Raw genomic sequence first — 57,340 nt, forward strand, 5'->3', positions numbered from 1 at the left:
CACCCCGACCGCCTGCCGCCAGTACGCCTTCCAGGCCGCCGGGTCCGGTCCGCAGCGGTGCCCGTACGTGGTGCCGTTCATCTCCCAGCCGAGCACCAGGACCGCGTCCTCCAGGCCGTGGGCCGCCAGCCCCTCGCCCAGCGCCCTGAAGTGCCGGTCGAAGGCGCCGGCCGCGCCGCTCCGCAGCCCGGCCCGGACCTCGGCGTCGGTCAGCCCGGCCTCGTTGCGGTCCATCATCGGCACGTTCAGCACGAAGAGCCGCCCCGGCCGGGCGGCCTTCCACCGCGCCCAGGGCGCGAAGAGCTCCGGGTGCCCCTCGATGTTGGACCAGCGGTCGCCCGGCAGATAGGTGTGGCCGACCGTCAGCTCCCCGCCGCCCAGCCACGCCTCCGCCCCGGAGATCCGCCGCACCCCCTCGGCGTCGGATCCGGTGAAGAAGCCCGAGGGCACGTCGGGCAGCGGCAGCGGGTCGGGCGCGGTCCGGCCGCCGGTGTGCCGCTCGCCGGGCGCGAGCCGCTCGGGCACCAGCAGGAGCGTGAGAACGGCCGCGAGCAGCACCAGGAGTGCGGCCCGCGGCCGGGTCGGGGAGCGGCGCACCTCAGCCGGTCCAGAAGTCCCACCAGCGGGTCAGGATCAGCATCCCGATGATCCCGATGTGCAGGACGGGCGGGGCGAAGGCGAAGTCGCCGAGGAAGCCGCGGACCGCCGCCGGGGCCGGCAGCACCCCGGTCCGCACGTTGTGCGCGGTGACGTACCAGAAGAGGGTGATGGTCGCCGTCCAGGCGAGGCAGCACCACAGGCAGAGCGCGTTGATCTCGTACAGCGACTGCTGCATCAGCCAGGTGCAGAAGCCGACGCCGAACAGCGCGCCGCCGTTCAGCCCGAGCCAGAACCAGCCCCGGAACCGGGCCCCCGCGAGGAGCGCGGCGCCGATCGCGACGACGACGCCGTACGTGACGAGGCCGAGCATCGGGTTGGGGAAGCCGAAGACCGCCGCCTGCTCGCTCTTCATGATGTTCCCGCAGGACACGACCGGGTTCAGGCTGCACCCCGGCTGGAAGCCCGGGTCCTCCAGGAGCTTGAACTTGTCGATCGTGATCACCCACGCGGCCAGGATCCCGGCCGCGCCGGTGACGACGAGGAGCCATCCGAGCCCCCGGCCCGCGCCGACCGCGCCGTCCTCCCGGCGCCCGGCCTCCGCCGCGCCGCCCCGCCGCTGGCCGGGCACACCGTCCCGTACCCCGAGCGTCGTCATCGCGCCGCCCCTTCCGTTCAGCCCTGGAGGCGGCGGACCGGCAGCAGGACGTGGGCGCAGTCGGCGAGCATCTCCTCGTCGGAGACGAAGGCGCGCAGCCGGTCCTCGTCCACCGGCTGCCCGGGGACGGCCTCGGCCCAGGGGCGCACCGAGCAGAGGAAGTAGACCTTGCCGCTCTCCCGGGCGGCGGCCTGCCACTCGGCGGGCACCGGGCACTGCACCTTCAGGAAGGGCAGGGTGAGTGCGGCGGAGCCGCCCTCGACGAGCAGGGTGGCGCTGATCCCGGCGTCCTTCTCCAGGTCGAAGAGGCGGTCGCCGACCGAGAGGCCCATGGATTCCAGGGCGGCCCGCATCGCCTGCTGACCGGCCTCCGGCCCGTCGCGGCCGTCGCCGAGCGAATACGCCATCAGGAAAGGCGTGCCGGCGGAATCGGCGGTGGCCTCGCTGGACCACGGAATCACCGTGAGCGTGCCCAGCGGAGAGAGGCTGCGCGCCTCGGAAAGGACGTGGGGAGTGGTCATGGAAGGGGATGCTAGTGGGCCAACCACCCTTTCCCCGTACCGAATTCACTCATCCGGCCGACATTCCTCCGCTCGGCATGTCGGCCGCAACGAACCCGGGTTTTCATCGTTGTGCCTTCAGGCCCCTTGTCGACACCAGGAGATCGCCGATGCCCTTCCCCCGCCGTGTCGCCCTCCGGTCCCTCTTCGCCCTGGCCGTCACCGCCGCCACGGGCGGCGCCCTCGGCCGGATCGCGGGCCGCGCCCCGCAGGCGGCTCCGTACGCCTCGGGCGCGTCGGATCCGTACGCCTTCGACGAGATGTACGCGGGCCGCCGCATCCGCGGCCTCACCGGGCCGGAGGGCGAGCCGGTGGCCCTGGTGGACGGCCGTCCGCTGCACCTGATGCGGTGCGCCGACGGCGGCTGGGTCAGCCCGCTCGACCACTACGAGTCCTGCCCGAGCCCGCTCGCCGCCACCCGGGCGGCCGTGGACGCCGCGGGGTCGGCCCCGCTGTCCCGGTACGCGGCGGCGCACGGCCCGCACACCGATCCGACGGGAGGGAACCCGCGTGGTGTACACGCGTAAGAACCAGCGCGACCTGACGACGACCGAGCGCCGCAGGTTCGTGGCCGCGGTGCTCGAACTGAAGCGCCGCGGCGAGTACGACGAGTTCGTCCGCATGCACATCGACTACTACACGGCCGACGGCGGCGGCCGGCTGCGGACCGCGCACATGACGCCGAGCTTCCTGCCCTGGCACCGGAAGTTCCTGCTGGAGTTCGAGCGGGCGCTGCGCCGGATCGACGCGACGGTGACGGTCCCGTACTGGGACTGGACGCGGGACAACAGCCCGGCGTCCTCGCTCTGGGCGGAGGACTTCCTGGGCGGCAACGGACGCCGCTCGGACCTCCAGGTGACCACCGGCCCCTTCGCGTACGCGCGGGGGAAGTGGACGGTGAAGCACGCGATGACCGAGATCTCGTACCTGACCAGGGACTTCGGCCGTCCGCGCGATCCGATCCCGCTGCCGACGGCGGCCCAGCTGGAGGAGGTCATGCGGGAGCGGACGTACGACACGGCCCCCTGGAACTCGACCAGTCCCTCGGGCTTCCGCAACCGGCTGGAGGGCTGGGCGCAGGGCTCGGGCAACGACCGCTTCCGGATCCACAACCGGGTGCACCGCTGGGTGGGGGGCCTGATGCTGGGCGGCGGCTCGGTGAACGATCCGGTGTTCTGGCTGCACCACTCCTTCGTGGACCTGGTGTGGTCGCGGTGGCAGCAGCGCAATCCGGGGGCGGCGTACCTGCCGGCGGAGCCGCCGCCGCTGGGCGACGCGCAGTACCGGAAGGTGCTGGGGCGGCACCAGCCGATGGCACCGTGGGGCGTGACGCCGGCGGAGATGTTCGACCACAGCCGGCTCTACCGGTACGCCTGACGGGCCGGTCCCGGACGCGGGCGTCCCCCCGGCCCTGGCAGGGTCGGGGGGACGCCCGGAAGGACGGGGTGGCTCAGCCGCCGTAGCCGGCGTCGCCGTAGCCGCCGTCGCCGTTGTCACCGCCGTGGGGGGCGTCCACGTTGGCGCAGCTGTTGCCGAAGGCCGGGTTCAGCAGGCCGATGACGTTGACGGTGTTGCCGCAGAGGTTGACCGGCACGTGGACCGGGACCTGGACGACGTTGCCGGAGGCGACGCCGGGCGAGTGGGCGGCGACGGCCTCGGCGCCCGAGTCGGCGACGGCCAGGCCGGCTCCGGTGAGGGCGACGGCACCGGTGCCGGCCAGAACGGCGGCAGCCTTCGCGAAGCGAGACATCAGAACTCCTTGGGTGGGTCGAGCGACCGCAGGGATCACGGCCGTCACTTCCGTTCAACGCCGTACCAGGGGCCTGGTCACGGCCTTTGGGCCGAACGGGAAAAGGGATGCCGGTGAGGGCGGGAATGATGGCCCGTGGACCGGTGTCGGCCCGCCGTCGGATACGACGGGAAGGGCACCGGTCCGCGGGCCGTGGCCATGCGACAAGCCTTCCGGTGCAACGACGGAAAACCCTTGCGGTAGCGGGGAAGAATCGTGTCTTCACTCGCGCGGACCGCTTTCGCACACCATTCCGATAAAGCGGGGACGGGAAGGGCGCCGGGACGGGCGCCGGACGAGCAGGGACGATTCAGCCGCGATCGGGAGCGAGACCGAGCTGGGAGTCGAGGGCGCCGCTGAGCACGGGGGCGATCACGCCGAGCCGGGGCTCGGCGAGGTCGGGCAGACCCGCGAGGCCGTCGCCGCGGGGCGCCTCGACGGGGTGGCCGAGGGTGGCGCCGGGGGTGGTGGCCTTCATCTCGGAGTGCGGGGTCGCGAAGAGCGCCCGGCCCGGCTCGCTGCCCTTCAGGAGCTCGGGGAGCGGGGCGTCCACGACGGTCTCGGGCAGGGTGCCGGTGAGCGGGACGCTCGGCAGCGTCACGTCGGGCAGCGAGCCGAGGCCCTTCTGGAAGCCGGTGGGAGCCCCGGGCACCGGCACGGGGACGCCGGTCGCGACGGTGGGCGCGTCCATCGGCAGGACCGGGTCCAGGCCCTGGAGGGGGACGACCACCGGGGCCTCGACGGCGGAGGCCGGGGCGACCATGGCGGCGGAGGCGAGCGCGGTCATGAGGAGGCCCATGCCGGCGTGAGAACGCAGAGTCATGCCGTGTGAACGACCCCCTTGGCCGAAACGTGGCGCGGGGTTCCCCCATGTGCAGCAACGCCGAGGGCCCCCACCTGTGAGGGCGGGGGCCCGGGTTGACGTGCCGTCAGCGGCCGGCGCACGTCGGCGGCTTCCGTACGTCAGGGGTTCCCGTACGTCAGGGGTTCCCGTACGTCGGCCGCTTCCGTGCGTCAGTGGCGGCGGCTGCGGACGAGGCGGCCGCCCCGGAGCTGGACGACGGTACCGCCGATGATGAGGGCGGCACTGACCGCGGCCGCTCCCCACAGGGCGGGGTCGCTGCCCGTGTCGGGGAGTTCGGGCTTGTCGGGCCCGTGCGGCGGGGTGGTGGGCGGGGTGGTGGGCTCGCAGCCCGGCTCCGGCTCCTCACCGGGGGCCGGCTCCTCGCATTCGCCCGGCGGCTCGTCCGGGTTCGTCGGCGGGGTGGCCGTGGTCGGCGGAGCGGTCGTGGGCGGGGTGGTGGGCTCGCAGCCCGGCTCCGGCTCCTCACCGGGGGCCGGCTCCTCGCACTCGCCCGGGTGCGTGGGCGGGGTGGTCGTCGGCGGGGTGGTCGTCGGAGGAGTCGTGGGCTCGCAGCCCGGCTCCGGCTCCTCGCCCGGCTCCGGCTCCTCGCACTCGCCCGGCGGCTCGTCCGGGTTCGTCGGCGGGGTGGCCGTGGTCGGCGGAGCGGTCGTGGGCGGGGTGGTCGTCGGAGGAGTCGTGGGCTCGCAGCCCGGCTCCGGCTCCTCACCGGGGGCCGGCTCCTCGCACTCGCCCGGGTGCGTGGGCGGGGTGGTCGTCGGCGGGGTGGTGGTGGGCGGGGTCGTGGGCTCGCAGCCCGGCTCCGGCTCCTCGCCGGGGGCGGGCGCCTCGCACTCGCCCGGCGGGTAGGTCGGCGGAGTGGTGGTGGGCGGAGCCGTCGTGGGAGGGGGCGTCGTGGGCGGCTCGGTCGGCGGGTGCGTCGGCGGGTGGGTCGGCGGATGCGTCGGCGGGTGCGTGGTGGGCTCCTCGCCGTAGCCGCCGTCGGGGTCCTCCCCCGCGGGGTCGCAGAGGGCCCCGACGGCCGACGCCACGTAACCGCCCGGGTCCATGCCGCCGCAGAACTCCGGCGGGAGCGGGGCGTGCGCCTGGCCGTTGCCGGGTCCCGGCGTGTCGCCCGTGCCGGGGTGGGCGCTCGCGGCCAGCGCGAGACCGCCGGTCAGCGACAACAGCCCGGTCGCCGCCGCCGCGGTGAGTACTTTCCTGCTGATGATGGACCGCATACCGCTCTTCCTCGGGAGAAAGGGAGAGACCGGCGAGGATCCCCCCTCGCTCCGACCGGCCGTGCCCCGCGCGGACGTTCGCGTGGGACGGCCCTGAGAGTAGGGAGCGGTGCACCGTGTGGAGTCGAAGCCACACGGCGACCGGTCAGAAAATCATTCGATCAGCCGCCGAGCGGGCCGGCCGGCAGGCCGCCGATCAGCGGGAGGCCCTTGCCCGTCTGGTTCAGCTGGGTGGCGGTGTCGGTGACGGTCTTGACCGGGGAGCCGTCGGTGGTGCTGCTGAGCACGTCGGACTTCAGTCCGTTGGCGGCGATCGCCTCCAGGCCACCGTTGAGGCTGGTCGGGGTCAGCGCCTGCTGCGCGGCCATGGCGGGGGCGGCGACGCCGAGGGCCATGAGCGAACCGGCGAAGACCGCGGCGACCTTGGTGGGCTTCATGGGGAGAATCCTTCCTCTGTACTTTCAACTCACGTTCCACACAGGATTCTTGGGAATTCCCGTGTGTCGTTCTGTCTTCTGTAACGAGAGGTTCGCCCGCCGGAAACTCCGGGGGGAGGGATTTCTCGACACTGCACCCGATCGAAGGGGACCGGTGTGATTTCCGGATTACCGGGCGCACGCGCGCCCGTACCGGCCCGGCGGGAGGCCGGACCGGTACGGGTCGGGAGGGGTGCGCCCGGGTCAGCGGACCGGCAGCGGCGGCTTCACCGGAGTGCCGACCGGCAGCTCGGGCGCGGCCACCGGCGGCTTCACCGGGGCGTCGACCGGCAGCTCCGGCGCCTCGACCGGCGGCTCCACGGGCAGCTCCGGCGCCTCGACCGGGAGCGAGGGCAGCGCGGGCAGGCCCGCCAGGTCCGGCGCGGGCAGACCGCTGCCGAGCACGGTGGCGACGGCGAGGTTGACCAGGGAGGTCAGCGTGGCCGTGACCTGCGGCGGAACCCCGGCGGCGTCACCCGAGGTGACGGCGGCCAGCAGTCCGGCGACGGCCTTCTCGACGGAGGCGAGGGCGTCGTCCACCACGTCCGCCGGGGCAGCCTTCGCCGCCTTCGCCCCGGCGGCGACGGGCAGGGTGACCGGCGGCTTCACGGGCAGCCCGGCCGGGGTCTCCACGGCGGGCGGGGCCACGGGCGTCTCGACGGCCGGGGGCGCGACGGGGGCGTCCACGGCGGGCGGGGTGACCGGCGATTCCGGGACGGCGGGCGGCTCCGGGACGGCCGGGGGCTCCGGCAGCGGGGCGGGGGAGGTCTCCTTCGCCCGGTCGACGGCGGCCCGGATCCGGGCCTTCAGGGCGTCGGCGTCGGCCGCGGGGACCTGGCCGCCGTCGGCCTTCAGGGCGGTCGCGACGAGCTCGGTCACGGGGGTGGTGACCCCGCCGAGGTCACCGAGGGCCTCGGTCCGGGCCAGCAGCGCGGCCGCGTCGGGGAGCGGGGCGCGGGCGGCCGGGTCGGCCGCGCGGGAGGGGGGGCGCTCGCCGGCGACGGCGGGTCCCGCCGCGCCGAGGGTGAGGGCGGCGGATATCGCCAGGGCGGTGAGACGGGGCGAAGCCAGGGGACGCATATGTGTTCCTTTTCCTTATGCGTCGGACAACTGCCCTCTCACGGTGCCTGCGGTTATAGCGCTCCGCAACCGCGTTGCTACCCAGCGCCACGCGCTCGTTCGAGTGAATCCGCCGTCCGCCCGCCCCTCGAAGGGGCGTACGCCGTTGCACCGGACGGCGCACGGGGATGCGTCCGAACGGGTACCGGCCCAGCGGCCGCAAGGGAAAAGCCGGTGCGCCCGCCGTGGGGCGGGCGCACCGGCTTCGGAAGGACCGATCCGACGTGCGAGATCAGGCGTTGACGCAGGTGTTGCCGAAGGCCGGGTTCAGCGCGCCGATGACGCTGACGGTGTTGCCGCAGAGGTTGACCGGCACGTGGACCGGGACCTGGACGACGTTGCCGGAGCCGACACCGGGGGACTTCACGGCGGCGGCCTCGGCGCCGGCGTCGGCGAAGGCGGCACCGGTGGCACCGGCGACCGCGGCGGCGGCACCCACGGTCAGGACGGCGGCCTTGGCGATACGGGACATGGAGAAGTTCTCCTCGATCGATTTCCAACTCGGACTGCCCGGACTGTTCGGCCCGGCTCCCTCAACAACGCCCCGGATTTCCATCGGTTGCTCTCCCGAACGGGTGACGTTCAACAGATCTTTGGCCCGCGGAAGGGCCATTCGAGGGACGGGCCGAGGAATGGCGCAACACGCTCAACGAGGAACCCGCAGCGCAGATACGGGAGTTAGCGTTTCCGGGCATCTAATGCTTACTATCGCCCCGCGCCGGGGTTATAACGTTCCCGAACGTTGCTTCCGGGCCCGCCGCGCGTTCACCCATTTCGTGCGGACGACACCTTCCCCTCCCCCGGTCTTCACGGGTCTTCCCTTCCTTCTCTCATCAAAGCGGAGAACCTGTATGCGGAATTCAGCGGTTCTTGCTGTGCGTCGCAGCGTGCTGTGCGCCCCGTCGTGCGCGGTGCCGTCCGCCGCTCCGCCGGTCGCCTCCGCCGCTCCGCCCACGCCCGGGGAGGCGGCCCGCGTCCCCTTCGCCGACCGCTGCCGGACCGAACCGCACGGCGGGACCGTGCGCGCCGCCGACACCTCGGCGCAGGGCACCGGGACGGTCGGCGACAAGACCGCGATCGGTGATTCCGCCAATTCCGCGAACGACGTCCCGAACTCCGGCACCACCGAATTCGGCGGGGCCCGGAGCACCCGCTCCCCCGCCGCCGGGAACACCCCGGGGTACGACTCCGACGTCTTCGATCTGCGGGGGGCGCCGCGCGACGGGGCCGACCGTGTCCGCGTCCGGCTCGGCAGCCGCGAGGACGCCGTCCGGCCCGGCGCGCCCTTCCCGCGGGCGGACGTACGGCGCTGACGTGCGGGCCCCGATCGAGGCGGACCCCGGGTCCGTCACCGTCCTGCACGCGGTCCAGCCCGGCGACGGCGGCGTCGCCCGGGTCGTCGTCGACCTGGTGCGCGCCCAGCGCGCGGACGGGCTGCGGCCCGTCGTCGCCTGCCCGCCCGGCACCGCGCTCGCCGCGGAGCTCCGCGCCCTGGGCGCCGGGGTCCACGACTGGCGGGCCGGCCGCGACCCCGGCCCGGCGCTGGTCCGGGAGACCCGCGGGCTGGCCCGGGTGGTGCGCGCCGTCCGGCCCGCGCTGGTCCACGCGCACTCGGCGAAGGCGGGCCTGTGCGCCCGGCTCGCGGTGCGGGGCCGGATCCCGACCGTCTACCAGCCGCATGCCTGGTCCTTCGAGGCCGTCACCGGCACCACCGCCGAACTGGCGCGCCGCTGGGAGCGGTTCGGCGCCCGCTGGACGCACCGGGTGCTGTGCGTGAGCGAGGCGGAGCGCCGTACCGGCGAGGAGGCCGGCGTCGAGGCGGCCTGGTCGGTCGTGCACAACGGCGTCGACACGGCCCGCTTCGCGACCGCGGGGCCCGCCGGGAACCCGGCGCCCACCGTGGTGTGCGTGGGCCGGCTGTGCCGCCAGAAGGGCCAGGACGTGCTGCTCGCCGCCTGGCCCGCGGTCCTCGCCGAGGTGCCCGACGCCCGGCTGGTGCTGGTGGGCGACGGGCCGGACGGGGAGCGGCTGCGGGCCGCCGCCGGTCCCTCGGTGCGGTTCGCCGGCGCCGTCGGCGACACCGCGCCCTGGTACCGGGCGGCGGACGTCGTCGTGCTGCCGTCCCGCTGGGAGGGCATGGCGCTCGCGCCGCTGGAGGCGATGGCGGCGGGCCGGCCGGTCGTCGTCGCCGACGTCGACGGCGCCCGCGAGAGCCTGCCGCCCGGCCACGAAGCCCCGTGCCTGGTCCCCTCCGAGGACCCGGCCGCCCTCGCCGCCGCTCTCGGCCGCCTGCTCGGCAGGCCGGAGCTGCGGCACCGCCTGGGCCGCGAGGCCCACGAGCACGTCCTCAGCAGATTCGATGTGCGGCGCACCGGCGCGGCCGTCGCGGAGATCTACCGCGAGCTGGCCGGAGTGCGGGGCACCGAGCACAGAGAGCCGATTGCGCAGTGACCACGGAAAGTACCAGCGTTCCCTCCTCACCCGGTCCGTGGCCCGTCGCGGGCCCGGCCTTCGGGGCGGCCACGTTCGCCCCCCGGCGGCGGCTGCCAGGCCGGCTCGCGCTGCCGCGCCACCGGGCGGCCGGGCGGCCGGGGCCCGGGGCGGCGGCGCTGCGGGCCGCCGACTGCCTGGCCGTGCTGGCCGGCGGCGCGCTGCTCGCCCCCGTCCACCAGGACCCGCGGCTGCTGCTGCCGGTCGCCGCGCTGCTGCTCGTCCTCGACGGGCGCGGCGGGCTGTACCGGCCGCCGATGCACGTGCGGCTGCTCGACGAGCTGCCCGCGCTGGCCTCCCGGGCCGGGGTGGTGTGGTGCGTGGCGGCGGCCGCCGCGGCGGCCTGGTCGCCGGCGCTGGCGATCGGCCCGCTGCGGCTGTGCGGGGCGTACGCGGCACACGTCGGGGTGGCGGCGGTGGTGCGGGCGGTGCTGCTCGCGCGCGGGCGGCGGATCGCCCGGGAGCGGCCGCGGTCGGCGCTCGTGGTGGGTCCGCCGGCGGCGGCCCGCCGGTTCGCCGCGGCGGCCCTCCAGCACCCCGAGTACGGGATGCGGCCGGTCGGCGTCGTGGGCCTGCCGGACGGGACGGTCGGCGAGCAGCGTCCGGTGGAGCCGGGGCTGCCGCTGCTGACGACGGCGGAGGAGATCCGCCGGGCGGTCATCCAGAACGCGGTCCGCGAGGCGGTGTTCCTCTCCGACGAGCCGGAGCTGGTGACCCTCTTCCAGCACTACGGCTGCACGACCTGGCGGGTCGGCGGGGAGCGGCACGACGGGCCGATGGGCGAGCACGTGTGGGGGTACGCCCGCCGCCGGCTGGTCCCGGCGACCGAGCGGCGCGGGGCGCGGGCCAAGCGGGCCCTCGACATCGCGCTGGCCGGTCCGGCGCTGGCGCTGGCGCTGCCGGTGCTCGCGGTGTGCGCGCTGGCGGTGCGGCTGTCGGACGGTCCGGGGGTGCTCTTCCGGCAGGAGCGGGTGGGGCAGCACGGGCGGCACTTCACGCTGCTGAAGTTCCGCACGCTGCGGCCGTCCGACGAGACGGAGTCGGCGACCCGGTGGAACGTCGCCGGGGACCGGCGGATGAGCGCGGCCGGCGGTTTCCTGCGGAAGTCCTCGCTGGACGAGCTGCCGCAGCTGTGGAACGTGCTCCGCGGTGACATGAGCCTGGTCGGTCCGCGGCCCGAACGGCCGTACTTCGTGGCGCAGTTCAGCAAGATCCACGCCGGTTACGCGGCCCGCCACCGGATGCCGGTGGGGCTCACCGGCCTGGCGCAGGTGCACGGGCTGCGCGGGGACACCTCGATCGAGGACCGCTGCCGCTTCGACAACCACTACATCGACCACTGGTCGCTCTGGCAGGACGTCTGCATCCTGGTCCGCACGGCGGCCGGTCTCGTCCGACCGACGGGGAGCTGAGGATGGCCACGGCCGTGACGACGGCGCCGGTCCTCGCGCGGGGGACGGACGTGCGGGACCGGGCCCGCCGGGCCGGGGCGCTGGCCCCGGTCCTCGCGGTGATCGCGCTGCTCCTGGTGCCGGGCGGCGGCGGGGCGCAGGGCGGGACGGGCGGCACGGGCACGGTCGCCGACGCGGCCTCCGGGCTGCTGGTCGTGGTCTGTCTGGTGCGCCTCCTGCGCGGCGGGGCCCGGCCGCTCACCGTCACGGCGGCGGTGGTGCTGGGGCTGCCGGTGGTGGGGGTGTGCCTGGCGGCGGTCACCTCGCACGACCCGGCGTCGAGCCTGCCGGGCGTCGCCCGCTACCTGCAGGTCTTCGTGCTGGTCCCGGCGGCGGTGCTGCTGACGGTCCGGGACCGGCGGGACTTCGCGGTGGTGGCGTGGGGGCTCGTGGCCTTCGCGCTGTTCCAGGGCGCGGTGGGCGTCGTGCAGTACCTGACGGGGACGGGCGCCTCGTACCAGGGCGAGGACGTCCGGGCGGTCGGCACCTTCGGCGCGACCGACGTGATGGGCATGGCGACGGTCGTGGCGTACGGCCTGGTCGTCGTCACCGGGATCGCGCTGGGCAGCGGCGCCGGGCGGGCCCGGACGGCGGCGCTGGTGTGCGCGGGCCTGCTGGTGGTGCCGCTGGTGCTGTCCTTCAGCCGGGGCGCGTGGATCGCGACCGTGCTGGCCTGCGGACTCCAGCTGCTGCTCGGCGGGGTGCGGCGGGCGGTGCGGGTGACGCTGGTGGTGGGCGCGCTCGCGGTGGTACTGGTCGGCGGGCTCGGGATCGGCTCGTCGATGGTGGAGGAGCGGGTCACGAGCATCACGCGGGTGACGGCGGCGCCGGACCAGTCGGTGACGGACCGGTACACGATGTGGGCGGCGGCCGGGCGGATGTGGCGCTCGGAGCCGCTGACCGGAGTCGGCCTGAAGGGCTTCCCGCACTACCGGGACTCGAACGCCTCGGTGGCGCTGTCCTCGGGCAGCGACACCGCCGGGGCGGGCGCCGGCTACCAGAAGCAGCCGCTGCTCTCCCCGCACAACATGTACCTGCTGGTCCTCAGCGAGCAGGGGCTGATCGGGCTGCTCGCGCTGGCCGGGAGCTGGCTCGCGCTGCTGGTGGGGGCGCTGCGGCGGCGCCGGGCGGGCGCGGACTGCGCGCTGGTCGCGGGCGGGCTGCTCGCCTGGCAGCTGATCGACTTCTTCTACGCGGACATCGGCGGCCCGTCGACGGTGCTGATGTCGGTGGTCCTCGGCCTCGCGGCCTGGTGGGCGCTGGCCCCGGAGGGTGCGGCGGGCCCGGGGGAGGTGCGCGGTGCGTGACCCGTGGGCCGGTCCGCCGGATCCCACGGACGCGTACGCCGCGCCCCCGGGGCCCGGCGGCGCCGTCCCGTCGTGCCCGCCGCGCGGCGGGCCCCTGACCGACCCCTGGTCCCCCATGCCTCCGGGCGCCACGGACTCCCCGTGCGGCCCGGGGGCCGCCGTGTTGCCGGGGGACGGTGCGGCCCCGGCGCCGGGCGCGGTGCCCGGCGGGCTCGCCGGGGCCCGGCTGGTCTCCCTGCACCGGGCGGACGACGTGTGGGCGCCCCCGGCGGACCGCCCGGAGCGGGCGCGTCCGGCGGGCGCGGCGACCGCCACCCTCGCGCCGGCCGCGCCCGCCCCGGCGCGGACCGGGCGGCGGGCGCACGCCCGGGTCAGGGCGCGGGCGGGGAAGGGCGGGGGCCAGGGCCGGGGGTTCCTCGCGAGGGCGGCGGCCGTGACCGCGGGGCTGACCGCCGCCGGGGCGGTGCTCGGACTCGTCCGGGACCAGATCCTCGCCGGGTACTTCGGCGCGGGCGCGGAGACGGACGCCTTCCTGGTGGCGTGGACGGTGCCGGAGTTCGCGTCCACGCTGCTCATCGAGGACGCGATGGCGCTGATCCTCGTCCCGGCCTTCTCGCGCGCGCTGGCCCGGCGGCCGGGGACGCCGTTCGGGGATCCGGTGCGGGACCTGGTCCGGGGGACGCTGCCCCGGCTGACCCTCGTCGTCGGGATCGTCGCCGCCGTGCTGATCGCGGCCGCCCCCTCGGTGGTCGCGCTGCTGGCGCCGGGGCTGTCCGATCCGGGGCTCGCGGTGGACTGCACCCGGCTCGCCTCGACCTGCGTGCTGACCTTCGCGCTCGTCGGCTACTGCTCGGCGGCGCTGCGCGCGCACCACGTCTTCCTGCCGCCGGCGGCGATCTACGTGGCGTACAACGTCGGCATCATCGGCACGATGGTGCTCCTGCGCGAGCCGTGGGGGGTGCGGTCGGCCGCCGCCGGGGTCGCGGTCGGCGGGGTGTTCATGGTGCTGGTGCAGGCGCCGGCGCTGCTGCGGGAGCTGCGGGCGCGGCCGGTGCCCTCGGGGGAGCCGGAGGCCCCGGCGCCGGGCGCGGGGGACGGGCGGCTCGTCGTGCTGGGGCTGATCGCCCCGGTGGTCGCCTTCTCGCTGACCCGCCAGTCGCAGACGCTGATCGAGCGCTTCCTCGCCGCCCCGCTGCCGTCCGGCGCGATCTCGCACCTGAACTACGCGCAGAAGGTCGCGCAGATGCCGATGATCCTGTCGCTGATGCTGTGCACGGTCAGCTTCCCGATGGTCGCGCGGGCGCTGGCCGCGGGCGACGCGGAGGAGGCGCGGCGGCGGGTCGAGCGGGACCTGCTGCTGGCGTCCGTGGTGGTCCTGCTGGGCGCCGCCGTGGTGATCGCCGGTGCGCCGAAGATCGTGGAACTTCTCTTCCAGCGAGGTGAGTTCGACCGTGCGGACACGGTCTCGACGGCCGCCGTGATGCGGGTGTACGCGCTCGGGCTGCTGGGCCAGACGATGGTCGGCGCCCTGGTCCGCTGCTACTTCTCCGCCGCCCGCCCGCTGTGGTACCCGGCCGCCGCGATGGCCGCCGGGCTCGCCGCGACCGCCGTCGCCGGGGTGCCGGGCGCGCGGGCGTGGGGCGCCGTCGGCATCGCCGCCGCCAACGCGTTCGGGATCACCCTGACCGCGGTGCTGCTGCTGCGCGGCGCCCACCGGCAGACCGTCCCGGTGCGGTCGGACCGGCTCGGGGAGGGGCTGCTGCGGCTCGCCGCGGCGGCCGCCTGGGCGACCGGCGCCGGCTGGCTCTGCTCACTGGCGGTCGGTCCGCCGCTGCTCTCCCTCGCCGTCGTGGGGCTCGTCGTCGCCGGCGTCTTCCTGAGCTTCATCGCCTGCGCCGCCAGGGCGCCGGAGATCCCTCCCCTCCCCCACCGTTCCCTCCGACGCCGAAGGACCGCCCATGCCCGCCCCCACCGCGCTGCGCCGTCTGCTGCCGAAGCCTCCCCTGTGGGTGAATCCGCCCCTGTGGGTGGCGATGTACCACTCGATCGCGGACCCCGCCGATGACCCGTACCGGGTGACCGTCTCCCCCGTGCGCTTCGCCCGGCAGCTGCACTGGCTGGGCGACCGGGGGCTGCGCGGGGTGTCGGTGCGGGAGCTGCTGGAGGCGACCGCCGAGGGGCGGGCGAAGGGGCTCGTCGGCCTGACCTTCGACGACGGGTACGCCGACTTCCTCGACTCGGCGCTGCCCCTGCTGCGGCGGCACGGCTTCACGGCCACGGTGTACGTCCTGCCGGGCCGGCTGGGCGGGGCCAACGACTGGGACGCCGAGGGGCCGCGCAAGCCGCTGCTGTCCGAGGAGGGCATCGAGCGGATCGCCGCCGCCGGGATGGAGATCGGCTCGCACGGCCTGACCCACCGGCGGCTCACCGAGGCCGACGACGCCACCCTCGCCGACGAGACCCGGCGCTCCCGGGCCCTCCTGGAGGAGATCACCGGCGGCCCGGTCGACGGCTTCTGCTATCCGTACGGGGCGGTCGACCCGCGGGTGGTCCGCGCCGTGCGCAAGGCGGGCTACGGCCACGCCTGCGCCATCGATCCCGGTCCGCTGACCGGCGCGCTCGCGCTGCCCCGGGTGCACATCGGGGAGGCGGACACCTCGTGGCGGCTCACCGCGAAGCGGGTGCTGCACCCGCTGCGCCGCCGCCGGCCCACCGAGCTGATCCCCGCGCACGCGGGCCCGGCCGCGGCGGTGCTGGGATGAGCGGGCCGAAGGTGCTGCACGTCATCACCGGCCTCGGCATCGGCGGCGCCGAGCAGCAGCTGCGCCTGCTGCTGCGTCACCTGCCGGTCCGGGGGCGGGTGGTGACGCTCACCAACCCGGGTCCGGTCGCGCTCGGCATCGAGGCCGACGGCACCCCGGTCACCCACCTGGGCATGACCGGCAACCGCGACCTGGGCGCGCTGCCCCGGCTGGCCCGGATCGTCCGCGACGGCGGCTACGACCTGGTCCACACCCACCTGTACCGGGCCTGCGTCTACGGCCGGCTCGCCGCCCGGCTCGGCGGGGTCCGCCGGGTCATCGCCACCGAGCACTCGCTCGGCGAGTCGCAGATCGAGGGCCGTCCGCTGTCGGCGGGGACCCGCGCGCTCTACCTGGCCTCGGAGCGGCTCGGCACCTCCACGGTCGCGGTGTCGCCGAGCGTGGCCCGCCGGCTCGCCGCCTGGGGGGTGGCGCCGGAGCGGATCGAGGTGGTGCCGAACGGCATCGAGACCGGCCGCTTCGCCTTCGCCCCGCGCGCCCGCCGCCTCACCCGGGGCGTCCTCGGCCTGCCCGAGGACGCGTTCGTGGTCGGCGGGGTCGGCCGGCTCGCGCCGGGGAAGCGGTTCGACCGGCTGATCCGGGCGGTGGCCTCGGTGCCGGAGGCGCGGCTGCTGCTCGTCGGCGACGGCCCGGAGCGCGAGGAGCTGCGGGCGGTGGCCCGCGCGTGCGGCGCCGCCGGCCGGGTGCTGTTCTTCGGCGCCTGCGAGGACCCGCCGCTGGACGGCCCCGCCGGGCCGACGCTCCCCGAACTCCTCGCCGCGATGGACGCCTTCGTCTCCACCTCGCCCGACGAGACCTTCGGGCTCGCCGTCGTCGAGGCGCTCGCCGCCGGCCTGCCGGTGCTGTACGTGGCGTGCCCGGCGGTCGAGGACCTGCCGGCGGACGCGGCGCCGGGCGCCCGCCGGATCGGGGAGTCCGTGCACGAGCTGGTCGGCGCGCTGCGGGCGCTGCGGGACGAGCACGGCCCCCGGCCCGTGCGCCTGCCCGCGCCGGCCGCCGCCGGCCGCTACGACATCGCGCGCAGCGCGGACCGGCTGATGACCCTCTACGGCCGGGCCCTGCACGGCCCGCCGGCCCCGTGAACACCCCCGAAGCCCCTTTTCCCTCCCAGCGAGAGAGCCCGTCATGACCACCACCCCACCCCGCGCCGTCCGCCTGCCCGCCCGACTGCGCTCCCCCGGCCGCTGGGCGGTGCTGCCCGCCGCCGTGGTCGCCGGGGCCGCGCTCGGCGGCGGCTACGGGGCGCTCAGGACGCCCGAGTACGCGGCCACCAGCTACGTCATCGTCGTGCCCGGCGAGAAGTCCGACCCGGCGGCGGCGCTCGGCTTCGCGCAGGCGTACGGGCGGGTCGCCACCGACATCGCGGTGACCGGCGACGCCCAGGTGTGGGCGGGCGTCACCGCCGCCACCCTGCGCGAGAGCGTGCAGGCGGAGACCTCGCCGGACGCGCCGATGATCTCGATCACCGCGCGGGCCGCGAAGCCCTCGCAGGCGGTGTCGATCGCGGACGGCGTGGCCCGCTCGCTGATCCTCGACTCCTCGCACGTGGCGGGCAGCACGGGCGTGAAGGTCGTGCAGTTCTCCCGGGCGACCAAGCCGGTGGACCCGGTGTCGCCGTCCGCGCCGCTGTCCGCGCTGGTCGGCGCGTGTGCCGGCGGGCTGCTCGGCGGGCTCGCGCTGCTGGTCCGGCCGCGGCGGGCCGCCGGGCGCGGCGAGGGCCGCCACTCCCGGCCGGGCGCGGCCACGGGTGCCGCGGTGCCCGCGCCCGCCGCCCATCAGCCGGAGGCGGTGTGACCTTGGGAAGAGCGCTGCGGACCGAGACCTGCCGTGACACGGAGGCGTTCGGGCGCCTCGCGGCCGAGTGGACGGCGCTGTACGGGCGCTGCTCCTCCGCCACCCCGTTCCAGTCCCACTCCTGGCTGCACTCCTGGTGGCTCTCGTACGGGCGGCCCGGCGCCCTGCGGGTGGTGCTCGTACGGGACGGGGCCGGCGCGCTGGTGGCGGCGGCGCCCCTGATGCGGGCGCGCGGGCCGCTGCCGGTGCTGACGCAGCTCGGCGGGGCCATCACCGACTTCACCGACGTCCTCCTCGACGACGAGCGGCCGGAGGCGGCGGCCGCGCTGGCCGGGGCGATCGCCCGGACGGCCCGGGGCGCGGTCGTGGACCTGCGCGAGGTGCGGCCCGGGGCGGCGGCCGAGCGGGTCTTCGCCCACTGGGACGGGCCGCGCCGGAGGCTGCCGGACTCCCTCTGCCTGGAGCTGCCGGCCGTCCCCATGGAGGGGCTGCTCGAACGGATCCCCTCCGGGAAGGCCCAGCGGGTCCGCGCCAAGCTGCGCAAGCTCGACGCCCTCGGCATCGACGCGCACGTGGTGACCGGTCCCGACGTGCCCGCCGCCCTCGACCGGCTGCTGACCCTGCACCAGCTCCAGTGGCGGGGGCGCGGGGTGACCGCCGAGCACACCAGCGAGCGGTTCGCGCAGCACCTGACGCGGGCGGTGCGGCCCATGGTGGAGCGCGGCGACGCGATGGTCACCGAGTTCCGGCTCGGCGGGGACGTGGTCGCCGCCGACCTCACGCTGATGTCCCCGCGGCTCGCCGGCGGCTATCTGTACGGCGCCGACCCGGTGCTGCGGGAGCGGAAGGTCGACGTCGCGGCGATGCTGCTGCGGCACGGCGCCCGGGAGACCAGCGCGGGCGGCCGGGCCACGCTGAGCATGCTGCGGGGCAGCGAACCGTACAAGCAGCACTGGCGCCCGGAGCCGGTCCGCAACCGGCGGCTGCTGCTCGCCGGCCGCGTCGCGGCCCCGCTGCTGTGGCTCCACGCGGGCGCGGCGGACGCGCGGCGCTGGGCGGCCCGGCAGGCGCGGGAGCGGCCCTGGGCGGGCCGCCTCCTCGCCCGCCTCCCCGGCCGCGCGCCCGCACCCGCCGCGGGCGGCTGACCGTCAGAAGGGCCAGACGCCCTCCAGTGCCCCCTTCCAGTCGAGGTCGATCCCGAGGTCGTCCTTCCAGGTGGTGTCCTGCCGGCCGGTGTCCCTGGGCACGCACACCGGCCCACCGATCCAGCTCTCCACCCACGCCCCGAGCTCGACCTTCCAGCAGTCGGGGTCGGGCTTGGGTTCCGGCTTCGGCTCGGGCTTGGGTTCCGGCTTGGGCTCGGGCTTCGGCTCGGGCTTCGGTTCCGGCTTGGGCTCAGGCTTCGGTTCCGGCTTGGGCTCGGGCTTCGGCTCGGGCTTCGGCTCAGGCTTCGGTTCCGGCTTGGGCTCGGGCTTCGGCTCGGGCTTCGGCTCAGGCTTCGGTTCCGGCTTGGGCTCCGGCTTCGGCTCAGGCTTCGGCTCAGGCTTCGGCTCAGGCTTCGGTTCCGGCTTGGGCTCCGGCTTCGGCTCAGGCTTCGGCTCAGGCTTCGGCTCAGGGAGCGTCGGATCCACAGGATCCACGGGATCGACCGGGTCCACCGGGTCCACCGGGTCCACCGGATCCACAGGATCCACAGGATCCACAGGATCCACCGGATCCACCGGATCCACCGGATCCACAGGATCCACCGGATCCACCGGCACGCTCGGTTCCACCCCGTACAGCATTTCGCGGAACACCCGGGACGACTGCGGATTCTCGTCGCACTGCCAGACGCCGTGCGGGCAGTAGTCCGTGATCGTGTGGTACAGCGGTTTGTGCTGCCGGATCCATTCCAGCATGCGGCGCATGTACGTGGGATTGTCGCCGTTCCGGAAGAGCCCCCATTCCGGATAGGAGATCTGCTTTCCGTGTTCGGCGGCGAAATCGACCTGCTTCTGGAGGCCGTAGGGCTCGTTGACGTGCCGGTCGAAATCGGCGCCGGGCGGCTGGTCGTACGAGTCCATGCCGATGATGTCGACGGTGTCGTCGCCGGGGTAGCACTCGGTCCAGGGGATCGCGTCCCGGCCCCGGCTCGGGTTGAAGTCGAAGCGGAACTTCCCGCCGGGGACGGACCGCATGGTGGTGACGACGCGGTTCCAGTACTTCTTCCAGGCGGTCGGGTCCGGCGCGCACCGGGAGGTGTACGTGGTGCCGTTCATCTCCCAGCCGAGGACCACGACGGTGTCGAGGGCGCCGGCCTCGACGAGGCGGCGGGCGAGGGTGCGGAAGTGGTGGTCGTAGTAGCCGGCGGCGCCGAGCTGGAGCTGGCGGCGGACCTCGTGGTCGGGGACGCCGGCCTCGTTCCGCTCCAGGAGGGGGACGTTGAGGACGAACATCCGGTCGCGCTTGGCGTTGCGCCAGTCGGCCCAGGCGTCGAGGAAGCCGGGCGGGCCCTCGATGTTGGACCAGAGGTCGCCGGGCAGGTAGGTGTGGCCCACGCGCAGCTCGCGGCCGCCGAGCCAGCGTTCCAGCTGGCCGATCCGGGCGACCCCGAGCTCGCCCGAGTCGAGGAAGGCGCCCATGGCGGAGGCGGCGGGGAGGGGCGGACCGGGTTCCTCCGGCGCGGGGGGCGCGGCGGCGCGGGCGGGTGCCGACAGCACGACCGACCCCGAGACGAGGAGACCGGCGGTGATCACCCCCAGCCTTGCTCTTCTTTTTCTCGGTGTTCCTCCGACGGGTTCCATGGCCGCTCCTTCGCACGCACGCCATTTGATGATCAGTCAGTCTGATACTCCGAAAGTATTCCTAATAAGCCGACCGTGAACTCGGCTTTCCTTCGCTCCGTAGTCCATTAGAGGATTTCATCGCCCAGTTGGGGCACCCGAGATGAAGGGGCCATGCCCGTGCCGCCTTTCGACACCCGCGTCCCCGCAGTCCTCGTACGGCTCGACCGGAACCCCTTCCACCACGGAACGCTCGGCGCGGCCCGCTCGCTGGGCCGGGCCGGGATCCCGGTCCACGCGGTCGTCGAGTCGGCGGACGGCCCCGTCTCGCGCTCGCGGTACGTGCGCTCCGTCCGCCCCCGTCCCGGCGCCACGGCCTCCACCGAACTGGCCGCGCTGCTGCTCCGGACCGCCGGGGAGATCACCGGGGACCCCGCGGACCCCGTGCTCGCCGTGCCGCTGGACGACGTCAGCGCCCTGGCCCTGGCCCGCCGCCGCGCCGAGCTCACCGGCCGCTTCCTGCTGCCCGAGCAGACCGAGGAGCAGTTGCTGAGGGTGGCGGACAAGGCCGCGCTCGCCGGGACCTGCGCCGCCCTCGGCCTGCCCCACCCCCGTACCGAACTCCCGACCAGCGCCGACGAGGCCGCCGCCATGGCCTGGTCGCTGGGGCTGCCGGTGGTCGCCAAGTGGAGCCGCCCCTGGCTGCTGCCGGCCGGCGGCGGGCTGCGCAGCACCACGATCCTGCGTTCCCTGGCCGAGGCGCGGGAGCTGTACGGGCGCACCCCGCAGGCCGGCAGCCGGCTGCTGCTCCAGGAGCTCCTGCCGCCGGGCCGGGACCTCGACTGGTTCTTCCACGGGTACGCCGACTCCGCCGGCCGCTGCGCCGCCGGGGCCACCGGCCTGAAGGAGCGGTCCTGGCCGGACGGCGCCGGGCTCACCGCGGTCGGCCGCTGGGCGCCCAACGAGGAGGTGGACCGGCTCGCCCGCGGCCTGCTCGACGCGCTCGGCTACCGGGGCGTGTGCGACCTCGACTTCCGGCTGGACCGGGCGACCGGCGCGTACCACCTGCTCGACTTCAACCCGCGCCCCGGCGCCCAGTTCCGGCTCTTCGCCGACCCCGGCGGGCTCGACGTGGTGCGGGCCCTGCACCTGGACCTCACCGGCCGGCCGGTGCCGCCGCACTCCCCCGCGTACGGCCGCCGGTTCGTCGTGGAGAACTACGCGGCGCTCTCGCTGCTCGTCTCCCCGCGCCGCCGCCGCTCCTCCGGCCCGGCAGGTCCCCGGCGGCGCGGCGAGCGCGCCTGGTTCGCCGCGGACGACCCGGCGCCCGCGCTCGCCATGGGCCGCGCCTGGCTCGCCCACCTGCTGCGCAGGGCCCTGGCGGCGGGACGGCGGCGGCTCACCGCCGCCCGGCCCCGGCACCCGGCCGTCCTCCCGGCGCAGGCGGGCCGCACCTCCGCCACCCGGCTCACCCGGCTCACCCGGCGATGACGACGGAGGAGAAGACGGAGGCCACGATGGCGAACGCGAGGGCGGACGCGCGTCCGCCGCACGACCTGGTGGTCGTCGGGGCCGGTCCGCACGGCCTGCCGGTGGCCGCGCACGCGGCGGCCCACGGGCTCGGCCCGGTCACCTTCGGACCGCCCGCCCCGGAGGGCTTCGCCCTCACCACCGAGGGCGGCGAGAACGTGCGCGCCCGGACGGTCGCCCTCGCGGTCGGCGTGCCGCCCTTCCTGGAGGTCCCCGGCCCGCTGCGGCGCCTGCCGCGCCGGTGCGTCACCCACTCCGGCCACCACGGCGAACTCGGCCTCCTCGCCGGGCGGGACGTCACCGTCGCCGGCGCCGGACAGGCCGCCCCGGAGACCGCCGCACCGCTCGCCGAGGCCGGCGCCGCCGCCGTACGGATCCTCGCCCGCGCCGACCGGCTGCGCCGGAACACCCTGCCGCCCGCCCTCCACCGGAGCGCGCGGTCCGCCCTGCGCGCCGGGATCCCGGGCGGTGCGGTGGGGCGGCCGCGCAGCGGGGGACGGGCGGCGGGCCGGGCGTGGACGCGGGCCGGCCCCGGGGAGCGGATGCTTCTCCCCGGGGCCGGTCGTGCGTCCGCGCGTGCGGAGACCGCGTCAGGCGTTGACGCAGGTGTTGCCGAAGGCCGGGTTCAGCGCGCCGATGACGTTGATGCTGTTGCCACAGGCGTTGATCGGCACGTGGATCGGGATCTGGACGACGTTGCCCGACAGGACACCCGGCGAACCGATGGCGACGCCCTCGGCCCCGGCGTCGGCGAAGGCGGGGGTGGCAGCGCCCATGGCCATGATGACTCCGGCGATGACGGCGGCAGCCTTCTTGCACTTCATTTCGTCTGGTTCCTTTCCGCGGCGGAAGATCGGCCTCCGTCGCACACAGGGACAACGACGACCTACCTCCGAGGAAACCGTGAATTTCCCCCGGAGTTCCTCATTCACTCCGTTGCGCGCACGACACAGGGCCGGAGGAAGGAATTTCCTCCGGCCCTGTGGAAAGCCGCCCGGATCAGCTGTTGCCGATGCCGTTGCCGGAGAGGACCGGGATGTCCTCGACGATGTGCGAGAGCGGCTCGTCGCCCTTGGCCTGCGTGGAGTTGTCCGCGCACTGCTGGTTCTGCGGGGAGGACAGGACGTTGATGTCCTGGACCGCGACGGGGACGAGGACACCGACGACCGAGCCGACGTTGCCCTTGACCGGGGCGCCGAGGCAGAGCTTGTTCAGGGAGCCCTGGACCGCGGAGAACTGCGGGCTCATGTCACCGGCGGTGGTGGAGTTGCCGACCGCCTGGTGGGCGCCGTTCCCCGAGAGGGAGGTCGTGCCGCCGTCGTTGGCGATGGCCATCGCGGGGGCGGCGGCCGCGGCGGCGACGCCGACGGCCGAAGCGGTGACGGCCGCGGCCGTCATCATCTTCTTGATCACGGTGAATCCGATCTGTTCCCACCAATCGACCTGATTGATGCGACCGGATCAACTGCGGCCGGGGGGCGAGGTTCCGGCGCTTCACCCGATCGACTGGGAACCGCGTCGAGCGCTGCCGCGTGCGCTCCGCCATCGGGGTGACAGGCCGGAACCCGCCGCTCCGGGGCGAGTTGATCAGGTGGCTCCCTGCACGGAGCCGGTTCTAGAAGGGAACTACCGTGATCAAGAAGGTCATGGCCACCGCGGCCGCCGCCGCTTCGATCGTCGGCGTCACCGCCGCCGCGGCCACCCCCGCCCTCGCCATCGCAGACGACGGTGGCACCACCTCCTTCTCGGGCAACCACGCCCACCAGGAGTACGGCAACTCGGCGACCTACGGGAACATGAGCCCGCAGTTCGCGCTGGTCCAGGGCTCCCTGAACAAGCCCTGCATCGGCCTGCCGGCCAAGGTCAACGCCGGTTCGCTGATCGGCGCCATCCCGATCGCGGTCCAGGACGTCAACGTCCTGTCCTCCCCGCAGAACCAGCAGTGCACCGAGAACTCGACCCAGGCCAAGGGCGACGAGCCGCTCTCGCACCTGCTGGAGGACATCCCGATCCTCTCCGGCAACGGCGTGGCCAACGGCTGACGTCCCGCCTCCCCGGCGCCGTCCGCGCACCGAGGGGCCGCTCCTTCCCGGGGCGGCCCCTCGGTGCGTACGGCCCGCTAGCGCGGCCAGACGGGGGTGGACATCAGCCGCTCCCATTCCCGGTCCGGCACGCCCGGCACCGCCCGGCCCGCCTGTGCCCACTGGGTCGCCAGGGCGGAGTAGACGGGGAACTGCCGGTGGTTCCGGTCCCGTTCGGCAGTCGGCGGCTCGCTCACGTACCGGCTCTTCGGAATGAAGGCCATCCGTTCCCATTTCCCGGTGTTACCGGGATCCGGCGGCGCCATCCTCGCTCCTTCCGCTGCTATTCCCGCATCATTACACAAGCATCGCAACGGAGTGATTCACCTCTTCCATGTCGCGTCGCGCATCTGCGTGCGAACGGCGTCGAATTAGCGTGCGGGCATGAGATTCCCGCGTTCGTGGCGGCTCCTGGCCGGACCGGCGGCGCTTCTCGCGCTCGCCCCCGGGGCCCTCGCCTCAGCCCTCGGACCCGCCCGACTCCCCTCCCCGGAAAGGGGACTGAACCTCCTCGTCGTCGGCACGGACTCGCGGACCGGCGTCACCGCCACCGAGAAGGAACGTTTCCGGCTCGGCGGCCAGGACTGCGACTGCGCCGACGTGATCATGCTCGTGCACGTCTCCGCCGCGAACGACCGGATCAGCGTGGTCTCGCTGCCGCGCGACTCGCTCGCCGAACTCCCCGGCCCGCACACCGACCGGCGGACCGGCGCCGTCCACGACACCCACCTCGCGAAGATCAACGCCGCCCACGCGGAAGGGGGTTCGGCGCTGGCGGTCGAGACCGTCGAGGCGGCGACCGGGCTCGCCGTGCACCGCTACCTGGAGATCGACTTCCGGCGGTTCATGGACACCGTGGACCGGATCGACGGCGGGGTGCCGATCTGCACCGCGAAACCGCTGAAGGACCCGGCGACCGGGCTCGACCTGGCGGTCGGCACCCGCCGGGTGGGCGGCGGCGAGGCCCTCCAGTACGTGCGCTCGCGGAAGGCCGACGGGGAGATGGACTTCGGGCGCATCCGCAAGCAGCAGAAGTTCGTCGTCAACACGCTGGACCGGATCCGGGCCGGCGGGATCCTCGGCGACCGGACGGAGCTGCGGGCCCTGGCGGCGACCCTGCGCGGCACCGCCGCGGCCGAACGCGGCCTCTCGGTGACCGAACTCCTCGCGCTCGCCACCCGCCTGAAGGCCGTGGGCCCCTCCCGCACCGAGTTCGCGACCGTCCCCGTGCGGGGGTTCAACCCCCTCGTCGAGGGCGTCGGTTCGACGGTGGGCTGGGACGAGGAGGGGGCGGCGGAGGTCTTCGCGCGGCTCGCCGCGGACCGGCCTCTGCCGCCCGGCGACGCCGTCGCCCCCAGCGAGGTCTCCGTCGCCGACTACGCGCCCGCCCGGGGGTCTTCGCTCATCTGCCCGTAGGCCGTCCGGTGGACATGCCGGAACCTCCGTCCCTCCGACCAGTTGATCAGCACGGCTCGACAGTCGGCTCGGGCCAGCAATCCGAAAGGCCAGAACCATGAAGAAGCTCCTCGCGACCGCTGCGGTGGCTGTCTCGGTCGTCGGCGTGACGGCCGGACCGGCCCTCGCGATCGCCGATGACGGTGGCACCACGTCGCTCTCCGGCAACGGCGCGCACCAGGAGTACGGCAACTCCGCCACCTACGGCAACATGAGCCCGCAGTTCGCGCTCGTCCAGGGCTCCCTGAACAAGCCGTGCGTGGGCCTGCCGGCCAAGGTCAACGCCGGTTCGCTCATCGGCCTGGTTCCGATCGCGGTCCAGGACGTCAACGTCCTGTCCTCCCCGCAGAACCAGCAGTGCACCGAGAACTCGACCCAGGCCAAGGGCGACGAGCCGCTGTCGCACATCCTCAGCGACATCCCCGTGCTGTCCGGCAACGGCGCCGGCAACAGCTGAGCAACGGCGCTCGGCGACGGCGCGGCCCCGTCGGCCCTCCTTCCGGAGGGGCGGCGGGGCCGTGTCCTTGCCCGGGGCGGAGCCGGGGTCAGAGCAGGGCGCGCAGGGCGGCCGGGTCGGTGACGGGTGCGTCGCAGGTGAAGTGACGGCAGACGTACGCGGCGGCGGCACCGGCCACCAGCGGTCGGTCCCGCAGCAGCGGGAACTCCTCGCCGCCGGGGGCTCCGGTGGCGAGGACCGCCCCGGGCGTGGTCGCCCTCAGGGCCGTACGGCGCAGCTCCTGGAAGCCGGGGGCGGCCGGGGCGCCGACGACGGCGATCTCGCGGGGGCCGTCGAGCAGGGCCTCGGCGACGGCGAGGCCCCAGCCGATGAAGCGGGGGGCGCGCGGGCCGAGCGCCTTGACCACGCCGAGGGCTCCCTCGGCGGCGTCCCGGTGGGCCTGTGAGCCGGTGTGGGCGGCGTACGAGAGCAGGGCTCCGGCGGCGGCCGTCCAACCGGACGGGGTGGCGTTGTCGGTGGGGTCCTGGGGGCGCCGGATGAGGGCCTCGGCGTCGTGGGCCGTGTCGTACAGCGCGCCGCCCTCGCCGGTGAAGCGGTCGAGGACGTGGTCCAGGAGGAAGCCGGCGAACTCCAGCCAGGCGCCCTCGCCGGTGACGGCGGCGAGGGCGAGGAAGCCTTCGGCGACGTCGGCGTAGTCCTCCAGGACGCCCGCGTTGGCGCCGGCCCGCCCGTCCTTCGAGGTGCGGGTGAGCCGGCCGCCGTCGTCGAGGTGGAGGCGGACCAGGAGGTCGGCGGCCTCGGTGGCGCGCTCGACCAGGTCGGGCCGGTCGAAGAGGGCGCCGGTCTCGGCGAGGGCGGCGATCGCGAGGCCGTTCCAGGCGGCGACGACCTTGTCGTCGCGGCCGGGGCGCTCGCGCCGCTCGCGGGCCGCGTGCAGCCGGGTGCGGATCGAGGCGATCCGGCCGGCGTCGGCGGGGCCCGCCTCCTGCGGGAGCTGGAGGACGGAGCTGCCGTGCTCGAAGGTGCCGTCCTCGGTGACGCCGTAGTGGGCGGCGGCGAGGGCGGCGTCCTCCGCGCCGAGGACCTCCGCCAGCTGGGCGGGGGTCCACGCGTAGTAGGCGCCCTCGACGTGCCGGCCGGTGCCGTCGTCGCTGTCGGCGTCGAGCGCGGAGGCGAAACCGCCCTCCGGGGTGCGCAGTTCGCGGACCATGAAGTCGGCGGTCTCCAGTGCGACCCGGCGGGCCAGGTCGCTGCCGGTGGCCTTCCACAGGTGGGCGTAGACCCGGCACATCAGGGCGTTGTCGTACAGCATCTTCTCGAAGTGCGGGACGACCCAGGCGCGGTCCACGGCGTACCGGGCGAAGCCGCCGCCCAGCTGGTCGTAGATGCCGCCGCGGGCCATCGCCTCACAGGTGTCGGCGGCCATCTGGAGGGCGCCCTCCGAGCCCGTGCGGGCGTGGTGGCGCAGCAGGAACTCCACCACCATCGACGGCGGGAACTTGGGCGCCCCGCCGAAGCCGCCGCGGGTGGCGTCGTACTCCCGGGTGAGCCCGAGGAGCGCCGCGGCCAGCTCCTCCTCACCGGGCAGCCCCTGCCCGCCGTGCGCGAGGGAGCGCCCCGCGAGGTCCTTCACGATCCGCTCCGCGACCTCGTCGACCTCCCCCCGCCGGTCGGCCCACGCCGCCCGCACCCCGTCGAGGACCTCCGGGAACGACGGCATGCCGTGGCGGGGCTCCGGCGGGAAGTAGGTCCCGAAGTAGAACGGCGCCGCGTCCGGCGTGAGGAAGACCGTCATGGGCCACCCGCCCTGCCCGGTCGCCGCCTGCACCGCCTCCATGTAGACCGCGTCGATGTCGGGCCGCTCCTCCCGGTCCACCTTCACCGCCACGAAGTGCTCGTTGACCAGCGCCGCCGTCGCCTCGTCCTCGAAGGACTCGTGGGCCATGACGTGGCACCAGTGGCACGCGGAGTAGCCGACCGACAGCAGCACGGGCACGTCGCGCCGTCGCGCCTCCTCGAAGGCCTCCGGCCCCCAGGGCCACCAGTCGACGGGGTTGTCAGCGTGCTGAAGCAGATAAGGCGAGGTCGTACCAGCCAGCCGGTTCATACGGTTCAGCCTCTCACGCCGACACGACCCTACCGGTTCGGCCCGCAAGACCCCGCCCTACTTGACCGATTTGCACTCATGCGCCATCACGTGGTGAATGCGAATCGCCCCTTTTACACCCCGGCCGCCCTGCGGACGACGGAGGTTCCGCCCCGGTTCAAAGCCGGTGCCCGACTGGAAGCGGGAAGTACGCTGAGTCGAGCAGCACCGCATCCTCGAAGGAGGTACTTCATGACCGCCGAGATGGTGGCGCCCGCGTGGATGCGTTCGCAGATCAGCGCGGAGCAGTACGACTCCTGGTCCGAGGAGCAGTGCGCCGGCATCGAGGTCGTGGACGGGATGGTCGTCGTGAGCCCGAGCGCCTCCGCGCGGCACAACCGGCCGGCGCGGGTCCTGGCCAATGCCCTGGACGCCGCCGCGGGCCCGGACTGGAACGCGGACACGGACTTCGACGTCCGCCTGCAGGACGTTCCGCTCACCAACCGTCGGCCGGACGTCACCGTCTACCGCGCGGAGACTATCGACCTCACGCCCACCCGACCCGAGCACGTGCTGCTGGTCGTCGAGGTCGTGTCGCCCGGCTCGAAGACCACCGACCGGATCGTGAAGGTGGACCAGTACGCCAAGGCCGGCATCCCCTTCTACTGGCGGGGAGAGCAGGCCGCCACCGGCCTTCCGATCGCCTACACCTGTGCCCTCGACCCTGCCACCAGGGGTTACAGGGACGGAGAGATGTTCACCGGCACAGTTGAGGCTGGCCTCCTCCTCGTAGCGTAGAGGCTGTGCCTGCAGGGGAAATTGGGAGTCATGGCGGAGAGGTGCCAATCCCCTCAAACTGTGGAGATCCTTTAAACGGTTTGCTCCAGGGTGGAGTTGACCCTCTGGTTGCGTTCGCAATCGATAGAGCAGAGCCGCGCCCCTGGCTCGGAGCCGAGCAGAACCCGGCCCCGAGCCAACCATGAACGGGCGCCGCAACGTCATCGAGGGCTGATCAAACCGGCTCAAGCAATGGCGCTGCATCGCGACCCGTTCCGACAAGCGGCACGACCGCTACGTTGCAGGCTGCACCCTCAGGTGCCTCTCATCACGCCCACCGCATGATCCACAGGCAGCGCCTGGATCAGAACACCAGGTCGCCGCGGTTGCTCCCCACCGAGTTCAGCCGCAGCGACAGTCCGCCGCTCAGGGGGGCCTTCCAGTCGCCGGTGCCCCGGAACAGCTTCGAGGGCTGGTACGGCTTGCCGACGGCTATCAGGTCGGGGCGGCCGTCCTTGTCGACGTCGCCGGCGCCGATGAGGGAGGCGTACGTGTTCCAGCCGCGTCCGATCTGGGTGCGGGGCGCGAAGGTGCCGTCGCCCTTTCCGAGGTGGAGCCACAGGACGCCGTTCTTGTCGCGGGCCAGGACGTCGCCGGCGGGGCCGCCCGCGATGTTCCCTACCGCGATGACGTCGTTGTAGCCGTTCCAGCCCCAGCCGACCTTCCTGCGCGAGGCGAAGGGGGTCGCGGCGACGCCGGTGCCGCGGTGCAGCCAGGCGACGCCGGTCTTGTCGGTGGCCAGGACGTCGGGGCGGCCGTCGCCGGTGAGGTCGCTGCCGGCGGCGATGTGCACGTACGCCTGCCAGCCGGTACCGACCCGCGTACCGGTGGTGAAGCCGCCGTTGCCGGTGCCCTGGTAGAGCCACAGGCTGCCGGACGGCTCGCGGGCGATGACATCGCCCACCGCGGAGCCCCCGAGGTTCCCGGCGGCTTCGAGTCGGTCGAACTTATTCCAGCCGGAGCCGACGGCCGCCCGGGGCTCACCCAGGTCGCTGGACGACCCCACCGGTCGCCAGTGGAGGTCGTCGCGCCACAGTCGGCCGGCGGAGTCCCGGGTGAGCAGGTCGGGCGTGCCGTTGTCGGTGAAGTCGTGCGGCTGGACCTTCCGGACCACCTTGAACCCGCCGTCGCGTACGACGGCCGGGCCGATGCCGTTGTCCGGACGGACGGTCAGCCGCCAGGTGTAGTCGCCGTTCCGGGGCGCCGCCGACCCGGCGTACGGCCAGGAGAAACGGACATCCGTCCCGTAGGGAAGGTCGTCGAGGGTCGTGGTCTTCCCGGTCCGCACGTGGCGGACGGTCAGTATCGCGTCCGACGTCGGGCGCGAGAGGGTCCAGCGGAAGCGGGCGACAGGGTTCTTGTCGAGGTCGAGCACGGCGGGCGGGACGGTGACGGCCGTGGCGACGATCTCCGTGGGCTGCCCGGTCGTCGCCACCTTCTCGACCAGGGGCTTCGCGCCGCCCGTGTCGGTGACCCGGTACAGCCCCTCGCCGCGCCCGACGATGCCGCCGCGCACGTACAGACGGCCGTCGGGGCCGGGGACCACCTGGTAGGAATGATCGAACAGGCGAACCGCAGCCTTGGTGACGAAGTTGTGGGCGGTCAGGGGGTAGTGGACGCTGGGGCGCGCGTTGTTCATGCCACCGGGCTGCCCGTACGCGACCCAGTTCCCGGCGATGCCGACGTGCAGGGCTGCGAGGGTGCCCTCCTGCCTGGAGACCGGGAGTTCGCGGACGTCACCAGCGCGGTTCGCGGCGAAGACCCGGGGAGTCTCGCCCTGCTCCACGACCCACGCGCTGTACGCCGAGGAGGAAGCCCTGTCCCCGGTCTCGGCCGTACGGACACCGGTGACGGCACCCGTGGCGAGGTCGAGCAGGCCCCACTTCGGCGAGCCGCTCTGGGAGAAGACGATCTCGGCATGGTCCGGACCGGCCTGCTCGATCTCGACGCCGACGGCACCCGAGGGCAGTTCTGCCACCACGCTTCCGGCGGCGTCGGCCCGCGTGTGCTTGCGGAGCACCGTGCCCGCAGAGGTGGTGACCGTGGTGTAGACGGCGTCACCCGCCGACCCGACGTACCGGGGAGCGCCCGCCGCCTCGCCGACGGGGACGACGAGCTCGGCGTCCGTGCCCAGCTCCCGCTGCACGACCTTCCCCGGCTGCCACTCGACCACGAAGTCACTGGTCCGCGTGGACCGCAGCTCGGTGTCGTACCCGTACGCGTACACGCTCACGGCGCCGCCCGAGAACGGGTGGAAGGTCCCCTTGCCGTCCCCGCCGCGCGTGAGGAAACCGGACACACCGACCCCGGCCAGCTCCCCGCCCTTGGGGTACGCGATCAGGTCCGCGTCGGCAGCGGTCGCGCCCGCCACGACGGTCCCGTCCGCCGGAACAGCGAACGAGGGGGCCGCGAGGGCGCCTGCCCCGAGGGTGACGGCGAGCGCGACGGCGACGGCGGTCGCGAGCCGACGACGGTGGGCAAGGGCCTGCAACACGGATGATCCTCCCGAGGAATGAGGGCACGGATGGTGCTTCGTTCAGCTGATAAGACCCGTAGAGAGCCCAATGGTTGTACGTCGACCAGGTTCAGGAAAACAGCGACTTCGGGGGTCCACCGCCGCGGCCGGTGGACCCCCATGAGCCAAGGTGGCTCCCGTGATGTCGCGCTACGCGGGGCTGTAGCTCTCGATCATGTGAACAGTGCTGAAGGTCCAGCTGCCGGCTGGGGCCGTCCATCTGTGGATGGGGTCCGAGAGCAGACGTCCCGGAACGGCAGGCCAAGTGAGCATCTTGAGCCCTTTCCAACCTCACGCTGGCGCGTGATGAAGGACGAGGACGGGCTGGACGACCGCCGTGATGCGGCTGGTGCTGCAGCGAAGTTTCCGCAGGAGGCGCCAACCCTTGAGGGTGGCCATGGCTTGCTCGCCGAGGCAGCGGATCTTGGCTTGTGTGCTGTTGTGCCGACGCTGCCACCGCTTGAGGCGACGGCCACGAAACGGCACCCGGAGGTTACGCCGGGCTGTAACGCTCGATCATGTGCACACTGTTGAAGTACCAGGCACCGGAGGGAGCTTCCCAGCCGTAGATGGGCTCCTTGAGGTACGCCCCGTTGGTGGAATCCCACGCGGCAAGCCAGGTGAACATCTTAACGCTGCCGTTTTCGTAGCCGTACATGGCGCCCACGTCGTCCCTGCCGTCACCGTTGAAGTCACCCGTGACGATCTTCATGTTCTGCCGCCAGAACCGCCCGGCGGCACCGTTCCAGATCTCGTCGCGGGTAAGGAACTTCCCGTTCTCGTCACTGGGGTTGAAGCCGATGATCGCATCGTGACCGTCGCCGTAGTCGTACCAGCTCATAATGTCGTCACGGCCATCGTTGTTGAAGTCTCCGGCATGGATGCTGGCCTGCGAGAAGGTCCATCCGCTGGAGCTCCAGCCGGCGATCGGCTCATCGAAGCCTCCGTCCACCTTGGCGGGGAACGTAAAGAGCTTGACGTCACCGTTGGCGTAGCCGTACAGAGCCCCGATGTCGGTGCGTCCGTCCTGGTTGAAGTCACCCGTGGCGAACTTCATGCTCTTCACGTCCCAGCCGCTGGAACGGTAGAACGAGGAGAACGGGTAGTTGAATCCGCCCTTGATGTTCGAGATGAAGGTGAAAAGCTTGTCCTGACCGTCTCCATAGGCGTACCAGGTGGCTATGTCGTCCCGGCCGTCCCCGTTGAAGTCGCCGGACTGGACATGGATCGGATCGAAGTTCCAGGCGCCCTTGGGGGCAGTCCAGGACGTGAACGGCGCGTTGAACTTCCCGTCGCCCCTTCCGGTCCATGTACGAAGGCTCAGGCCTCCGTCTTCGTAGCCGTAGAAGGCTGCGATGTCACCTATGCCGTCACCGTTGAAGTCGCCCGTGGTGCGCTTCATGTTCTCAGCCCAGTAGTTACCGGCAGGGGTTGTCCAGGCATGCACAGGCGCCTGGAAGCTTCCGTCCGAATTGGTGGAGAAGGTATGGAGCTCGTCATGACCGTCGCCGTAGTCATACCAGTCTGCGATGTCACTTCGACTGTCACGGTTGTAGTCGTGACGGGCGGAGGTTCCACTGGACCAGAGAGACTCGCTCTTGTCGTTGTACACGACGACGTTTCCGGAATCCTGGATGACGGCGAAGCCTTCCTTGGTGTTCCCGACGGCCGTGCTCCATACAGGCTGCATCTGCTTGTCGAGAAGAGCGATGTCGCCGTCGTTCTCGATTCGCGCGATGGTGCCGGCAGGACCTTGCGGGCTGTTCCACACCTGTGCGCCGGTCTTGTTCGTGATGATCAGTTTGCCGTCCGCCCGCATGGTGAGAGTGGATGCCTGACCGGAGATGGAACCACCGGACTGGATCACCGTCATCGGCTCGAGCCGGATGCCACTGTTGATTCCTTCGATGGTGTATGGGGCCTCAAAACCGGTGAGGCTGATGGTGACGGTCGTGGTGACGTTGCCGACGACGCGGTTGGTCGTGGTGCCCTTGCCGCGCCACGCCAAGATGGAGTTGTCGGCCTTGCGCGCCCACAGGTCCATGATCTTGTCACCGTCGACGACGCCTTCGCGGGTGCCGTCGAGGTCGCCGGAGGTGCCGATCTGCGGGTAGCGGGCTTTCGTCAGACCAGTGGCGACCCTGAAACGGTCCCGCCCCCATGTTGTGAAGTTGATCATTTTGCCGTTGGCTGGGTCGGGGGTGGCGTGAGACCGGAATACATCGCCGGTTGCGTCATCACGGATCAGAAGATCAGGAAGGCCGTCTCCATTGACGTCACCGGGAAGAGCGAGGGTGTACTTGCTCCAGTCTGTACCTGTACCCACGGGGACGATTTTCCCCATGCCCAAAACATTCGAACGGCTACCCCTGTAGAGCCACAGGAGCTTACCCTCCTTGATCAGAACGTCCGGCGCGTTCTTGGGATCGGGGATGAGATCAGCAGCGAGAACCTGACTGGCCTGCTTCCAGTAGTTCTTGTCATGGTACGCCGTGAGCCGCACGGGGCCTTCGTCGGAATTCACGACCCCGAGCCCGTTGTTCTTGTAGACCAGCAGGTCCTTGGCGTTGTTCTCGTTGGGATTGGGAACGAGAGCCACGAGGTCGTTATAACCGTCCTCCTGCCAGTCGGGCACAGTGGCGATCTGTCCACCCGGGAACGTCGCGCCTCGGGAAGTGGCGTTGAGAGTGGAGAACTCCCGGTCGCCCTGCCCCATGTAGGCGAGCAGGGTTCCGTTGCTGTCGGCGCTCCAGATGTCCTTGAACCTGTCGCCGTTGAGGTCGTTGAGTTCGTCCCGCTTAGATTCCTTGGCCGCGTAGTACAGGTAGGTCGCCGTGTCCGATCGGTTGCCCGCGGCGTCGAGACCGTAGGCGTAGATCATGTGCGGGCCGTACGAAGGAATTCTCACCTGCCCGCCGAAGACGCCTCCGCCGACGACCGCGGCGTGGTGAGTGTCAGGATCGGTGTCGGTCCACCAGTAGACCTTCGTGATGCCGTCCGACTTCACCGTCTCGAAGGTGAAGTTGGCGTTGGTGCGGGCCTTGCCGGTCTTCGCGGGCACTCCGGTGTCACCGGGCGGGTACACGGGAACTCCGCCGCTCGTCTTGGGAGAGACGATCTTGGGGGCGCTCATGGGGCGCTGGCGGTCGAACTGGAACGAGCAGGGGCCGTCCCTCCAGCCTGACGGAGAGCCGTCCTGGTCGATCGCCTGAACGCGCCACGAGTAGGTCACACCGGTCCCACCGGGCGTCAGGGAGACGGGCAGCGCAAGCGTCGCGAGTCGGCCGTTGAGGACGGGGATGGACTGGTTGACGATGCGCGTGCTGGCAGCCCCCTTGTTCTCATACACCTCGAACTGGGCCTTGAGGTTTCCCTTGTCCCCGTCCTTGACCCTGGCGTGCAGGCTGACGGAGACGTTGCCCAGCTTGCCCGCGTTGCCGCACGGGGTGACGGGGTTGGTGCCGAGGAGATCGGGGAGGTCGGGACGCGTGTTGTACTCGGTCTCCAGGACCACGGTGGTGGGATCGAACTTCTTCCAGCCCCGCGTGTCGCCCTCGTCGGCGTAGAGACCGAACGTGACGGTGTCCTTGCCGGCCGCTGCCTGGGAACGCACCCAGCTGTCGGTTTTGAACTCAAGGTTTCCCGCCGGGCAGTCGGCCGACCAGCCCTTCGCGTCACGCACGGTGTCCAGGGGACCGGACGTGAGCTTGCCGGGCTGGTTGTTCCAGTTCGTCCCCTTGTGGATCGCACCCGTCGGATACAGGTAGACGTCCGCGTCGGTGCACGACCACGACCAGATGTTCTTCAGGCGCAGCGTCGCGGACTTGACCTCGACGCCCTTCAGGTGCGAGATGTCGAGCTGGAGGAAGGAGCGGGAGACGGCCTTCGGCGTGCCGGTCTGGGCTTCGTAGCCGACGCGGATCGAGCCCTTGGCGTTCCATTCCGACCAGGAGGGGTAGCGCTGGTAGACGCGGGCCCAGTTCCACTTCTGGCCGTCACCGTAGCCCCAGCTGGGGTCGATGTAGACGGGGTAGGTCGTCTCCGTACCGGTCAGGAGATCCTGGTCCGGGGTGATGGTCAGGCTCTCCGAGGTGAGCTCGGTCGGCATGACCGCGTCCTGAGCGCCGACCGCGGGGTCGAACGGCGTACTGCCGTCCGCGCCGGTCTCCGTGATCTCCTCCGCCGACATCGCGCGCATGGCTCCGGCCGCGGGTGCGGGGGGAGCGGTCGTGGTGGAGTCCCACATCATCGGGGCGGCGCTGGAGAAAATGGTCTGCCCGGTCGGGTCCTTGGCTATCAGACTGCCGGTCTCGGCGTCCTTCTCGACCGTCAGGCCGTCCGTCTGGATCCCGAACTGCAGCTGGACGAGCTCCGGATTACGCGCGGCCTCGGCGCTCTTGACCACGAACACTTGCGAGAAGCCCTCGACTTCGGCCTTCACCTGCAGGTCGACACCGGGCAGCACCTCGGCGTACGTGGCGATGTTGCCCTCCAGGACCGGCTTGGGCAGCGCCTTCGGCCAGGTCAGCGACAGAGTGCGGCCGTCCTGGGACCCCTCGATCAGGGCTCCCGCCCCACCCCCGGAGAACTTCACCGCGACGCTGGTCGCCCTTGTGACGACCGAGCCGTCCGCGGCGAACTCCAGCGTCGGGTCCGCCGCCACCCAGGCGTCATCGCGCCACAGCCGAACCGGGACACCGAACTCGACACGCTTCAGGTCACCGTCGGGCTGCGCCCAGGTCTCGGTCGACTCCGTCCTGGCGTCGAGCACCTCGACCGGCTGCCCCGTCTCCGCGGCCTTCCGCAGCGCGGCGTCCTCCTCGCTCACCAGTCCGCTCGTCACGTCGTCGGTGGATACGAGTTCGTCGGACGGCTCGGCCACCGCGGCCGCCGCCTGCGTCGCACCGACCGGGACCGCCGACAGCGTTCCGGCCACTATCGCACCCGCCAGAACGCCCGGCAGAAGACGTCTCCTCCAGACCCGTCTACCTCTTGTCATGATCACGCCTTTATTCCCTCCCCTTCGAAGCACCTGAACCCCGGAACCGCCGGGCGCAAAAACCGCCAGGGGGCACGAGAATCGGATCGACCTTACAACCCAATCGCCCGCCGAAATCGATTCACTCAATGCGCAACAGTCGGGCAAATGGTCACCATCCGGGGCGCCCAAGACTGCCAGACACCCGACCTGACCTGCGAACTTAACTATTCAATGCGAAAAATCGGACACACGGAACACTTCCAGCAGAGCCACTCATTTAAAAAGTAAGTCAATTCCCGCTATTCGGGTTCGAGGTCCACTGCTACAGTCTCCCGTTTTATTGGATTTGACTGGGCGGGAGCACGTGAGCGTTTTCCGACGAAGAGGGTGGGCTGCGGCCCTTTCCGCAGTGATGGCGGTGGCACTTCTGCCATCGACAGCCGAGGCGTTGGTGGGGCAGGACCCGGGCATCAGCACCTCGCTGCCCGGCCTCAAGCAGCCGAAGCCGGTACCGGTCAAGCCGCTCAAGGCGGGACACAAGAGCCGCCCGAACGCGGCCTCGGCAGACGTCGCGAAGCGCGTGACATGGCCGTCGCCCGGTGCGCGGACCGCTCCGGTCACCGGGGCACAGGCGGCACAGCGCACCGCGGCCGCGCCCACGGCCGCGCCCGCGACGAACTCGCCCGTCTCCATCGCGGGAGTGACCGAGAAGTCCGCCAAGGCAAGGGCGCTGACCCGGGCCGAGATATCCGTCGCCTCGCGCGCCGCCACCAACAAGGCCGGCGTGGAAGGCCTCCTCTTCACCGTCGGCCGGGCCGACGGCGAGCGAAGCGGCGGGCACGCTCAGGTCAGCGTCGACTACTCGACATTCAAGGACGCGTACGGCGGCGACTGGGGGGCACGGCTCCGGCTCGTACAGCTTCCCGCCTGTTCCCTGACCACGCCGGACAAGCCCGAATGCCGGGCGACCAAACCCCTGCGAACGGTCAACGACACCGAGAACCACAAGATCACGGCAGTCGCCCCCGTTCCCGGGGACACCGCCCCGGCGACGGCGCAGGCGACCGCCGCCTCCGGCGACTTCACCGTTCTCGCCGCCACCGCCTCCTCGGGTGGCTCCACCGGCAGCTTCGCGGCCACGCCCCTGGAGGCTTCGGGGCAGTGGAGCGCGGGCGGCGCGACCGGAGCCTTCACCTGGAACTACAAGGTGGACGTGCCGGACGCTCCCGGCGGCCTGGCACCCGGCGTGTCCCTGAGCTACAACTCGCAGGCTGTCGACGGGCGTACCGCCGCGTCGAACAACCAGGCCGGCTGGATCGGCGACGGCTGGTCGTACGAGCCCGCCTACATCGAGCGCCGTTACAAGCCCTGCGAGCAGGACGACAAGGCCACCGGCAACAACAAGGACGTCAAGGTCGGGGACCAGTGCTGGTACTCCGACAACGCGACGCTCTCCCTCGGCGGCAAGACCTCCGAGCTCGTTTACCAGGCCGGCAAGGGCTGGCACCCCGCCTCCGACAGCGGTGAGAAGGTCGAGAAGCTGGTCGGTGCCGTCAACGAGGACACCGGAACCGACGGGACCAAGGGCGAGGGCGGTGCCGGCGAGCACTGGAAGATCACCACGCGCGACGGCACCCAGTACTTCTTCGGACGGAACCGGCTGCCCGGCTTCGTCAACGGCAACACGACCACGAACTCCACGCTGACCGTTCCCGTCTTCGGCAACCACGACGGGGAGCCCTGCTACAACGCGTCGTTCGCCGCCTCCTCCTGCCAGCAGGCCTGGCGGTGGAACCTCGACTACGTGGTCGACCCCCGCGGCAACTCGATGGCCTACTTCTGGAAGAAGGAGAAGAACAGCTACGGCCTGAACGTCACCGACTCCGGCACCTCGACCAAGACCCAGTACGACCGGGCCGGCCACCTGCTGCGCATTGAGTACGGGCTACGGGAGAGCACCCCCTACACGACCAAGGCCACGGCCAAGGTCATCTTCACCTCGGTCGACCGCTGCGACACGACGACCTGCGTCTTCGACGAGGCGAACGCGTCCAAGTGGCCCGACACCCCGTACGACCTGAACTGCGCGAGCACCGCCACCGACTGCAAGGACCGGCATTCGCCGAGCTTCTGGTCCTCCGTACGCCTGAAGTCCATCACCACGCAGGTGTACAGCGGCGCAGCCTACAAGGACGTCGACGTCTGGACGCTGGAGCAGTCCTTCCCACCGTCGGGTGACGGAATCTCCCGCCCCATGTGGCTCGACACCATCAAGCGCGAGGGCAAGAACGGCACGGTCGTCGACGGACTCCCCGCCATCACGTTCATCGGCGAGCAGAAGCCCAACCGGGTCGACGGCCTGGGCGACGGACTGGCCCCCTTCATCCGCCTGCGCATGTCGCAGATCCTCACCGAGACGGGTGGCGCCATCGGCGTCACGTACCACACGCCCGACTGCACGGTGACCTCCCTGCCGCCGCGCGACGCGTCCAACAGCACGCGGTGCTACCCCATCAAGTGGGAGGCGGAAGGCGACAAGGTCAAGGAGGACTGGTTCAACTCGTACGTCGTCAGCAGCGTGGTGGAGAGCGACAACGTCGCGGCCACCCCGGACGTCGTCACCGAGTACAGCTACCTCGGCGGAGCCGAGTGGTCCAAGAACGAGGACGAGTTCACCAAGGCGGAGAACCGGGAATACTCCGTCCCTCGCGGCTACTACCGCATCCAGACCCGCAAGGGAGCCGGCCTGGAACCCCGCACGCTAAGCGAGACCCGCTACTTCCGCGGCATCGACGGCGCGGTGGTGAAGGACTCCGCCGATGTCGGCGTGACGGACCGCGAGCAGTTCAGCGGCATGCCGCGAGAGCGTGCCACGTACAACGGAGACGGCGGGGCGCTGGTCACGGCGACCTCCTTCACCCCCTGGCGTTCCGCGGTCACCGCGACGCGCAGCCGCCCCGGACTGCCCGACGTCGAGGCGTACTTCACCGACACCGCCGTCGATGAGAAGCGGACGGCGACACCGGGCGGGGAGAGGACGACCAAGACCGTCCGCACCTTCGACGAGTACGGCCTGCTCAAGACGGTCTCCGATACCGGTGACACGGAAAAGACCGGTGACGAGAAGTGCACCACGCTCACGTACGCGCGGGGCACGGGGTCGTTGATCGTCGACAAGGTGTCGCGCGCCGAGACCGTCGCCGTCGCCTGCGGTGCCACCGTCACCCGGCCCGCCGACGTCGTCGACGACATCCGCACCTACTACGATGGCCTCGCCCTGGGCGCCGCGCCGACCGCCGGCCTGACGACCAAGGTCGAGCGGATCAACGGCACGGGCACCGGCTACCAGACCGTCTCGTACACGCCCAGCACGTGCGGTACGGGCACCCAGCTCTGCTACGACCAGTACGGACGCCAGCTCGCCTCGGCCGACGCCTACGGCGCGGTCACCAAGACGGCCTTCGCGCCCACGGCGGGTGAAGTCCCGACGGGCATGACCCTCACGAACCCGCTCAACCACGCCGTCACCACGGTCCTGGAACCGAGGCGCGGCCAGCCGACCAAGATCACCGACGCGAACGGGAAGGTCAAGAGCGTCACGTACGACGCGCTCGGCCGCATCACCGCCGTGTGGCTGCCCACTAGGGCGCAGGCGACGTACCCGGCGGCGCCGAACTACCAGTTCCAGTACCTCGTCCGCACCACCGGCCCGATCATCACGACGACGAAGGTGCTGACGCACGACAGCCAGTACCGGACGAGCTACTCGTTCCAGGACGGTCTGCTGCGGCCGCTCGAGACCCAGCAGGAATCACCCGACCGTGCGGGCCGCCTCATCACGGAGGCCCTCTACAACTCGCGCGGCGAACAGACCGTGGATTCCGGCCTGTTCTACGCGGATGGTGCTCCCGAGCCCTTGGCGGTGACGGGCAAGGAGACCCTTTACCCGTCGTCGACGGAGACGGAGTACGACGGCGTCGGACGTCCCGTCTCGGTGATCTCGAAGAAGTACACGGACAAGACGCGTGAGACCACGTACGCGTACACCGGCGACTCGATCACGGTGGTTCCGCCCGCGGGCGGAACGCCCACGACAACGGTGATCGACGCCATGGGGCGGACCGTCGAACTGAAGGAGTACACGAACGCCGCCCGCACGACGTCCCAGTCCACCCGTTACGGCTACGACAAGATCGGCCGTCTGGCTTCCCTCACCGACCCCTCGAACGCCGTCTGGACGTACAAGTACGACACGCGGGGCCGTCAGATCGAGGCGGTGGATCCGGACAAGGGCAAGACGGTCACGGCCTACGATCAGGGCGATCGGCCGGTCACCTCGACGGATGCCCGCCAGATCGCGCTGACAACCACGTACGACCTCCTGGGCCGTCCCACGGCCCTGAAGAAGGGCACGACCAGCCTGGCTTCGTGGACCTACGACGCCACCGGGGCGAAGGGCCTTCCGGCCAAGGCCACCCGCTTCGACACGGGCGGAAACGCCTGGGTCACGGAGAGCACGAGCTACAACGCACTCGACCAGCCGGTGATCACCCGGTTCACGGTGCCCGCCTCGGAGACCGGCCTGGCGGGGACGTACGAGTGGTACACCACCTACAACGCGAACACTGGGCAGGCGACCGCTCTGGAGCACCCGGAGATGGCGGATCTGCCGCTCGAGGTGGTCACCACGACGCTGACCGCGGTGACGGGTCTGCCGGATGCGGTGGCCGCGGTGACACCGGACACCTCGCAGACGCTGCTCGCGGACACGACCTACGACCACTACGGCCGAATGATCCGCGCCGAGTACGGCGAGTTCGGACGTCACATCTGGACCACCAACCAGTACGACGAGCACACCGGGCAGGTCACCAACACCTTCACCGACCGCGACGCCTCCCCGCAGCGCGTCGAGGACACCGCATACTCCTATGACCTGGCCGGCAACGTCACTAGGATCGCGAACGGGTACGACCAAGGTGCGGCGCGCACCACGGACACGCAGTGCTTCACGACCGACAGCCTGCGTCGCATCACGGAGGCGTGGACCAACACCGGCACGTTGTGTGACGCCGCCCCGACGGCCGCGGTGGTCGGCGGGCCGGACGCGTACTGGTCCACCTACACCTACGACGCCGTCGGCAACCGCGACATCGAAGTCCAGCACAAGACCCCCTCGGGCCCCACGGCGGACATCACCCGCGACTACGCCGCGCCGGCGGCCGGCACTCACAAGATCGGCTCCGTGGCACAGACCGGGGTGAACCCCCGCACGGAGACGTACACCTACGACGCCACCGGCAACACCGCCACGCGGAAGATCGGCACGGCCGACCAGCAGACGCTGGTGTGGGACGACGAGGGGCACCTGAAGTCCGCCACCAAGGTCACGGACGTCACCAGCTTCCTGTACGACACCAGCGGCCAGCGCATGGTCCGCCGGGACTCCACCGGCACGACCGTGTACCTGCCCGGCGGCGACGAGCTCCACAAGGACAAGGCCGGCAAGGTCACCGGAACCCGTTACTACAACGGGTCCGCGATGTACAAGGCCGGCAAGTACACCTTCCTGCTGGCCGATCACCACGGCACGGGCGGCACGCAGATCACGAACGACGCCGTGCAGAAGATCACCCGCCGCAAGAGCACCCTTTTCGGCGGCCCCCGCGGCACCCAGCCCACCGGCTGGATCGGCGACAAGGGCTTCCTCGGCGGCACGAACGACACCACCACCGGACTCACCCACCTCGGTGCCCGTGAGTACGACGCCGCCCTCGGCCGCTTCATCAGCGTCGACCCGCTGCTGGAAACGAGCAGACCGCAGACGCTGTCCGGCTACGTCTACTCCGGCAACAATCCCGCGACGTTCTCCGACCCGACGGGCCTGGCGTTTCCCGAGTGCGCCAGCGGGATGTACGTCTGCAAGAACAAGGGCACGGATGTCGTCAAGAAGGGCAAGAACTACGACAAGATCGTCTACGGCGTAGGTGCCGAGCCGACGGCCGACGACGTCGCCTCGTGGGCGGAGCCTGCGGACCAGGCCGATTACTTCATCACCAAGGTCGCCAAGGAATACCTCGGCACAGGCAAGGCCTACAAGGAGTGGAAGAAGGTTTACCTCCAGAACATCAGCCACTTCCCCGGCGATCCGCCGACCCTCCTGGACATCCTGGCCGCCGCCGGCAACTCCTGCAACGGACGGAATTCGTACAACTGTCCTGAAGATTTGAAGAACATCACGTGGGACATACAAGAATTCCGGGATCTGGCCGTAATCCCCGCGTATGTGGGCGCTTACGAGAATGGCGCACCGCGCGCTCCCGGAAGCGGTGGATCGAAGAGTGGTCCGGGGGGCTGTGGAAAGTGCTTCCTTGCCGGTACGGACGTCCTCATGGCGGACGGATCCAGCAAGGACATCGACAAGATCCGGGTCGGTGACAAGGTCATCGCGACCGACCCTTACACCGGAAAGACGGAAGCCCGCGAAGTCACGCGGCTGATCGTCACCGAGGATGACAAGAAGTTCAATGAGCTGACCATCGATACACCTCGAGGTCCGGCAACGCTCACGGCGACACACGAGCACCCGTTCTGGTCCGTCTCGGAACACCGCTGGCTGGAGGCACGCAACCTCAAGCCCGGCACGACCCTGCGCACGGAATCGGGCCGCACGGTCAAGGTCACCGCAAACCGGGCGTACACCCAGCACGCCCGTACGTATAACCTGACCGTGGACGAACTGCACACGTACTATGTGCTGGCGGGCGAGACTCCGGTCCTCGTTCACAACAGCAACTGTCCGACCGCGTCAAAATATGAGGACATCACTAGTCCTGGCGCCCGCATGCTGAACAAGTCGACGGACGTCGGTCCCGTGGAGTTCGGAAAGAACCTTGAGGCCAACGGGTGGGCTCGCACCGACAAGGGCCCGAACATCATGTACGAGAAGGATGGGGCAAGGTATTTCCTTCGCGGGAAGGCGAACAGCCACGAGGGGTGGACGGCTGACTACTACAATCCGGGGTCTAAGAAGGCCGACATCAAGATCAGGCTGGGTGAGGACTAATGGCAGAGGCGGGTTCGATAGTGATCGATCGCAACGGCTATCTGGATGTTCGCTCCCGTAGCGCAGCCACCTTCGATCTTGATGCCAGGCTGCCTGGCCAGGTCTTCAAGGAGGGCGCGGAGGACTCGCTGTTCTGTGAGTTCGATGCGGTCCTCACCCCGGAATTCTGGCCGGCGCTCTGCACGATGGCCCGGTGGCATGGTGACAGGCACGTCGAACTGCTGGTTCTTGAGCCGGACTGCGACGCGTTCTACCTCCCGGAGTATCGGATGTACCCGGCGTTGTCGTTGCCCGTCGAGGCCGACGTGGACGACTACTGGGCGGCGATCGGTCATGAGCCGGACGGCGACATCATGGGGTCGATCGCGATCTCTGCGAACGTCATCGCTGTGACTGGACCTTCCGGAAAGTGGGGGTGTTGGGGTGAAAGGGATCCCGAGGTTGCAATCTTCCGGGGTTTTCCGAACGTGGCCGCACGGAACAAATGGCGCGCGCAGTTCGGGCCCTTCCTGGAGGTGTCAGGCGCACTGGAGTCGTATCTCCCGCTGACCTTCGCGGGGCGGACCGTTCCGGACGAGTACGCCGCAACCCTGACCGTCAACTATGGACCTCCGAGCGGTAGACGGCCGTAACGTCACGGAGCGGCCCGCCGGAGTCGATCCGGCCCAGGTGCTGAGCCCTGTGCAGTAGTACGCTTGTGCAAATCTGAAGCCCCGCCAGGTGTGTCCTGGCGGGGCTTCTGTGTGGGGTGACGGCAGTAGTTGACGGCAACGTCAGCGGACGGGGGCGGCGCAGGGCGGCGGTTCGCCGCCATCGGTACTGGCCGCCGTGACGGTCACCGGGCTGTCGAGGACAGTGCTGAGGGTGTCGATGGCGTCGCGCTGGAGGCGGAGCCTGACGTGGGCGTAGACGGTGGCGGTGACGCCGATGTGGGCGTGACCGAGGAGTTCCTTGATCACGACGAGTTCGACGCCCTGTTCCAGGAGCAGGGTGGCGGTGGAGTGGCGGAGGTCGTGGAAGCGTATGCGGCGGAGGCCGGCCTTGCGGAGGAGTGTAGTGAAGGTGCGGGTGAGGTTGGTCGGGTCGATCGGTCGGCCCTGCGCAGTGGTGAACACGTGCCCGTCGTGCTGCCACGTGGTGCCCGCGGCCTCACGCTCGGTCTTCTGCTGCTCGTGGTGGAGCTTCAGCGAGTGGACGCAGCGGGTGGGGAGGGCGATGCGGCGCTCGGAGGCCCGCGTCTTGGTGGGCAGCGTGGTGAGCCCACCTGCGGTGGTGCGCTGAAGGGTGCGGCGGATTGCGGCGGTGCCCGTGTCGAGGTCGAGGTCTTCCCAGCGCAGTCCGAGGAGTTCGCCCTTGCGGAGTCCGGTGTGGAGGGCGAGTTCGAACAGCGCGTGCAACCGGTGACCTTCCGCGGCGGTGAGAAACTGCCGGGCTTCTTCGGCGGTGAGGGGTTCGAAGCGGCGGGGCCGCGGAGTGCCGGTGCGGACGTTGCGGGCCACGTTGCGCGGGATCTCTTCCTCGCGCACGGCGTGCTCCAGGGCGGACTTGAGCACGGAGTGGACGTAGGTGAGCGTCAGCGGGGAGAGCAGCTTGTGGCAGCACTGACCGGCGGCGCAGCAGCGGGGCTCATCACGCCGGGCGTCGATGCCGCGCGTGCAGCACTGGCAGGTGGTACGGAGCTGGTTGAGCCAGGTGCGGACGTCCTTGGCGGAGAGTTTGGCGAGCTTCTTCTTGCCCAGGCCGGGGATGAGGTGTCGGTTGACGCAGGCGGTGTAGCGGGTGTGGGTGTTCTCGCGGAGGTGGTGGACGGCGACGTTCTCCAGCCAGTACGTCAGGTACGCGGCCACGCTGCCCGCCGCGGACGGGACGGGGACGCCGCGGTTGCTGGCGGCGATCTTCTCGGTGAGCTTGGCCAGGGCGTCTTTGCGGGTGGTGCCGTAGACGCGGATGCGCTTGCGGGTGTTGCCGGGGGCGAGGACGTATCCGGCGGCTTCCCACCGGCTGTCCTTGCGCTGGTAGACGGTCCCGTCGCCGTTGGCGCGGGTACGGCGGGAGGCGGGGGCGTCTCGGGGGGTGGTCATCAGGCGGCGGCTTCCTGTTCGAGGCGGGTGCGGATGAGGTTGGCGAGCGCGTGGGTGGGGATGCGGCGGGCGCGGCCGAGGGTGATCGAGGCGAGCTGGCGGGTGCGGATGAGGTCGTAGACGGCGGTGCGGCCGAGTTGGAGGCGTTCCATGACCTGGGGGACTGTGAGGAGTTCGGTGCCGGTGGTCACGCGACGGCCCCCGCCCGGGCAGCACTGGTCAGCCGATCAGTGGAGTGACCGACCTGGTGACCGGCGCGGTCACTGGAGCGGTCCGAGCGTCGGGTTCGGGTCGGTTGCTCGGGTCGGGTCCGCCGCGTCGCGGCCAGGAGGTCGGCGAGGTGTTCGAGCTCGGGCAGGAGGCCGGTTCCGGCGTACTGCCAGTGGGAGATGACCAGCGTGGTGTCCGGACCATCGGGCCATGCGGCGAGACTGCGGTGACCGGGACGGTGAGCGGTGGAATGACCGTGACCGGATCGGTGACCGGCGGCCAGATCAGTGGAGTGTCCGGCGCGGTCAGTGACCGGAGTGCTGTCCGTCTGGCCGGCCTGCGTCTGAGCCGATGCCGGGGCTTGGGTCTGGGTGTGGGGTCGGCCGGTTCGCCAGGCGGCGCGTTCGGCTCGGAGGTGGGCGAGGGTGGTGGAGTAGCGGCGGGTGCGGGTGGAGAAGTGGCCTCGGAAGCCGAGCATGTGGGCCCATTGGCGCAGGCGGAGGTGGGCGTGCCGGCGTTTGGTGGCGAGGTGCCAGGCGGTGTGGATCATGCGGCGGGCGTGGTCGGTGATGTCGTACTTGTGCAGCTCGGCGAGGAGGCGGAGGCGGCGGTCGAGGGTGCCGGTGGTGGTCTCGGCTCCCTTGGTGGCGTACTTGGCGATGTAGGTGGCGACGTGCCGGTCGGTGAATGGGCCGCCACCGGTGAAGTCCGTACCGCGGATCGCGCGGACGTCGATCTGCCGCCCGAACCGAAACACCAGACGTCCCGTTCGATCTGAGTCTCGGGGCGGGGACGCGGGGACGTGTCCGGCGGGCTGCGCTTGCTTCGGCGGTTCGCCCTCGTGGTGGACGCGGGTGCGCGCGGCGGCGGCGCGGACAGCGTGGTCGAGGAGCCGGGCGGTGGCCCAGGCGGGCGGGGTGCTGCCGGGGCCGGTGGGTCCGTCGAGGCGGATGACGGCATGGAAGTGGACCTGGCCCCGTTTCTGATACTCGGCGACCTTCGCGTACGAGAGTGTGGTGTGGTCCCGCAGGACCCGCTGCGTCAGCCCGGCCGCCTTCGCGATCTCCCGCCGCAGGTGGGTGGTGAAGCGTGCCCACAGAGCCGGGGCGTGCGCGTTCCACAGGACCGCGCCCGCGTAGTCGTAGCGGTCGGGGTCGAGAGGGGTGCCGAGGAGCGGGTCGTCGTCGGAGTGAGTGTGGCCGCAGTGGCAGCGGCCGGTGTCGGGCTGGTTGTGGACGGGCCCGAAGCCGGGCGCGGTCAGGGTGGCGAACACGCGCGGGTGCGCGGCCACGCTCGCCGGGATGGTCTTGCCCCCGCGCAGGCCGGCGGCGATGAGTTGGTAGGTGTCGTAGCGGTAGACGGTGGAGCAGGCGGGGCAGCGGGTGGCGCGGCGGTTGCCGCAGCGGACCAGCAGTTCGCCCGCCGGGAGCCGGCTGGAGTCGAAGTGGTCGAGGATCTCGCCGGTCGCGCTGTCGAGTCGGGTTCGGTGCCCGGTGAGGCGGATCGGGTGCGCGCAGCCGCCGAGCGTGCTGATCTGTCGTGCGAGGGGTGCGAGGTGTCCGGCGGCGGCGAGCTTCGCCAGCCTGCTGGTCAGCCTGGCGCGGCGCTCCAGCGCCGACCGCCCTGCCGCCGAGGCGGTGACGTCCGCCGAGCCGCTCGGCGTGGTGAACGCCTGCGACGGGCGCGAGCCGGTCGGAACGGTTGCGGGGTAGGGGAATTGGGGCTGTGAGGGCATGCGGAACAGGGCCTTTCGGCGGGGGGGTGCGGAAGCAGCACGACGTGACAGTGGGCAGGCCGAAGTGATCGGCTCGCAGGGAACGGGGCGCCTCGAAAGTGGGCGCGGAGGCCGGGGCAGGCGGGGCCTGGTCGGCGGGGCGCGGTGGTGATCACCGGCGGGTGCGTGACGTTAACATCGCTCCACGGGCGAATTCAAGTGCATCCCTCCTCATTCCTTTCTATGAGTGGTGGGGCGCGGGTAGTGTGGGGCCGGTTTCCCGGTTTAGACGGGCCGGAGATTGCTGGTAGAGGGCGTGGAAAGCGGGGGTGACCAGGCGTGGTGGTGGGGCGGCGCGGGCGCAGGCCGGCGGGCAGCGGGGTACCGCTGACGTTCGAGGTCATCGCCGAGACCCTGCGCGAGCGCATCCGCTCCGGCGGGCTGCGGCCGGGTGATGCGCTGCCGACGCAGGCCGTGCTGATGCGGGAGTTCGGGGCATCGAGCCTGACGGTGCAGAAGGCCATGGCCCTGCTGAAGCAGGACGGCTGGTCGGTCTCCCGCCCCGGCAAGGGAGCCTTCGTCGCCCACCACGACCACGCCGCCGACGACGCTGATGACCTCGACGGCCCCGAGGCGACCGCGCCCGCCACCGGGACGGCGGCCCGCGTCGAGGCGCTGGAACGTGCGCTGGCCGAGGCTGTTCAGCAGATTGCCGACCTTCGTGACCGCGTCGAGGCCCTGGAGTCAGGCGGCGGCGAGCCGGGCCGCTGACCCACCCGTGCCGCGTGGCCCAGGACCGGGCAAGCGTGGCCCGGGGGCGTGCGTTCAGATTTTCTCTACGAGGTTCAAGGCGGGCCCGCCCGCCAAGGCTGGCCGCCGTCGCCGACAAGCCCCGCCGTCTACTCCCGCGATCACGCGCTGTGGACGTACCGAGCCGACGCGGCAGCCGGGCTGCGGGAGCGGCAACCGGTCAGGTCGTCGGGATGACCGGAGCCGGGATTCTGGCACAGCAAGCTATCGCCTACGACCGTCCTACGGCCGGATTGCAGGCAAGGGACGACCAGGGGGCCGACCCTTCACGTGCGTCGCGCAGGCTCACCGAGGGCGGTGGCCGGCACCACGCCAGCGGGGGTGATCCTCTGCCGATACGGCTGCCCGAGGCCGCAGGGCCGTCCTACACTGCTGACGTGACCGCTGCATACGACTACGAGGACATGCACCACCTGGTGGACCGGCTCACCCCGACCCAGGTGCGACGCCTGCGCCTGCTCGTCACCCAGGATGAGGAACTGTCCCAGGTCGCCCAGTCGCTGCCGGCGGTCGGCGCGAACGAGGACGAGGAGTCGGTCCCGGCCGGGCTGCTGGCCCTGATCGGCAGTGTGAATGGCCCAGAGGATCTGGCTGAACGGCACGACGACTACATCCGCGAGCGGATGCGCGAGCGCTTCGGCGACTCGGCGTGATCGCCACGGTCCTGGACACCGGACCCCTGGCTGCGGCGTTCAACGCGGCCGACCGGCGCCACCCCGAGTGCGCCTCCCTGCTGACGTCGCTGACCGGCCGCCGTCTGCTGCCCAGCCCGGTCATGACCGAGGTCTGCTGGCTGCTGGAACGCTGGCCCCAGGTCGAAGCGGCGTTCCTCGCCGAGGTCGCACGGGGAACATTCGAGCTGGTCCACCTCACTCCCACCGACCTGACGCGCATGGGTGAGCTGGTCCTCCAGTACGCCGACTTCCCGCTCGGCGGGGTCGACGCCTCGGTCATCGCGGTGGCCGAGCGCTTCGGCGTGGACCGGGTAGCCACCCTCGACCGGCGGCACTTCAGCGTCGTCAAGCCCGCCCACATCCCCGCGCTGACACTCCTGCCGTAGCTCGACCAGTGATCTATACCGCTGACGGCAGTACTGACGGCAACAAGCGCGGACGCCAGGGCACAGTCACGGACGCCAGCGGAGCACGAAACCCCCGATGACCTGCGAAAACGCAGATGAGGGTGGGGTGCGTAGCACACGTACTATGTGCTGGCGGGGCGGACGCCAGTCCTGGTGCACAATTCCAACTGTGGCCCGGGGATCTCGACTCGGTACGAGAAGGCCGGCGATATCGGCAAATATAAGGATGGGCAGAAGACCCGGGACCCGGCGTCGCAGTGGTATCACGAAGAACTGAGCGATGAGGAACTCCTGGACGGGATCAACAATCCTGGTGAAGGAGACGGAATTCTCGTCTCGCGTGACGGCACGATTCTGGGAGGTCATCATCGCAAGGATGAACTCCGAACAAGGGTCGGAGACGGGCGCATCGACCCGGATACACCAATCCGCATTGACGTCTACGGGGAGTAGTGACTGATGTCGCTGATTCATTCAACCGATCCCGACTTCCGTGTGTGCCAGATCAGCTTCGATACGCTGCTCTCGGTTCAGATGGAGGCGGAGGCGCAAGGCCGGGCAACTCGGTGGTCCTCGGTGGATGCACTCCGCAGCCAGGTCAAGGAAGGAAGCGTCGTCCTTCAGTCGCTGATACGCGAAGAGAGAGGTGGAGTCGTGCAGGCATACCGATGCCTTCTCCTGTTCTCGACCGTGGATGACGGAGATGCTGGCGGAGTTGCCACGATCGATCTTGATCCGGCGAGGTACGAGTCGTTGGAGCGGCTTGATCGAGACCCGGATGTCCGGAAAGCGCTGACCCGATTGTTCTCCCTTGCAATGGGCGGGATTTCAATGGTCTCAAAGAAGTAGTGAGCTCCTGATCTGCGGGCTAATTTGCGGTAGCAGCGATCGGAATGACGGCTTCTTGGTAACTGCTGAGAATGCTGTCGTCCGGAGAGGGAAATCGCATGCTGCCGCGATGTGCAGAATCTGGCTAATTCACGCTCGACGAGATTGGTAATCGCAACGCGATGAACGAAGAAGGGTCTGCCGGAGATACTTCCGGCAGACCCTTTTCGGTTGGTTGACGGAAACGCCCACGAAAAGTCAGCGGACGACAGCTGCGGCGGATGGGTCGTCGGGGTCGTTGTCCATCGGGCTGAGGGCGTTGCCGAGTGAAGCTTCCCCTTGATCGTGGACACCTGGAGACTGGGACCTGAGGTTCCAGAGGAAGTAGCACCAGGTGGGAAGCAAGTACACGAAGCGGTACACCGAGGAGTTCAAGCGGGACGCGATCGCGTTCATCGACTCCTCGGGCAGGACGGTCACCGCGGTGGCCTGGGAACTCGGCATCGGTGCACTCAACCCGCCTTCTTCGTGAAGGAGAACGACCGGTGAGCGAGCTGTACCGGTTCATCCACGTGGAGAAGGCGAACTACCCGGTCGTTCTGCTGTGCCGGGTGCTGAAGGTCGCCCGCTCGTCGTACTACGCGTGGTGTGATGGCGAGGCGGCCCGCCGCGCCCGGGAGGCCGCCGACGACGCGCTCGGGCACGAGATCACGGTGCTGCACATCGCCTCCCGCCGCACCTACGGCGTCCCGCGCATCCACGCCGAACTGCGACGCCTGGGCCGGCGGGTGAACCGCAAGCGCATCGCCCGCGTGATGCACGTGCGCGACATACGCGGCGTCACGCGGCGCAAGCGCCGCTCACTGACCCGGCCGGATGCGAAGGCGAAGCCGGCCCCGGACCTGATCGGCCGCGACTTCCACGCCGAGCGTCCCGGGATCAAGCTGGTCGGCGACATCACCCACCTGCCCACCACCGAGGGCTGGCTCTACCTCGCCTGCTGGCTGGACCTGGCCACCCGCGAGGTCGTCGGCTATGCCTTGCTCGTCGTCGACGCCCTGGACATGCCCCATGGCCGGGGGAACCTGGAGCCGGGCTGTGTGATCCACAGTGATCGCGGCAGCGAGTACACCTCATCCCAATTCCGCGACCGAGTAGGCGAGTTGAGACTCCGGCAGAGCTGCGGGCGGGCCGGATCATGTTTCGATGATGCCGCCGCGGAGAGCTTCTGGGCCCTACTCAAGGAGGAGATCGGCACCCGGACCTGGGCCGACCGGGCGACCGCCCGCGCCGAGGTCTTCACCTGCATCGCGCAAGCACAAGATCTTCGGCTACCTCACCCCGGCCGAGACCCGGCAGCGGCATCAACACGCTCTCGCGGCTTAACCATCGAGTGCCACCGAGATCACGGGGAAACTTCACCGCGCCCTTACTCCTCGGACGCGACAGCGGTTGCGCTGCCCTCCAAACGCTGGCGGATGCTGGCGTACCTCTCGGGCCCCCACGCGGGCGAGGCGGCCAGTTCGGCCTCCACCCAAGCGTCGATACTCGTGTTCAGTTCCTCATCTTACGTGTCCACGCGACTACCCCCTGGCAACAGCCCAGGTCAGGACTACCTGGTTGTCTAAGTACATTGGCACCAGTGGCACGCGGAGTAGCCGACCGACAGCAGCACGGGCACGTCGCGCCGTCGCGCCTCCTCGAAGGCCTCCGGTCCCCAGAGCCACCAGTCGACGGGGTTGTCAGCGTGCTGAAGCAGATACGCAGATAAGGCGAGGTCGTACCAGCCAGCCGGTTCATACGGCTCAGACTCTCACAGGGGCCGGCGCGACCGGCGAAACCCTGGCGGGGCCTCCGGCCCGGCGTCGGCTCCAGGTCGCGGACCGGCAGCGCGGCGAGGCCGGGGGGGGCCGGAGGGGTACGTCCTGCCGGCCCGGGCCCGGGGTGCGGGGCGGGCCGGCGGGGCGCTACTTCGCCGGGGCGGGCTTGCCGTCGGGGGTGGCGGGGGCGGCCGGGTCGGCGGTCTCCTCGAAGGAGATGCTGTTCATGTGGCGGTTCATCGACTTCATCAGCGCCCAGACCGCGAGGGCCAGGACCGCGAAGACGACGAAGCCGAGGACGCCCGGCGTCACCTTGTTCTTGTCGAGCTCTTCGGCGGCGAAGGGGACCAGCTGCGTCAGTGCGAGGTGTGCGCTCATGTCAGGCATTGTCGCGGATGCCCGCGAAGAGATCTTCCTCGGGGAGGGAGGTGGGGACGAGCGACTTGCTGAGCTCGTACTCCTCCGTGGGCCAGACCTCCTTCTGGATCTCCATCGGGACGCGGAACCAGCCGCCCTCGGGATCGATCTGGGTGGCGTGGGCGATCAGCGCGCGGTCGCGGGTCTCGAAGAAGTCGGCGCAGGGGACGAAGGTGGTGAGGGTCCGCTCCTTGCGCTCGAAGTCCTTCCAGCGCTCCAGCCACTCGCCGTACGGGGACTCCAGGCCCCGGTCGAGGAGGGCCTGGTGGAGGGCCTCGGTGCGGGGGCGGTTGAAGCCCTGGTTGTAGTAGAGCTTCTGGGGGGTGAAGACCGGGCCGAACTCGGCCTCGGGGAACTTCTCCGCGTCGGCCGCGCCGTCGAAGGCCACCATCGTGATCTTGTGGGTCATGATGTGGTCGGGGTGCGGGTAGCCGCCGTTCTCGTCGTAGGTCGTGATGACCTGGGGACGGAAGGAACGGATCTTGCGGACGAGGGCGCCGGCCGCGTGGTCCACGTCCTCCAGGGCGAAGCAGCCCTCGGGGAGCGGGGGCAGCGGGTCGCCCTCGGGGAGGCCGGAGTCGACGAAGCCCAGCCACTCCTGCCGGACGCCCAGGATCTCCCGGGCCTCGTCCATCTCCTTGCGGCGGACCTCGTGGATGTTCTCCTCGATGTAGGGGTCGCCCTGGAGCTTGGGGTTCAGGACCGAGCCGCGCTCGCCGCCCGTGCACGTCACCACGAGGACGTCCACCCCCTCGGACACGTACTTGGCCATGGTTGCCGCGCCCTTGCTCGACTCGTCGTCGGGGTGGGCGTGAACGGCCATCAGTCGCAGCTGCTCAGTCAAGACTCGATCCTCAGTGATTCGACGCGGAGGGGGGTCTCTATAGTGACGGAATCGGGGGGACGAAAATTCCGCAGCCCCGTGCCCCGGGAGGACCCACCATGGACGCCGTACGAGAGCAGCTGCCCGAGGGGCGCTACGGGCGCTCGGCGGACGAGCGGGCCGACCGGAAGCTGCGGATCGCGGGTGCGGTCCTGGGGACCCTGTTCCTGGCCCTGATCGGCTGGTTCGGCTGGTACTACGTGGTCGACAGCAAGATCAGCGCCGAGATGATCAAGTTCGACGTGGTGAGCGACTCCGAGGTGCAGGTGCACCTGGAGGTCCGCAAGGACGAGGGCGTCCTGGGCGTGTGCACGCTGCGGTCCCAGTCCGAGGACGGGGCCGAGGTGGCCCGCAAGGACGTCGCCGTCGACGACCCGGCCGGCCGGGTGGACCGCGTCTACTCCCTCCGGACGACCGCCCGCGCGACCAGCGCCGAGCTGCTGGGGTGTACGGCGCGGTAGCGGTGGGTAGGGAGGGGGTGACGAGCCCCGGCGGGTCACGTGCGTGACCTGGACCGACGCCATCCCGATGGTTTATGTCCTCCCGCTTTCCGCCACTCATTGTTAGGCTCGTGCTTTCGCCCACCCGGCATCGACAGTTTTCCGGGTAGGGCGTTGATTTGTATTCCCAGTACCTACGAGGAGCACCTGTGACCCAGACCAGCGACAACGTCACCTGGCTCACCCAGGAGGCGTACAACAAGCTCAAGGACGAGCTTGAGTACCTGTCTGGTCCCGCGCGTACCGAGATCGCCGCGAAGATCGCCGCGGCGCGCGAGGAGGGCGACCTGCGCGAGAACGGCGGGTACCACGCGGCCAAGGAGGAGCAGGGCAAGCAGGAGCTCCGGGTGCGCCAGCTCACCCAGCTCCTGCAGAACGCGAAGGTCGGCGAGGCCCCGGCGGACGACGGCGTCGTCGAGCCCGGCATGGTCGTGACGATCGCCTTCGACGGCGACGAGTCCGACACGATGACCTTCCTGCTCGCCTCCCGCGAGTACGCGAGCGACAAGATCGACACCTACTCGCCGCAGTCGCCGCTCGGCGTCGGCGTGAACGGCAAGAAGGCCGGTGACGACGCCGAGTACGAGCTGCCGAACGGCAAGAAGGCCATGGTGAAGATCCTCAGCGCGAAGCCGTACACCGGCTGAGGCCCTCGCCCCCTTCCGCACGACCTTTCGCACGTCTTTTCGTGCGGCCGAAGGGCCGGTCCCCCCGTGGGGCCGGCCCTTCGGCGTGCGGTGGGGCGGTCAGGCGGAGGCGGAGCGGTACTTGCGGACGGCCAGGGTGCGGAAGACGGCGATGATCACGAGGGACCAGAGCAGCGAGGCCCAGACGGGGTGCTGCATGGGCCAGGCGTCGGACTGGACGACGCCGGGGTTGCCGAAGAGCTCGCGGCACGCCTGGACGGTGGCGCTGAAGGGGTTCCACTCGGCGATGGGGCGGATCCAGGAGGCCATCTGCTCCGGGTCGACGAAGGCGTTGGAGACGAAGGTGACCGGGAAGAGCCAGATCAGGCCGCCGGAGGTGGCCGCCTCCGGGGTGCGGACGGAGAGGCCGATGAGGGCGCCGATCCAGGAGAAGGCGTAGCCGAGGAGGAGCAGCAGGGCGAAGGCGCCGAGGGCCTTGGGGATCCCCTCGTGGATGCGCCAGCCGACGAGGAGGCCGACGACCGCGAGGACGACGACGGTGAGGGTGGTCTGGACGAGGTCGGCGAGGGTGCGGCCGGTGAGGACGGCGCCGCGGGCCATCGGCAGGGAGCGGAAGCGGTCGACGAGGCCCTTGCTCATGTCGTCGGCGATGCCGGCGCCCGCTCCGGCGGTGGCGAAGGTGACGGTCTGGGCGAAGATGCCGGCCATCAGGAACTCGCGGTACGCCTTCGGGTCGGTGCTGCCGCCGATGTTCAGGGAGCCGCCGAAGACGAAGCTGAACAGGATCACGAACATGACCGGCTGGACGAGGCCGAAGACGACCATCTCCGGGATCCGGGTCATGCGGATGAGGTTCCTCTTGGTGACGACGAGGGAGTCCGCGATCGAGCCGGCGATGCCGCCGCGCGGGGCGGGGGCGTGGGGGGCGGTGTCGGTGAGGGTGGTCACGCGGCCGGCTCCTTCCGGTGCTTGCGGCCCCGGGCGGGCGGCCGCTCCTCGCCGTCCTCCTCCCGCTCGCGCGCGGCGGCGTGGCCGGTGAGGGAGATGAAGACGTCGTCGAGGGTGGGGCGGCGCAGTCCGATGTCGTCGATCTCGATGCCGACGGCGTCGAGGTCGCGGATGACCTCGGCGAGCAGCTTGGCGCCGCCGGTGACGGGGACGGTGAGCTTGCGGGTGTGGTCCTCGACGGAGACGTCGTCGAGGCCGCGGTCGCCGGGGCCGTAGCGGGCGAGGACCTCGCGGGCGGGGGCGACGGCGGCGCGCTCGTGGACGACGACCTCGACGCGTTCGCCGCCGGTGCGGGCCTTGAGCTGGTCGGAGGTGCCGCGGGCGATGACCTTGCCGTGGTCGACGACGGCGATGTCGTGGGCGAGGTGGTCGGCCTCCTCCAGGTACTGGGTGGTGAGGAGGAGGGTGGTGCCGCCGGAGACGAGTTCCTTGATGACCTCCCACAGGGCCTGGCGGTTGCGGGGGTCGAGGCCGGTGGTCGGCTCGTCCATGAACATCACGGGCGGGGAGACGACCAGGGCGGCGGCGAGGTCGAGGCGGCGGCGCATGCCGCCGGAGTAGGTCTTGGCGGGGCGGTCGGCGGCGTCGGCGAGGTGGAAGCGGTCCAGGAGCTCGCCGGCCCGCCGCTTCGCCGCGCGGGAGTCCATCTGGTAGAGCTGTCCGACCATCTGGAGGTTCTCGCGGCCGGTGAGGTACTCGTCGACGGCGGCGAACTGGCCGGAGAGGCCGATGGAGCGGCGGACCTCGTTGGGATGTGCCAGGACGTCGATGCCGGCGACCGTGGCGGTGCCCCGGTCGGGCCGGAGCAGAGTGGTCAGGACCCGTACGGTCGTCGTCTTGCCCGCGCCGTTGGGGCCGAGCAGTCCGAGGACGGTCCCTTCGGGCACGTCGAGGTCGACGCCGTCCAGTGCGGTGACGTCGCCGAAGGTCTTCACCAGTCCCTCGGCGTGGATCGCGCCTGGCATGTTTCCCACCCTCCCGGATCATTTCGGGCATTTCTGCCGATCCTAGGGCAGTGTGGGGTGGCTCGCTCAGGCCGGAGCGGGGGCCCGGGTCAGCCCAGGACCGTGTAGCCCGCCTCCCGCAGCGCGCCCTCGACCTCCCGGCAGTGCTCGGGGCCCTTCGTCTCCAGGTGCAGCTCCACCTCCACCTCCGTGAGGCCGAGCCGCGGGTCGGTCCGTACGTGACTGACGTCGAGCACGTTCGCGTCGGCCACCGTCAGCACCGCGAGCAGCGTCGCCAGCGCCCCCGGCCGGTCCGCCACCCGCAGCCGCAGGCCCAGGTAGCGGCCCGCCGCCGCCATGCCGTGCCGCAGGATCCGCTGGAGCAGCAGCGGGTCCACGTTGCCCCCGGAGAGGACCGCGACCACCGGGCCCCGGAAGGACTCCGGGTCGCTCAGCAGGGCCGCCACCGGGCTCGCCCCGGCCGGTTCCACCACCAGCTTCGCCCGCTCCAGGCAGAGCAGCAGCGCCGAGGACAGCGCGTCCTCCGAGACCGTGCGGACCTCGTCCACGTACTCCTGGACGAGGCCGAAGGGCACGTCCCCGGGCCGGCCGACCTTGATGCCGTCGGCCATCGTCACCGGTGCGTCGACCACCACCGGGTGTCCGGCGGCCAGCGAGGGCGGATAGGCCGCCGCGCCCTCCGCCTGCACGCCGATGATCCGCACGTCCGGGCGGACCGACTTCACCGCGAGGCCGATGCCGGCCGCGAGTCCGCCGCCGCCGACGCCGACGACGATCGTGCGGACCTCGGGGCACTGCTCCAGGATCTCCAGGCCGACCGTGCCCTGTCCGACGATGACGTCGGGGTGGTCGAAGGGATGGATGAAGACCGCGCCGGTCTCCCGCGCGTACTCCTGCGCGGCGGCCAGCGTCTCGTCCACCACGTGCCCGTGCAGCCGCACCTCGGCGCCGTACTCGCGGGTCGCGGCGACCTTCGGCAGCGGGGCGCCGAGCGGCATGAAGACCGTCGCGTGCACCCCGAGGAGCCGGGAGGCGAGCGCCACGCCCTGCGCGTGGTTCCCCGCCGAGGCGGCGACCACCCCCGCCGCCTTCTCCTCCGGCCGCAGGCCCGCGATCCGCACGTACGCGCCGCGCAGTTTGAAGGAGCCGGTCCGCTGGAGGTTCTCGCACTTGAGCAGCACCGGGGCCCCCACCAGCGAGGACAGGTGCCGGCTGCCCTCCAGCGCGGTCGTCCGGGCCACCCCCGCCAGCATCTTCCGCGCTCCGCGCACGTCGTCGAGCATCAGATGGTGCAAGGGGTGTGGCGTACCGAAGGTCATGACCCCCAGTCTCGCAGCTCACCGGGGTCGCGACCGTCCGGCCCGCGGGCCCGCGACGGGTTTGCGCACGGCTGGTACGGAGCCCGTCCGGTCCGCGTACTCTGTCCCCCACACCGACCACCCCCGCACGAGAGAGCCC

The 57,340-nt window shown here is 71.4% G+C and carries 50 protein-coding genes and 4 pseudogenes (1 of these 54 running past the window's edge); 28 read left to right on the forward strand and 26 right to left on the reverse strand.

Translation table 11 applies throughout. The features are described from left to right. The 3 genes in view from IE326_RS07155 to IE326_RS07165 are tightly spaced (at most 17 nt apart) and all read right to left on the reverse strand, a layout consistent with a single transcriptional unit that may run on beyond the window. Positions 1–597, reverse strand: partial view of a glycoside hydrolase family 26 protein gene (locus IE326_RS07155; protein ID WP_190041091.1) — the 5' portion only. Its footprint begins 420 nt before the window's first position; the window shows 597 of its 1,017 coding nt (coding positions 1–597); the start codon lies at positions 595–597; the stop codon falls past the left edge of the window. A 1-nt stretch (position 598) separates the two neighbouring features. Further along, the gene (locus IE326_RS07160) at positions 599–1,255 is read right to left on the reverse strand and encodes a vitamin K epoxide reductase family protein (protein WP_150231177.1); all 657 of its coding nucleotides are present in this window, start codon (positions 1,253–1,255) and stop codon (positions 599–601) included. 17 nt (positions 1,256–1,272) lie between these two features. Continuing rightward, positions 1,273–1,776: a DUF5949 family protein gene (locus IE326_RS07165; protein ID WP_190041092.1), complete on the reverse strand. Its 504-nt coding sequence runs from the start codon at positions 1,774–1,776 to the stop codon at positions 1,273–1,275. Between the two features lie 149 nt (positions 1,777–1,925). On the opposite strand from IE326_RS07165, the gene IE326_RS07170 reads away from it, so the two are divergent. Both IE326_RS07170 and IE326_RS07175 read left to right on the forward strand, forming a co-directional pair. Continuing rightward, positions 1,926–2,342, forward strand: a complete 417-nt coding sequence (locus tag IE326_RS07170) for a tyrosinase family oxidase copper chaperone (RefSeq protein WP_150231175.1) — start codon at positions 1,926–1,928, stop codon at positions 2,340–2,342. Further along, positions 2,326–3,192, forward strand: coding sequence for a tyrosinase family protein (locus IE326_RS07175; protein ID WP_150231173.1), 867 nt, complete (start codon positions 2,326–2,328; stop codon positions 3,190–3,192). Before IE326_RS07170 ends, IE326_RS07175 begins: the two co-directional genes overlap by 17 nt. 73 nt (positions 3,193–3,265) lie before the next feature. Here IE326_RS07175 and IE326_RS07180 read toward each other — a convergent pair whose 3' ends face one another. The 6 genes from IE326_RS07180 to IE326_RS07205 all read right to left on the reverse strand — a co-directional run bounded on the left by IE326_RS07180 (position 3,266) and on the right by IE326_RS07205 (position 7,753). Further along, positions 3,266–3,565: a chaplin gene (locus tag IE326_RS07180; RefSeq protein ID WP_150231171.1), complete on the reverse strand. Its 300-nt coding sequence runs from the start codon at positions 3,563–3,565 to the stop codon at positions 3,266–3,268. Between the two features lie 349 nt (positions 3,566–3,914). Then, positions 3,915–4,427, reverse strand: coding sequence for a hypothetical protein (locus IE326_RS07185; protein ID WP_190041093.1), 513 nt, complete (start codon positions 4,425–4,427; stop codon positions 3,915–3,917). Positions 4,428–4,618: 191 nt separating this feature from the next. Further along, a complete protein-coding gene (locus tag IE326_RS41415) occupies positions 4,619–5,686 on the reverse strand; it encodes a hypothetical protein (RefSeq protein ID WP_190041094.1) in 1,068 nt (355 codons plus the stop codon). A gap of 161 nt (positions 5,687–5,847) precedes the next feature. Further along, positions 5,848–6,123, reverse strand: a complete 276-nt coding sequence (locus tag IE326_RS07195) for a hypothetical protein (RefSeq protein ID WP_150231167.1) — start codon at positions 6,121–6,123, stop codon at positions 5,848–5,850. Between the two features lie 243 nt (positions 6,124–6,366). Beyond that, positions 6,367–7,242, reverse strand: coding sequence for a hypothetical protein (locus tag IE326_RS07200; RefSeq protein ID WP_190041095.1), 876 nt, complete (start codon positions 7,240–7,242; stop codon positions 6,367–6,369). 271 nt (positions 7,243–7,513) lie between these two features. Continuing rightward, positions 7,514–7,753 (reverse strand): chaplin, encoded by a 240-nt coding sequence (locus tag IE326_RS07205; RefSeq protein WP_030760167.1) that lies wholly within the window; start codon positions 7,751–7,753, stop codon positions 7,514–7,516. 403 nt (positions 7,754–8,156) lie between these two features. Here IE326_RS07205 and IE326_RS07210 point away from each other — a divergent pair, with 403 nt between their 5' ends. The 9 genes from IE326_RS07210 to IE326_RS07250 all read left to right on the forward strand — a co-directional run bounded on the left by IE326_RS07210 (position 8,157) and on the right by IE326_RS07250 (position 18,290). Further along, positions 8,157–8,594: a hypothetical protein gene (locus tag IE326_RS07210; protein ID WP_229915231.1), complete on the forward strand. Its 438-nt coding sequence runs from the start codon at positions 8,157–8,159 to the stop codon at positions 8,592–8,594. Between the two features lies 1 nt (position 8,595). Beyond that, positions 8,596–9,732 (forward strand): glycosyltransferase, encoded by a 1,137-nt coding sequence (locus tag IE326_RS07215; protein WP_190041097.1) that lies wholly within the window; start codon positions 8,596–8,598, stop codon positions 9,730–9,732. Continuing rightward, complete coding sequence (locus IE326_RS07220) at positions 9,729–11,183, forward strand: exopolysaccharide biosynthesis polyprenyl glycosylphosphotransferase (protein WP_190041098.1); 1,455 nt, start codon at positions 9,729–9,731, stop codon at positions 11,181–11,183. The genes IE326_RS07215 and IE326_RS07220 overlap by 4 nt, the downstream gene beginning before the upstream one ends. A 2-nt stretch (positions 11,184–11,185) precedes the next feature. After that, positions 11,186–12,529, forward strand: coding sequence for an O-antigen ligase family protein (locus IE326_RS07225; protein WP_190041099.1), 1,344 nt, complete (start codon positions 11,186–11,188; stop codon positions 12,527–12,529). A gap of 160 nt (positions 12,530–12,689) precedes the next feature. Continuing rightward, positions 12,690–14,594, forward strand: coding sequence for a murein biosynthesis integral membrane protein MurJ (gene murJ / locus IE326_RS07230; RefSeq protein WP_229915232.1), 1,905 nt, complete (start codon positions 12,690–12,692; stop codon positions 14,592–14,594). Further along, on the forward strand, positions 14,488–15,291 hold the full coding sequence (locus IE326_RS07235; protein WP_190041100.1) for a polysaccharide deacetylase family protein: 804 nt from the start codon (positions 14,488–14,490) through the stop codon (positions 15,289–15,291). Before murJ ends, IE326_RS07235 begins: the two co-directional genes overlap by 107 nt. After that, on the forward strand, positions 15,288–16,433 hold the full coding sequence (locus IE326_RS07240; protein WP_190041101.1) for a glycosyltransferase: 1,146 nt from the start codon (positions 15,288–15,290) through the stop codon (positions 16,431–16,433). Before IE326_RS07235 ends, IE326_RS07240 begins: the two co-directional genes overlap by 4 nt. 43 nt (positions 16,434–16,476) lie before the next feature. After that, positions 16,477–17,145 (forward strand): YveK family protein, encoded by a 669-nt coding sequence (locus IE326_RS07245; protein WP_150231150.1) that lies wholly within the window; start codon positions 16,477–16,479, stop codon positions 17,143–17,145. A gap of 2 nt (positions 17,146–17,147) precedes the next feature. After that, on the forward strand, positions 17,148–18,290 hold the full coding sequence (locus tag IE326_RS07250; protein WP_150233064.1) for a GNAT family N-acetyltransferase: 1,143 nt from the start codon (positions 17,148–17,150) through the stop codon (positions 18,288–18,290). A 402-nt stretch (positions 18,291–18,692) separates the two neighbouring features. Here the strand turns inward: IE326_RS07250 and IE326_RS41825 are convergent. Beyond that, positions 18,693–19,931: pseudogene (locus IE326_RS41825) on the reverse strand (glycoside hydrolase family 26 protein); the annotation flags it as partial. A gap of 153 nt (positions 19,932–20,084) precedes the next feature. Between IE326_RS41825 and IE326_RS07260 the strand changes: the two are divergent. Beyond that, positions 20,085–21,401 (forward strand): carboxylate--amine ligase, encoded by a 1,317-nt coding sequence (locus IE326_RS07260; protein WP_229915233.1) that lies wholly within the window; start codon positions 20,085–20,087, stop codon positions 21,399–21,401. 26 nt (positions 21,402–21,427) lie between these two features. Continuing rightward, a pseudogene (locus IE326_RS07265) lies at positions 21,428–21,817 on the forward strand (SidA/IucD/PvdA family monooxygenase); the annotation flags it as partial. A gap of 213 nt (positions 21,818–22,030) precedes the next feature. Here IE326_RS07265 and IE326_RS07270 read toward each other — a convergent pair. Continuing rightward, positions 22,031–22,264 (reverse strand): chaplin, encoded by a 234-nt coding sequence (locus tag IE326_RS07270; RefSeq protein ID WP_030760123.1) that lies wholly within the window; start codon positions 22,262–22,264, stop codon positions 22,031–22,033. Between the two features lie 175 nt (positions 22,265–22,439). Next, on the reverse strand, positions 22,440–22,850 hold the full coding sequence (locus IE326_RS07275) for a rodlin (protein WP_150233062.1): 411 nt from the start codon (positions 22,848–22,850) through the stop codon (positions 22,440–22,442). A 221-nt stretch (positions 22,851–23,071) separates the two neighbouring features. Here IE326_RS07275 and IE326_RS07280 point away from each other — a divergent pair, with 221 nt between their 5' ends. Then, complete coding sequence (locus IE326_RS07280; RefSeq protein WP_150231145.1) at positions 23,072–23,482, forward strand: rodlin; 411 nt, start codon at positions 23,072–23,074, stop codon at positions 23,480–23,482. Between the two features lie 77 nt (positions 23,483–23,559). Here IE326_RS07280 and IE326_RS07285 read toward each other — a convergent pair whose 3' ends face one another. After that, positions 23,560–23,718, reverse strand: a complete 159-nt coding sequence (locus IE326_RS07285; protein ID WP_170313866.1) for a hypothetical protein — start codon at positions 23,716–23,718, stop codon at positions 23,560–23,562. A gap of 187 nt (positions 23,719–23,905) precedes the next feature. Between IE326_RS07285 and IE326_RS07290 the strand changes: the two genes are divergently transcribed. Together IE326_RS07290 and IE326_RS07295 are read left to right on the forward strand one after the other, a co-directional pair. Continuing rightward, positions 23,906–24,937, forward strand: a complete 1,032-nt coding sequence (locus tag IE326_RS07290; protein ID WP_190041103.1) for an LCP family protein — start codon at positions 23,906–23,908, stop codon at positions 24,935–24,937. A 97-nt stretch (positions 24,938–25,034) separates the two neighbouring features. After that, on the forward strand, positions 25,035–25,433 hold the full coding sequence (locus tag IE326_RS07295; RefSeq protein WP_150231139.1) for a rodlin: 399 nt from the start codon (positions 25,035–25,037) through the stop codon (positions 25,431–25,433). 88 nt (positions 25,434–25,521) lie between these two features. Here the strand turns inward: IE326_RS07295 and IE326_RS07300 are convergent, their stop codons facing one another. Then, positions 25,522–27,540 carry a thioredoxin domain-containing protein gene (locus IE326_RS07300; protein ID WP_190041104.1) on the reverse strand — a complete coding sequence of 673 codons (2,019 nt, stop codon included), beginning with the start codon at positions 27,538–27,540 and terminating at the stop codon, positions 25,522–25,524. Positions 27,541–27,771: 231 nt separating this feature from the next. Here IE326_RS07300 and IE326_RS07305 point away from each other — a divergent pair, with 231 nt between their 5' ends. Beyond that, complete coding sequence (locus tag IE326_RS07305) at positions 27,772–28,317, forward strand: Uma2 family endonuclease (protein ID WP_190041105.1); 546 nt, start codon at positions 27,772–27,774, stop codon at positions 28,315–28,317. Positions 28,318–28,660: 343 nt separating this feature from the next. Here IE326_RS07305 and IE326_RS07310 read toward each other — a convergent pair whose 3' ends face one another. The 3 genes and pseudogenes from IE326_RS07310 to IE326_RS07320 all read right to left on the reverse strand — a co-directional run bounded on the left by IE326_RS07310 (position 28,661) and on the right by IE326_RS07320 (position 35,807). Further along, a complete protein-coding gene (locus tag IE326_RS07310) occupies positions 28,661–30,850 on the reverse strand; it encodes an FG-GAP repeat domain-containing protein (protein ID WP_190041106.1) in 2,190 nt (729 codons plus the stop codon). Between the two features lie 312 nt (positions 30,851–31,162). After that, positions 31,163–31,363 (reverse strand): annotated as a pseudogene (locus IE326_RS07315) (IS5/IS1182 family transposase); the annotation flags it as partial. A gap of 1 nt (position 31,364) precedes the next feature. Then, positions 31,365–35,807 carry an FG-GAP-like repeat-containing protein gene (locus IE326_RS07320; protein ID WP_190041107.1) on the reverse strand — a complete coding sequence of 1,481 codons (4,443 nt, stop codon included), beginning with the start codon at positions 35,805–35,807 and terminating at the stop codon, positions 31,365–31,367. 463 nt (positions 35,808–36,270) lie between these two features. Between IE326_RS07320 and IE326_RS07325 the strand changes: the two genes are divergently transcribed. Both IE326_RS07325 and IE326_RS07330 read left to right on the forward strand, forming a co-directional pair. Further along, positions 36,271–42,918 (forward strand): polymorphic toxin-type HINT domain-containing protein, encoded by a 6,648-nt coding sequence (locus IE326_RS07325; RefSeq protein ID WP_190041108.1) that lies wholly within the window; start codon positions 36,271–36,273, stop codon positions 42,916–42,918. A 20-nt stretch (positions 42,919–42,938) separates the two neighbouring features. Beyond that, positions 42,939–43,550, forward strand: a complete 612-nt coding sequence (locus IE326_RS07330) for a hypothetical protein (RefSeq protein ID WP_229915234.1) — start codon at positions 42,939–42,941, stop codon at positions 43,548–43,550. Between the two features lie 141 nt (positions 43,551–43,691). Here IE326_RS07330 and IE326_RS07335 read toward each other — a convergent pair whose 3' ends face one another. From IE326_RS07335 to IE326_RS07345, 3 genes are read right to left on the reverse strand one after another with little or no spacing between them, the layout of a single operon-like run. Then, on the reverse strand, positions 43,692–44,999 hold the full coding sequence (locus IE326_RS07335) for a tyrosine-type recombinase/integrase (protein ID WP_190041110.1): 1,308 nt from the start codon (positions 44,997–44,999) through the stop codon (positions 43,692–43,694). After that, a complete protein-coding gene (locus IE326_RS07340; protein WP_190041111.1) occupies positions 44,999–45,190 on the reverse strand; it encodes a helix-turn-helix domain-containing protein in 192 nt (63 codons plus the stop codon). Before IE326_RS07340 ends, IE326_RS07335 begins: the two co-directional genes overlap by 1 nt. Beyond that, on the reverse strand, positions 45,187–46,944 hold the full coding sequence (locus tag IE326_RS07345) for a replication initiator (protein ID WP_190041112.1): 1,758 nt from the start codon (positions 46,942–46,944) through the stop codon (positions 45,187–45,189). Before IE326_RS07345 ends, IE326_RS07340 begins: the two co-directional genes overlap by 4 nt. 318 nt (positions 46,945–47,262) lie before the next feature. Here IE326_RS07345 and IE326_RS07350 point away from each other — a divergent pair, with 318 nt between their 5' ends. The 7 genes from IE326_RS07350 (at position 47,263) to IE326_RS07380 (ending at position 51,270) form a co-directional block, all read left to right on the forward strand. After that, positions 47,263–47,694 (forward strand): GntR family transcriptional regulator, encoded by a 432-nt coding sequence (locus tag IE326_RS07350; RefSeq protein WP_190041113.1) that lies wholly within the window; start codon positions 47,263–47,265, stop codon positions 47,692–47,694. 416 nt (positions 47,695–48,110) lie between these two features. Beyond that, positions 48,111–48,386: a hypothetical protein gene (locus tag IE326_RS07355; protein ID WP_229915235.1), complete on the forward strand. Its 276-nt coding sequence runs from the start codon at positions 48,111–48,113 to the stop codon at positions 48,384–48,386. After that, entirely contained in the window at positions 48,383–48,793 is a 411-nt protein-coding gene (locus tag IE326_RS07360; RefSeq protein ID WP_190041114.1) for a type II toxin-antitoxin system VapC family toxin, read from the forward strand. The genes IE326_RS07355 and IE326_RS07360 overlap by 4 nt, the downstream gene beginning before the upstream one ends. A gap of 174 nt (positions 48,794–48,967) precedes the next feature. Continuing rightward, positions 48,968–49,267, forward strand: coding sequence for a hypothetical protein (locus tag IE326_RS07365; RefSeq protein WP_190041115.1), 300 nt, complete (start codon positions 48,968–48,970; stop codon positions 49,265–49,267). Positions 49,268–49,273: 6 nt separating this feature from the next. After that, positions 49,274–49,663: a hypothetical protein gene (locus IE326_RS07370; RefSeq protein WP_190041116.1), complete on the forward strand. Its 390-nt coding sequence runs from the start codon at positions 49,274–49,276 to the stop codon at positions 49,661–49,663. Between the two features lie 373 nt (positions 49,664–50,036). After that, positions 50,037–50,174: a transposase gene (locus tag IE326_RS07375; RefSeq protein WP_190041117.1), complete on the forward strand. Its 138-nt coding sequence runs from the start codon at positions 50,037–50,039 to the stop codon at positions 50,172–50,174. Positions 50,175–50,187: 13 nt separating this feature from the next. After that, on the forward strand, positions 50,188–51,270 hold the full coding sequence (locus IE326_RS07380; RefSeq protein WP_190041118.1) for an IS3 family transposase: 1,083 nt from the start codon (positions 50,188–50,190) through the stop codon (positions 51,268–51,270). A gap of 8 nt (positions 51,271–51,278) precedes the next feature. Here IE326_RS07380 and IE326_RS07385 read toward each other — a convergent pair. The 3 genes and pseudogenes from IE326_RS07385 to mca form a co-directional block, all read right to left on the reverse strand. Continuing rightward, a pseudogene (locus IE326_RS07385) lies at positions 51,279–51,401 on the reverse strand (DUF255 domain-containing protein); the annotation flags it as partial. 208 nt (positions 51,402–51,609) lie between these two features. Then, positions 51,610–51,849: a hypothetical protein gene (locus IE326_RS07390; protein WP_150231135.1), complete on the reverse strand. Its 240-nt coding sequence runs from the start codon at positions 51,847–51,849 to the stop codon at positions 51,610–51,612. After that, positions 51,842–52,723, reverse strand: a complete 882-nt coding sequence (mca, locus tag IE326_RS07395; RefSeq protein WP_150231133.1) for a mycothiol conjugate amidase Mca — start codon at positions 52,721–52,723, stop codon at positions 51,842–51,844. Before mca ends, IE326_RS07390 begins: the two co-directional genes overlap by 8 nt. A 98-nt stretch (positions 52,724–52,821) precedes the next feature. Here mca and IE326_RS07400 point away from each other — a divergent pair, with 98 nt between their 5' ends. Together IE326_RS07400 and greA are read left to right on the forward strand one after the other, a co-directional pair. Further along, positions 52,822–53,223: a DUF4307 domain-containing protein gene (locus IE326_RS07400; RefSeq protein WP_150231131.1), complete on the forward strand. Its 402-nt coding sequence runs from the start codon at positions 52,822–52,824 to the stop codon at positions 53,221–53,223. Between the two features lie 188 nt (positions 53,224–53,411). Then, positions 53,412–53,909, forward strand: coding sequence for a transcription elongation factor GreA (gene greA, locus IE326_RS07405; RefSeq protein ID WP_030760098.1), 498 nt, complete (start codon positions 53,412–53,414; stop codon positions 53,907–53,909). A 99-nt stretch (positions 53,910–54,008) separates the two neighbouring features. Here greA and IE326_RS07410 read toward each other — a convergent pair whose 3' ends face one another. The 3 genes from IE326_RS07410 to ilvA form a co-directional block, all read right to left on the reverse strand. Then, complete coding sequence (locus IE326_RS07410) at positions 54,009–54,857, reverse strand: ABC transporter permease (RefSeq protein ID WP_150231129.1); 849 nt, start codon at positions 54,855–54,857, stop codon at positions 54,009–54,011. Next, positions 54,854–55,882, reverse strand: coding sequence for an ATP-binding cassette domain-containing protein (locus tag IE326_RS07415; protein WP_150231127.1), 1,029 nt, complete (start codon positions 55,880–55,882; stop codon positions 54,854–54,856). Before IE326_RS07415 ends, IE326_RS07410 begins: the two co-directional genes overlap by 4 nt. Positions 55,883–55,971: 89 nt before the next feature. Continuing rightward, complete coding sequence (gene ilvA / locus IE326_RS07420) at positions 55,972–57,201, reverse strand: threonine ammonia-lyase (protein ID WP_150231125.1); 1,230 nt, start codon at positions 57,199–57,201, stop codon at positions 55,972–55,974. Positions 57,202–57,340: the final 139 nt, after the last annotated feature.

Origin of the sequence: Streptomyces filamentosus (genome assembly GCF_014654895.1) — a bacterium.
GTDB lineage: Bacteria > Actinomycetota > Actinomycetes > Streptomycetales > Streptomycetaceae > Streptomyces > Streptomyces filamentosus.

Excerpts from the sequence above, each read along its gene's own strand:
- IE326_RS07240 (WP_190041101.1), top strand. The coding sequence starts at position 15,288 with ATGAGCGGGCCGAAGGTGCTGCACGTCATCACCGGCCTCGGCATCGGC.
- IE326_RS07300 (WP_190041104.1), bottom strand. The coding sequence starts at position 27,540 with ATGAACCGGCTGGCTGGTACGACCTCGCCTTATCTGCTTCAGCACGCT.
- IE326_RS07195 (WP_150231167.1), bottom strand. The coding sequence starts at position 6,123 with ATGAAGCCCACCAAGGTCGCCGCGGTCTTCGCCGGTTCGCTCATGGCC.
- IE326_RS07295 (WP_150231139.1), top strand. The coding sequence starts at position 25,035 with ATGAAGAAGCTCCTCGCGACCGCTGCGGTGGCTGTCTCGGTCGTCGGC.
- IE326_RS07335 (WP_190041110.1), bottom strand. The coding sequence starts at position 44,999 with ATGACCACCCCCCGAGACGCCCCCGCCTCCCGCCGTACCCGCGCCAAC.
- IE326_RS07370 (WP_190041116.1), top strand. The coding sequence starts at position 49,274 with ATGTCGCTGATTCATTCAACCGATCCCGACTTCCGTGTGTGCCAGATC.
- IE326_RS07185 (WP_190041093.1), bottom strand. The coding sequence starts at position 4,427 with ATGACTCTGCGTTCTCACGCCGGCATGGGCCTCCTCATGACCGCGCTC.
- IE326_RS07270 (WP_030760123.1), bottom strand. The coding sequence starts at position 22,264 with ATGAAGTGCAAGAAGGCTGCCGCCGTCATCGCCGGAGTCATCATGGCC.
- IE326_RS07245 (WP_150231150.1), top strand. The coding sequence starts at position 16,477 with ATGACCACCACCCCACCCCGCGCCGTCCGCCTGCCCGCCCGACTGCGC.
- IE326_RS07205 (WP_030760167.1), bottom strand. The coding sequence starts at position 7,753 with ATGTCCCGTATCGCCAAGGCCGCCGTCCTGACCGTGGGTGCCGCCGCC.
- IE326_RS07225 (WP_190041099.1), top strand. The coding sequence starts at position 11,186 with ATGGCCACGGCCGTGACGACGGCGCCGGTCCTCGCGCGGGGGACGGAC.
- ilvA (WP_150231125.1), bottom strand. The coding sequence starts at position 57,201 with ATGACCTTCGGTACGCCACACCCCTTGCACCATCTGATGCTCGACGAC.
- IE326_RS07180 (WP_150231171.1), bottom strand. The coding sequence starts at position 3,565 with ATGTCTCGCTTCGCGAAGGCTGCCGCCGTTCTGGCCGGCACCGGTGCC.
- IE326_RS07170 (WP_150231175.1), top strand. The coding sequence starts at position 1,926 with ATGCCCTTCCCCCGCCGTGTCGCCCTCCGGTCCCTCTTCGCCCTGGCC.
- IE326_RS07235 (WP_190041100.1), top strand. The coding sequence starts at position 14,488 with ATGCCCGCCCCCACCGCGCTGCGCCGTCTGCTGCCGAAGCCTCCCCTG.
- IE326_RS07305 (WP_190041105.1), top strand. The coding sequence starts at position 27,772 with ATGACCGCCGAGATGGTGGCGCCCGCGTGGATGCGTTCGCAGATCAGC.
- IE326_RS41415 (WP_190041094.1), bottom strand. The coding sequence starts at position 5,686 with ATGCGGTCCATCATCAGCAGGAAAGTACTCACCGCGGCGGCGGCGACC.
- IE326_RS07290 (WP_190041103.1), top strand. The coding sequence starts at position 23,906 with ATGAGATTCCCGCGTTCGTGGCGGCTCCTGGCCGGACCGGCGGCGCTT.
- IE326_RS07260 (WP_229915233.1), top strand. The coding sequence starts at position 20,085 with ATGCCCGTGCCGCCTTTCGACACCCGCGTCCCCGCAGTCCTCGTACGG.
- IE326_RS07165 (WP_190041092.1), bottom strand. The coding sequence starts at position 1,776 with ATGACCACTCCCCACGTCCTTTCCGAGGCGCGCAGCCTCTCTCCGCTG.
- IE326_RS07345 (WP_190041112.1), bottom strand. The coding sequence starts at position 46,944 with ATGCCCTCACAGCCCCAATTCCCCTACCCCGCAACCGTTCCGACCGGC.
- IE326_RS07390 (WP_150231135.1), bottom strand. The coding sequence starts at position 51,849 with ATGCCTGACATGAGCGCACACCTCGCACTGACGCAGCTGGTCCCCTTC.
- IE326_RS07400 (WP_150231131.1), top strand. The coding sequence starts at position 52,822 with ATGGACGCCGTACGAGAGCAGCTGCCCGAGGGGCGCTACGGGCGCTCG.
- IE326_RS07200 (WP_190041095.1), bottom strand. The coding sequence starts at position 7,242 with ATGCGTCCCCTGGCTTCGCCCCGTCTCACCGCCCTGGCGATATCCGCC.
- IE326_RS07160 (WP_150231177.1), bottom strand. The coding sequence starts at position 1,255 with ATGACGACGCTCGGGGTACGGGACGGTGTGCCCGGCCAGCGGCGGGGC.
- IE326_RS07415 (WP_150231127.1), bottom strand. The coding sequence starts at position 55,882 with ATGCCAGGCGCGATCCACGCCGAGGGACTGGTGAAGACCTTCGGCGAC.